The sequence below is a fragment of the Mixta mediterraneensis genome, assembly GCF_014946725.1.
In the GTDB taxonomy this organism is placed as follows: Bacteria; Pseudomonadota; Gammaproteobacteria; order Enterobacterales; family Enterobacteriaceae; genus Pantoea; species Pantoea mediterraneensis.
Genome location: NZ_JACFXY010000007.1, coordinates 168,069 through 225,739 on the forward strand (window position 1 = coordinate 168,069; position 57,671 = coordinate 225,739).

The following is a 57,671-nucleotide window of genomic DNA, read 5'->3' on the forward strand; positions in this document are numbered from 1 at the left end:
CTACCTATTTCAAATCCGGATCAACAAGGCTTCCTGCTAGCTACGGCTCAATAATTTCATCGTAACCATCACCGTCACTTTATCAGCGTTGCCCACACCAGGATGGTGCCAATTCTGCATTTCATTAAATTTATTTGAAAAAAAACGGTGGTCTAACGTATCCCGCTAATACCACTTATCGAAGAAAGCAATATGCGCTGATCCAATCACTTTATATAAATAGTCTTATTACAGAAAAAGAACAAAACTCAGACAGGAATGTATGAAGAAGTGTAAGCGTCTCATCCAGACCGTATTGACGCTCAGACAAAAGTGAGATCGACCTTCCAGGGCAGCAGATCACGGACCCGGTTCACCGGCCAGTCCTGGATATGACCGATGACGTAACGCAGCCACGCCTCCGGTTCCACGCCGTTAAGCCGGCAGGTGCCGATCAGCGAGTACAGTACCGCAGCACGTTCCCCGCCCGCGTCTGAACCCGCGAACAGCCAGTTTTTCCGCCCCAGGGCAACGCCACGCAGCGCGTTCTCTGCGATGTTATTGTCTATCTCGGCCCAGCCGTTGCTGCAGTACAGGTTCAGCGCATCCCACTGCTTCAGCAGGTACGAGAACGCCTTCGCCGTATCCGAGTGGCGCGACAGCACCTTCATCTGTGCCTGTACCCAGTCGTACAGCGACTGCATCAGCGGGACCGTCTGCTCTTTCCGGACCGCCAGCCGCTCCTCTGCCGGGCTGCCGCGTATCTCCGCCTCGATGGCATACAGTTTACCGATGCGCTTCAGCGCTTCGGTTGTGACGTCGGTCGGTGTGCGGACGTGAACGTCATGGATTTTTCGCCGGGCGTGCGCCATGCAGGCCGCTTCGGCGATACGGCCGTCTTCGTACAGTGCGTTGTAGCCGCCGTAAGCATCGGCCTGCAGGATACCGCTGTATCCGGCAAGGTGTTGCTGCGGATGTATCCCCTTACGGTCCGGCGAGTACGCGAACCACACCGCCGGGGGAAGCGGTGAGCCCGCGTTACGGTCGTCCCGCACGTAGACCCACAGCCGGGCCGTGCGGGTTTTACCGCTGCCCGGCTCCTGAACCGGCACAGGGATATCGTCGGTATGCACCTTGCCCGGAATCAGCACGTACTGGCGCAGCAGGTCATACAGCGGCTCCAGCAGTTCGCTGACCGCACCGGACCAGCGCCCCAGTGTGGCACGACTCAGCTCCACGCACTGACGCCGGTATATCTCTGACTGACGATAGTGAGGCGTGTGCTCTGCGAACTTTGCCGTGACGATGCGCGCCAGCAGCCCGGGACCCGCGTAGCTGCGCTCTATGGGTTTTGCCGGCATGGTCGCCTGAACGATGTGGTCACATCCACAGCAGGCCAGTTTTGGCCGCTGCGTTTCGATAACCTTAAAGGCGCTGCTGATGAGCTCCAGCTGCTCCGATACGTCGCAGCCCAGCGCGCTGAGCTCTCCGCCGCACGACGGGCAGGCGGTTTCTGCCGGCGACAGCGTGCGGGTTTCGCGGGGGAGTGTGGCCGGTAATGGTTTACGGGCAGAAGACTGGCGCAGCGGTTGCGGAACCACCGGGTCATGCTGCTCACCCAGCGCCTCAGCCATCTCCTCCTGCAGGGCGCCGATGCGCTCTTCAGCCTCGCGCACCTGGCGCTGCGTTTTCTCACGCAGCTTTTCGGAGCTTTTGCCGAACTGCATGCGCTGAAGCTTAGTGATCAGCGCCTTCAGCCGGTTGATTTCGCTGGCGTACGCCGCCACCCGCTGTGAGAGCAGGCGGTTATACTCCGCCATTTTGCGGATGGTGGTCTGCTGCTCCAGCAGCAGCGCCCTGAGCCGGGCGTTTTCATCGGGAAGGGATGCGTCCATAACCCCATTTTACAGCAGGTTATATCCGCAGGCCAGGCCGTTCAGTCCGCTGTGGGTGCTTCCAGTTAATGCCTTCCAGCAGCATGGAGAGCTGCGCAGGCGTCAGATGCACTTTTCCGTCACGGGTCACCGGCCAGACGAAGCGCCCCCGCTCCAGTCGTTTGGTGAACAGGCACAGGCCGTCCCGGTCGGCCCACAGCACCTTTATCATGTCGCCGCGACGACCGCGAAAGATAAACAGATGACCGCTGAACGGATCGGTGCGAAGCGTGTTCTGCACTTTCGCTGCCAGCCCGTTGAAGCTACAGCGCATATCTGTCACGCCAGCAACCAGCCAGATCCGCGAACCTGCCGGAAAGCTAATCATGACTCACCCTCCCTGAGTTCGCTGACCAGTGCGCGCAGAAGTTCAGGCGTCAGCGGGCCAGTCAGGTTGAGGCTTCCACCTGGCAACGTCAGCCTGCAGCTGATGACCGGTGGCAGGTCTGCTGATACGACGCCGTTTTGCCTGGGCGGAGGGACAACAGGCTCCATAGTAACCGGAATCAGAGTCGCTCTGTTGGCCGGATCCAGTAGCCCCTGACGATGCAGATTGCGCCAGTTGAACAGCAGATTATCGTTAATGCCATGCTCACGGGCAATTTGAGCCACACAGGCGTCCGGCTGCAGGGTCAGCTCCGCCATGCGAATTTTGAATTCCAGAGGCCAGTCCGGCCGGCGTTTTTTTACAGGAAGATTTGTCTCAAGATTGAAGGCATAGAGCTCTTCCTCCAGGCGTTCAGGCGTGTATTCTTCCGACAATGGCCAGTTAATTCCGGTTCGTCGAAAACGCGTGAACATTTTATGTATGGCAGATGAGCTAAGGTTCAGTTGTTCTGCTATTTCACGGTAAGTCAGAGCCTCATTAAAGCGCAGGCTCAGCGCTGTGAAGATCCATGGTCTTCTGGTGTAAGGCGTATTTTTGTCCACGGTAGTGTCCATGTTCGCGAAAGTGTCCATGGTAGGAAACGCGGGCAAAAATAAAAGACGGTCTGGATGAGACGCTTACTGAAGAAGTCTTGTTACGAATAAAAGCAGTGGCTGCTAGTCATTAAAAGGCGCAAGGGAACACATAAGGAAGGCGGAGGGAGGATCAAGGATGCCACTCAATCATTGATCGTTTCACACGTTTGTCGCTGGCTCTGTTGTCATTAAGCACAAATAAAAACGCCAACCCAAAGGTTGGCGTGATTAGCAGGATGAACCAATATCAGTTCATGCCGTATTTTTTCAATTTCTTACGCAGCGTACCGCGGTTAATACCCATCATCAGGGCAGCACGGGTCTGATTGCCACGGGTATATTGCATCACCATGTCCAACAGAGGCTGCTCGACTTCTGCCAAAACCAGCTCATACAGGTCACTAACGTCTTGACCGTTCAGTTGAGCAAAATAGTTCTTCAGTGCTTGTTTTACCGAATCACGTAACGGCTTTTGCGTTACCTGATCCTGTGAGTTAACGGTAGAAACAGTCAGTACGTCAGAATTTACGCGTTGTTCGAACATAGTTCTTTCAGCTCTTTATTTCGTTACGCAAGATTTTCGAAGTATGCCTCCAACGCCTCCAGCTGTTCGCTGGCATCCTCAATGGCGTTGAATGTGCGCCGAAACTGGTCATTCGGGGCATGCTCCTGGAGATACCAGGAGACGTGCTTTCGCGCTATACGGTATCCCTTGCCTGGACCGTAAAAGTCGTGCAGCTCACGTATATGCGAAACAAGCAAGCGCTTCACTTCTGCCAGAGGCAGTGGAGCAAGCAACTCCCCAGTGTCCAGATAATGCTGGATTTCCCGGAAGATCCACGGTCTTCCCTGAGCAGCACGTCCTATCATCAGAGCATCAGCTCCAGTGTAGTCGAGCACCGCTCTGGCTTTATGCGGGTCAGTTATGTCTCCGTTCGCGATAATCGGAATAGAGACACTCTGCTTAACTGTCCGAATGCTGTCGTATTCAGCTTCCCCGTTGAACAGGCAGGCACGAGTGCGGCCATGTATCGTCAGGGCCTGAATGCCACAGCGTTCAGCCAATTGGGCAATCGCGACACAGTTTTTGTTTTCAGGATCCCAGCCGGTGCGTATTTTCAGTGTAACCGGCACATTAACTGCATTCACCACCGCAGAGAGGATTGACTCCCCCACTTCGGGATATTGCAGTAAGGCCGAACCCGCCATTTTGCGGTTCACTTTCTTCGCAGGGCAGCCCATATTAATGTCAATGACCTGGGCACCAGCATCAACATTAATCCGCGCAGCCTGCGCCATCTCGCTGGGATCGCAACCGGCGATTTGCACGGCGCGAATACCTGGCTCATCACTATGCACCATGCGTAAACGAGACTTATCACTGGCCCAAACCTCGGGATTTGATGACAACATCTCAGAAACCGCCATTCCTGCGCCCATTTCATGACAGAGCATCCTGAAAGGCTTATCGGTAATACCGGCCATAGGCGCTGCAATCAATCGATTTCTCAGCTGGATGTTTCCAATACGCATGAAGTAAAGATGGCCATACTGTGTCTGCAAGGCGGCGTATATTACGCATTTTTTAAGGAAGATGAAAGGCCAAACTTTGAACAATTAGCAAGGAAAGATCAAAGAAACAGGGCGCATGAAGATGTATTTTTATATTTGCTGTTATAATTCATCAAGTTAAGTAAATTTCGCTGAAATTGTATACAAAAGTTTTTCCAATAAAGTTCACCGAATTACCAGATATTAAACGTCACCTGACGTAATTAACGATACATGCAACGGGGAAACAGCGTAGTTGTACCATTCTCTGCCAGACAGAAACGCATCCAGCAGGCGTAACCTGCTCATCTAGCCACAGTTAAACGAGCTTTGAAAAAAGGCTGCGCGCGATGGATTGCTACCCGGTGCCAGGCATCAGCGTGAGAAGGATTAATTTCTCTTTGAAATACATCGGAACGATATTTGCCTGAGTTAATGGATACACCGCTTCTGAATCGTCTGAGCGCATTAGATAAGCCCTGCTATTACTGGCCAGGGCAGAATGAAAATGCGCGCGCTGTGATCAAAGCCGTGCAATCCACGCAGAGCAGTGCGATCAAGCGCGTTTGATACCCGTAATGCGACACCACTCTTCTTTGACAGCAACCGGGTCTAAGGCGAATTGCTGTACATAAGCCTCACAGACGCTTTCAGCCTGGCTCTCCAGCACACCTGATAAGCCTAAATGGCCGCCCTGTTTTGGCAGCACGCTGATCAGCGGCGCTAATTCTCGCAGTGGGCCAGCGAGAATATTCGCGACCACTACGTCAGCCTGCAAATTTTCTGGCTGTTGGTGCGGCAGATAAAGTGACAGGCGCTCCGCAACACCGTTTCGCTCTGCATTATCACGGCTGGCCTGAATAGCTTGTGGATCAATATCAATACCAATAGCCTGAGCTGCACCCAATTTTAGCGCAGCAATGGCCAGGATTCCTGAACCGCATCCAAAGTCGATCACTGTTTTACCTGCCAGATCCAGACCATCGAGCCAGGTCAGGCAAAGTGAGGTTGTTGGATGTGTTCCGGTGCCAAATGCCAGACCAGGATCAAGCATCACGTTTACCGCATTTGGATCGGGTACATCGCGCCAGCTTGGACAAATCCACAAGCGTTCGCCAAAACGCATAGGATGAAAGTTTTCCATCCACTCGCGTTCCCAGTCCTTATCTTCGATTTGCTCAATTTTATGACGGAAACCGGTAGCCAATACAGGATGATGTGACAGCATCGCAATGACTGCCTTCATGTCGGTTTCCGCATCAAATAAACCAATCACATCGGTATCTCCCCACAGGCGTGTTTCGCCTGGCAGAGGCTCATACACGGGCGTGTCATTGGTGTCCTGAAAAGTGACTGATACTGCGCCGGTTTCCATTAACGCATCGCTCAGCGTCTCTGCATGCTCACCTGAGCTATTAATTTTGATTTGAATCCAAGGCATAACATTTCTCTTTCATTCATTGTTGTGGCGCATCAACCGACGGGACACGTCCAAACAGATTGCCGACTAAAAACGCCAGCAGACTTAAAAGCAAGGATGGCACGATAGGATGAAAATCCCCGATCTGCCAGTTAAGGCTCGCCAGAAAAGCGTAGCAGCTTCCTCCTGTCACCATGCCGCTAATTGCACCGGCAGCATTGGCTCGCTCCCAGTAAAGGCCCAGCACCAGTGGCCAGAGAAACACGGCTTCCAGGCCGCCAAAAGCCAGTAAATTTAGCCAGATGATCATATCTGGTGGGTTCCAGGCAGCAACCAGCAGCAGAATACCCAGTAACAACGTGGTGGTGCCGGATAACGCGCGTAGCCGCGACTCATTTTCCATATGCTGCGGCGCAACGCGCAAATAAAGATCCTTTACCAGCGTCGCGGACGCTTGCAGCAGCTGTGCATTGATAGTTGACATGATGGCAGCCATTGGCGCCGCCAGGAACAGTCCTGCCGCCAGCGGCGGAAGCACAGTAATCATCAGGGTCGGAATCACGCGATCAGGCACGGTGAGATCCGGTAAAATGGCCCGACCCAATGCACCAGCCAGATGCATACCTAGCATCAGGATCACCACCACGGCAGTGCCAAGAACAATGGCGCGATGCACGGCTTTACTGTCTTTATATGAGATACAGCGCACCGCGGTATGTGGCAGACCAATTACGCCAAAGCAAACCAGCACGGTAAATGAAGTAAGAAAGGTAGGGTTGATGATGTTGTCTGGTCCCTGTGGCGACAGCAGTCTGGGATCGATGGCGTGGAGCTTTTCGACTGCGGCATGCAAACCGCCAGCCTGGTGTAAAATGGCAAAGAGCAGTAAAAATGTGCCAATCAGCATCACTATGCCCTGCATTGCATCATTCAGCACGCTGGCACGAAAGCCGCCAAACGCGGTGTAAAGTGCGATAGTACCGCCGAAAATAAGCAGCCCGGTATCGTAGGGAATGCCCGCAGCCGTTTCAAGCAGGCGTGCGCCACCAATAAACTGAACCGTCATCGCACCTATAAACGCCACCAGTAAGCTCAGGCTTGCCAGCCAGATGAGTAATGGGCTGCGATAACGGGCATAAAGCATATCATTGAGCGTCACCGCGTTATAGCGGCGTGCCAAAATGGCGAACTTTTTGCCCAGTACACCCAATGACAGCCAGACCGCCGGAACCTGCACCATTGCCAGCAGAACCCAGCCTAAACCGTACTTATAAGCCGCGCCGGGACCGCCAATAAACGAGCTGGCGCTGATATAGGTGGTAGTGATGGTCATCGCCAATACAAAACCGCCCATTGAGCGATTACCCAGGAAATATTCCGTCAGGAAGTTGCCCTGGCGCTGTTTACGCGCAGCAAACACCGATAACGCGGCAACTATCACTAAATAGGCTAATAAAGGAAGGATAATTTCAGTTGCCATTTTTATCCTCCAGTGACATATCACGAAAGATCATCCGCACCATCAGCCAGCATAAAAAAATGAACAGCAGCGGCGCAAAAATGCAGGAAAATTCGAACCAGCGCGGCAAGCCGGTAATGCCGGTTTCGTTACCGCCAAGCCAGGCAGTAAGGCCCCAGACAACCAGCCAAATCAGTGTTAAATAAAGCGACCAGCGCGCTTCTTTATGCGCCTGTGAAAAACGAGCATCCATCATTTACCCCAACCCCAGCGGCAAAAGAAAAAGGCCGGATTAACCGGCCTCAATGTCACTCAACATTGCGTTTACTTCTCGTGCAAGCCGAGTTTCTTCTCCAGATAGTGGATGTTAGTGCCACCATGCTGGAAGTTTTCGTCGGACATGATATTCATCTGCAGCTCGACGTTGGTCTTGATGCCATCAATGATCAGCTCCGCCAGGGCATTTTTCATGCGCGCAATCGCCACTTCACGGGTTTCGCCGTAGGTGATCAGCTTGCCGATCATGGAATCGTAATACGGCGGCACGCTGTAACCGGCGTAAATATGCGATTCCCAGCGCACGCCAAAACCGCCCGGTGCGTGGAAGCGGGTGATTTTACCCGGACTCGGCAGGAAGGTGTTTGGGTCCTCGGCATTGATACGGCATTCCACCGCGTGACCGCGGATCTCCACGTCAGCCTGTTTGATAGACAGCGGCTGACCGGCTGCGATACGCAGCTGTTCCTTGATGAGATCCACACCGGTGATCATTTCGGTCACCGGATGCTCAACCTGAATACGGGTATTCATTTCAATAAAATAGAACTCACCGTCTTCATACAGAAACTCAAACGTACCCGCGCCGCGATAGCCGATATCAATACAGGCTTTTGCACAGCGATCGCCGATAAAGCTACGCAGTTCCGGCGTAATGCCCGGCGCTGGTGCCTCTTCGACCACTTTCTGGTGGCGGCGCTGCATGGAGCAGTCGCGCTCGCCCAGATAGATGGCGTTGCCCTGACCATCAGCCAGTACCTGAATCTCGATATGGCGCGGATTTTCCAGGTACTTCTCCATATATACCATGTCGTTGTTGAAAGCCGCTTTGGCCTCTGCCTTCGTCATGTTAATGGACTGTTCCAGATCCTTGTCGCTGCGCACTACGCGCATACCGCGACCGCCGCCACCGCCAGAGGCTTTGATGATCACCGGATAACCGATACGCTTCGCGAAGGCACGGTTCTTTTCCATGTCATCGGTCAGCGAGCCGTCGGAGCCAGGCACGGTTGGCACACCGGCTTTTTTCATCGCGGTAATCGCGGAGACTTTATCGCCCATCAGGCGGATGGTGTCAGCTTTCGGGCCAATAAAGATAAAGCCTGAACGCTCAACCTGCTCGGCGAAATCGGCGTTCTCAGAGAGAAAGCCGTAGCCGGGATGGATCGCCACCGCGCCGGTGATTTCAGCAGCAGAAATCAGCGCCGGGATGTTGAGATAGCTTTTGACCGACTGCGCCGGGCCGATGCAGACGGTTTCGTCAGCCAGCAGTACGTGCTTAAGGTCACGGTCCGCGCTGGAGTGCACCGCCACGGTCTTGATGCCCAGCTCTTTGCAGGCACGCAGAATACGCAGCGCGATCTCACCACGGTTAGCAATTACAATTTTATCCAGCATGGTTCGCCTCGTTATTCGATGACGACCAGCGGCTCGTCGAATTCAACCGGTTGACCGCTTTCCACCAGGATCGCTTTCACCACGCCAGACTTATCTGCTTCAATCTGGTTCATCATTTTCATGGCTTCGACGATGCACAGGGTATCACCGGCGTTCACTTTCTGGCCTACTTCAACGAAGGCTTTCGCGTCCGGGCTTGGGGTGCGATAGAACGTTCCCACCATTGGCGAACGAACGATGTGGCCACTGATTTCCGCAGGCGCAACTTCAGTTACGGTCGCAACCGGTGCGACAGCGGTAGCCAGGGCAGGTTGTGGCATCGGAGCAGCATAGGCCTGCTGCATCATCGGATAACCCGCATTTGCAGGTGCACGACTAATACGAACGGACTCTTCGCCCTCGGAGATTTCCAGCTCAGAGATGCCAGACTCTTCAACCAGTTCGATCAGTTTCTTTATTTTACGAATATCCATGAGTGGGGTTCCGTACTCAGTTTGATTAATTTGTTTGAGACAGGCGTTTTACTGCCGTTTGTAAAGCCCATGCGTAGCCGTCGGCGCCAAGCCCACAGATCACGCCAGCAGAGACATCAGAAAGACAGGAATGATGACGGAAGGGCTCGCGGGCATGCACATTTGAGAGATGCACTTCTATAAACGGAATATCGACCGCCAACAGAGCATCACGTAACGCTACGCTGGTGTGCGTAAACGCGGCAGGATTAATAATAATGTAATCCACATTGCCTTTGGCCTCATGAATGCGATCGATCAGCTGAAATTCAGCGTTGGATTGCAAGTGGCTCAGCGTTACATTCAGTTGACTGGCCTGCTGCGTCAGATCACTGACAATCTGGCTTAGCGTAGTATGACCGTATTTTTCAGGCTCACGCGTTCCTAGCAAATTAAGGTTAGGTCCGTTTAAGAGCAGAATGTGTAATTTATGTGCCATCTTGCTGCTATCTCCCGCAATCATTGAGGAATCGCGTAAAATACCTTGCCTCTCTTCGTTTGTCACCCATCAGGGCCAAAAAGAAGTCATGGTTTGCAATAAAGCCGGGCATTATATCCGTTTCGTAGCAATTCGCAGCAAAATACTGGTCTTATCTGCGAAGTTGATCGGAGGAGACATCTTTTATCAGAGAGTAAATGAAAAAAACAACTCAGGCGGGGTTAAAAGGGCCACCATTTGCGAAACTTTTTGTAACGCCACGCGAGCAGCAGTGCTGCGATAAAGGCATAAATCAGGGGCTGCGGCGACACAACTTTCACCGACCACAAATAGTGTATGGGGGCGAGGATAGCCACGACATAAATACAGTTATGCAAAGTTTGCCAGCGCTTGCCGAGTTTGCGTTGCATAAACCGGAAAGAGGTGACGGCTAGCGCCAAAAGTATCAGCCAGCAAATGATCCCAAGCGTCAGGTAGGGGCGGGAGACTAATTCGCTTCCCAGCAAACGCAGGTTATCCACGCCGAGCTCAAGCAGGGAATAGCTCAGCAAATGTAAGCAGGCCCAGGCGAATGTCCAGACGCCAAGCAGACGGCGCGTGCGAATGAATAGCGGCTGTTTCACGTAGCGCGCAAGCGGCGAAACCAGCAGCGTGGCCAGTAACAGCTTCAGCGCCATGCGACCGGTAAAATGCTGAATATCTTTCGCCGGATCGGCGCTTAACCCACCCTGGCTGGCCGCCAGAAACAGATAAACCAGCGGCAGTAACGCGGCCAGATGCAACACGACTTTTAGCCAGGTGATCTGCTTAATCGACAGTCGCACTTAATAATTCTCCCGCAAATCGAGACCATGATAGAGCGATGCTACCTGCTCCGCATAACCGTTAAATAACAGCGTTGGCTGACGCTCAACTTTCAGGGCGCTGCCAGGGCCAATAAAACGTTCAGTCGCTTGTGACCAGCGTGGATGATTTACATGGGGGTTCACGTTGGCATAAAACCCGTATTCATCGCTGGCAATCTGGTTCCAGGTTGTCGGTGGTTGATCGCGCGTTAAGGTAATTTTGACAATGGATTTAACGCCTTTGAATCCATATTTCCACGGTACGGTCAGGCGAATCGGTGCGCCGTTTTGTGGGGGTAAGGCTTTGCCATAGACACCGGTACTGAGAAGAGTAAGGGGATGCATCGCTTCATCTAAACGCAGACCCTCAACGTAAGGGTAGTTCAGCCCGCCACCAATAAAGCGGTCTTTTTGGCCCGGCATTTGATCGGGAGCATACAGAGTCTGAAAGGCGACGAAGCGTGCATTGCTGGTGGGTTCCGCCAGGCGGAGAAGTTTGTTTAACTCAAAGCCGACCCAGGGCACCACCATTGACCAGGCCTCGACGCAGCGCATACGATAAATACGTTGCTCCATAGCAAAACGTTTAAAAATCTCGTCCATATCCAGCGTAACTGGCTTAGCGACTTCGCCATCAATGACAAGCTTCCACGGTTCGGTTTTCAGTGTGCCCGCGTTCGCGGCAGGATCGGCTTTATCCAGACCAAATTCGTAATAATTATTGTAACCAGAAACCTTCGATTCGGGCGTTAAGGTCAGGTCCGCCTGATATTGTGCCGGCCTGGTGAAATCCAGCGGGCGGCCAGCTGGCGCAGCTGATCGATCGTTACCTTTGAACCAGCTGAGAATATCCGCGTTAGCGATGCCGGGTACGCTTATGGCGGCGGCGCTTAAACCCAACGCCTTTAACACCTGACGGCGTTGCATATTAAAGATGCTTTCGGGGGTGACGTCGGCTTCGGTCAGATTATTTGTGGGTTTCATGCTGCCTTCTCCAGACTCGATTTGCTTTTAACATGACGAATATCGCGAGCGCTGGCGAATTTTTTCGCCAAAATGCGAAATTTCCTGGCAAACGCTGCCAATGAGAATACGCCGAAAAAATCCACAATAAACACCCGCTGTCATCTGTCAGCGGTATACTGGCTTATCATGCATTGCCACGCTGTCGCCTGACGCAAATTATGCTATTTTGCTCGCGATTTCATCAGCCCGGTTCGGCGATGCCATACAGGAACGAGATCCGGTCATTACCCTCGTATTACAGGCACAGGGATGCGATTAACCACCAAACTGTCTGCGTTTATTACCTTTCTTAGAACCTATCCCAAAAGGATTTTATTCCAGACAATGATGCTGCAAGCAAAATGCAGCATCGCCTCGTAGTTTTCGACTTTCTTCTCCCATCGCGTCAGTATGCGGCGAAAGCGATTCATCCAGCTATGCGTTCTTTCCACAACCCAACGATGAGCCCTGAACTCGCTGTTTTTAATTGCCTCAGACTCCTCTTTCCCCGACTGGATATGAGGTTCATAACGACGAGCTTTCAAACAAATTTCCACCCATTCAGCCTCATAGCCTTTGTCCATACACAGATGCAGCCTGCGACCCGGCCTGCCGGTCTGTAGCGCGTCCAGCGTATCTTCAACCAGTTTTATGTCGTGGGTATTTGCCCCTGCGACAGCCAGCGAGAGCGGAAGCCCGTTCCCGTCGGTCATCAGGCTCCGCTTTACTCCCTGCTTCCCCCTGTCAGTCGGGTTGCGACCTGTTTTTTTGAGCCTGCAAGGGGCGATTTTGTCATGCAGCCATCCATCGACAACCATGACCAGTCAATGGCATCCCGCTTCTCGCAGGCAAGCAGCCCGTTTTGCCAGAAGCGTTCAAATACTCCAGCATCCCGCCATTCCTGAAAGCGGCGGTGGGCTGAGCTGGATGAGCAAATATCCGTGGCATTCAGGGCATTCCATTGGCAACCGGTTCTGAGCACAAAGAAAATGGCGTTCATTGCGGCACGATTATCAACACGTCTACGATGCGTGCCCAGCGGATGGTGGGTTTTATGTTCCGGGAGAAGTGGAGCCATTTTCTCCCAGAGTTCATCGCTGATCTGCCACTTGTTGCCCGCCATACTTCGCCCTCAAAAATTGCCATTATTTACGATCTGACAATTCCTTTTGGGATAGGTTCTTAGTGTACTGGCGATGTTACTCATGCTGGTAGGCTGTGCTTTTAGCGTTCTTTGGTTAAATAACCAGCGGGTTGAAAATCGCGTGCAGGTACTGGCCACCGAAGTCGATAAATCCTTACTCGTCCAGACGCCCGCTCAGCTTAATGACTGGTTATCCCGGCTGATGCCGGTAATGAATGCTGAACAGCTTTCATTACATAGCGGTAGCCATACGCTGCTCATGCTCTCACGTCAGGAACATCAAATGATTGAGAATGAGCCCAATCGTTTTATCCAGTTTGACGTCCCGCTAATCCATCAGTCAGGGGTAAAGCTGCGCGTTCTGTTACTCGATCCGGCAAAAACCTGGCTGCGCTCGATCACGGCGGCTTACACGCTTGGCGCGTTATTGTCAGTGGTGCTGGTGATGAGTTTGCTATTGCTGATGATGCACCGTTGGTTAACCCGACAATGGCGTGGCATGGAACAGCTTGAAGTACGCGCAGAAGCGATTATTAACGGCGATCGTCAGATAACAGATAAGAAAAAAAGTGATGAATGGCCGCCCAGGGCCAGCCGTGCACTGGATGTATTGCTGGGTGAGCTGCAAGAAGCGAGTGAACAGCGTCTGCGTATCGATACCTTAATACGTACTTTTGTCGCTCAGGATGGCCGAACCGGTCTAAATAACCGGCTGTTTTTTGATAATCAGCTGGCCACGCTGCTTGAAGATCAGGAGGCGGTGGGGACACATGGCGTAGTGATGATGGTGCGTCTGCCCGATCTGGATACGCTCAGCGGCGAACTGAATCCATCGATAGTTGAAGAATATCTGTTCGATTTGGTGAATATGCTGTCGACTTTTGTGCTGCGCTACCCTGGCACGCTATTTCCGCAGTGATTTTGCCGTATTGCTACCGCATCGAAGTTTAAAAGAAGCGAATAGCATCGCTGATAAATTAATTAATGCCGTTGATTCACTACCGCCAATGCGAATGGTGAACCGCGACGATTTAATCCACATCGGTATCAGCGCCTGGCACAGCGGTCAAACCGTGTCGCAAGTGATGGATAATGTCGAAATGGCGACCCGCCGTGCGACCTTGCTCGGCGGCAATAACTGGTTAAATGGTGAAGGCAATCCGCTGGAGGCCGGACGCGGTAGTGTGCGCTGGCGTAGCTTGCTGGAAAACACACTAAGCCGTGGCGGTCCGCGCTTGTATCAAAAACCGGCGGTAAACAAGGAAGGTAAAGTACAGCATCGTGTCATGCTGGCGCGTATCTTTGACGGTGATAAAGAGCTGCTGCCAGCGGAATATATGCCACTAGTGCAGCAGTTAGGCATGGCAGGCCATTGGGATCAGCAACTGGTAACGCGTATCGCGGCTTTATCGGAGTGGTGGCCAGAAGAGACGCTGGTCATGCCAGTAAATATTGATTCACTATTACAGCGTCCTTTTGTGCTCTGGCTGCAAAATATGCTGCTGCAATGCCCAAAAGGACAAAGAAAGCGATTTTTATTTGAACTTGCCGAGGCGGATGTATGTCAACACATCAATCGCTTAACACCGGTTTTCCGCGCATTAAACGCATTTGGTTGCCGGACTGCGGTAAGCCGGGCGGGATTAACGGTAGTCAGCAGCGCCTATGTCAGGCAATTGCCAGTGGAATTGATCAAGCTTGATCCCGGCTTAGTTCGCAATATTGAGCGTCGCACTGAAAACCAGCTGTTTGTGCAGAATTTAATAGAAGTATGTAAATCGACGCGCACCCAGGTTTTTGCCGCAGGCGTTCGAACCCGTGCTGAGTGGCAAACCCTGGTGGGATTAGGCGTGGCCGGGGGGCAGGGCGATTTCTTTGCGCCCTCTCAACCGGTAAACAGTAACGTGAAAAAGTATTCTCAACGTTATCGTATTTAGCGCGTTGCGTCGTTTTAACGCATTTATGCGCTGTTTTTAATTAATGAACGTGGCTCAGGTCCCAGAATTTTGAGCCGGAAATGTTAAATTTTATGTCGAAATACCTTTAAGGAAACAGGTTTAAAAGCGGTCAACAGGGCGTGGTTTCGCCGTTCCGCTCATGCTGATGCCTCTAACAGATCATTTAAACGCAATTTGGCGTATTTTTTCACCGAAGCAGAACGTTTTTGCGCCTTGTGGCAGCTTCGTGTGGTTGGTAAAGTAAGCGGATTTTATTTTCCGCCCCCAGCTTGCAGGATTATCCCTTAGTATGTTTAAAAAATTTCGTGGCATGTTTTCCAATGACTTGTCCATTGACCTGGGTACCGCGAATACCCTGATTTATGTAAAAGGACAAGGCATCGTGCTGAACGAGCCTTCCGTGGTTGCTATCCGCCAGGATCGAGCCGGTTCACCGAAAAGTGTTGCGGCCGTCGGTCATGACGCAAAACAGATGCTTGGCCGTACGCCGGGCAATATTGCTGCCATTCGTCCGATGAAAGATGGCGTGATCGCTGATTTTTTCGTCACCGAAAAAATGCTACAGCACTTTATTAAGCAGGTTCATAGCAACAGTTTTATGCGTCCCAGCCCGCGAGTGCTGGTCTGTGTGCCGGTGGGGGCGACGCAGGTAGAACGCCGCGCCATCCGTGAATCTGCACAAGGCGCAGGCGCACGTGAAGTGTTTCTGATCGAAGAGCCAATGGCAGCCGCTATCGGTGCGGGCCTGCCAGTTTCTGAAGCGACCGGTTCGATGGTGGTGGATATTGGTGGCGGCACCACAGAAGTTGCGGTGATCTCCCTGAATGGCGTGGTCTATTCCTCCTCGGTGCGTATCGGTGGTGACCGTTTCGATGAAGCTATTATTAATTATGTGCGTCGTAATTACGGTTCACTGATTGGTGAAGCGACCGCAGAACGTATCAAGCATGAGATTGGGTCAGCTTACCCAGGCGATGAAGTGCGTGAAATTGAAGTACGTGGCCGTAATCTGGCAGAAGGCGTACCGCGCGGCTTTACACTGAACTCCAATGAGATTCTCGAAGCGCTGCAGGAACCGCTGACCGGTATCGTTAGTGCGGTAATGGTCGCGCTGGAGCAGTGCCCGCCAGAACTGGCGTCTGACATCTCCGAACGCGGCATGGTATTAACTGGCGGCGGTGCGCTACTGCGTAATCTGGATCGCCTGTTGATGGAAGAAACCGGCATTCCGGTCGTTGTCGCAGAAGATCCATTAACATGCGTAGCGCGCGGTGGCGGTAAAGCGTTGGAAATGATCGACATGCATGGCGGCGATTTGTTCAGCGAAGAATAATCGTCTCAACCGGCTGAGACCGTTAACTATCATGCGCAGGGAGTAGCGTGTAAGCTGGCGCTACACGCGTCGGTCAGATGCGTCCAGCCCAGGGAAGTACGGTATTGACTGTGCTTCCTTATCTGTTGTCGAGGAACACGCAGATTATATGAAGCCGATTTTTAGCAGGGGGCCTTCCCTGCAGTTGCGTCTTTTTTTGGCGGTGATCGTGGCAATTGCCATTATTATTGCCGACAGCCGTGTGGGTTCATTTACCCAAATACGCAACTATCTGGATACCTCGGTCAGCCCGTTTTACTTTCTGGCCAACGGGCCGCGCCAGCTGCTTGATGGCGTATCAGAAACGCTGGCATCTCGCCAGCAGCTCGAACTGGAAAACAAAGCGTTACGTCGCGAACTCTTCCTGAAAAATAGCGACCTGCTGATGCTGGGGCAATATAAGCAGGAAAATGCGCGCTTGCGTGAACTGTTAGGTTCGCCGCTGCGTCAGGATGAGCAGAAGATGGTGACGCAGGTGATTTCTACCGGGACCGATCCTTATACCGATCAAGTGGTTATCGATAAAGGCAGCATTAACGGGGTCTATGAAGGCCAACCAGTTATCAGCGATAAAGGTGTGGTGGGTCAGGTCATCGCCGTTGGGCAAATGACCAGCCGCGTGTTGCTGATTTGCGATGCTTCGCATGCGCTGCCGATACAGGTTTTACGAAACGATATTCGTGTTATTGCAGCCGGTAATGGCTGCTCCGAAGATTTGCAGCTTGAGCATTTGCCCGGCAATACCGACATTCGCGTAGGCGATGTATTGGTTACCTCAGGGCTGGGTGGGCGTTTCCCTGAAGGGTATCCGGTTGGGGTGGTTTCTTCCGTGAAGGTTGATACGCAACGCGCCTATACCGTCATTCAGGCGCGTCCAGCCGCTGGCCTGCAGCGTCTGCGTTATCTGCTGCTGCTGTGGGGAGCCGATCGTAATGGCGATATGCCCATGGCGCCGGATGAAGTCCATCGCGTTGCTAACGAGCGGCTGTTGCAAATGATGCCGCAGGTTTTACCCCCTGCCGGTGAAATGGGTCCTCCCGCGCCTGCCGCGCAAATGGGCCCGCCTGCACCCGCACGCAGTGAAAGCAGCGCACAAGGTTCGCCAGCTCCCTCACGCGGAGGTCAGCCTTGAGTCGGTATCGCAGCCAGGGTCGTTGGGTGATCTGGCTGTCCTTTCTGGTTGCCTTTGTCCTGCAAATCATGCCCTGGCCGGAACAAATCTATATGTTCCGGCCTTCATGGCTTTTGTTGATTCTTATTTACTGGGTGCTGGCGCTACCGCACCGGGTTAACGTTGGTAGCGGCTTTTTATTGGGTGCGATTATGGATTTGATCGCCGGTTCCACGCTCGGCGTGCGCGCCTTAGCGCTGAGCATCATCGCCTACCTGGTTGCCTTTAAATTCCAACTTTTCCGCAACTTAGCGTTGTGGCAGCAAGCGTTAATGGTTATGGTGCTGTCGCTGGCGGTGGATGTGATTGTATTCTGGGCGGAATTTTTAGTGATCAACGTCTCATTTCGACCCGAAATTTTCTGGAGCAGCGTCGTCGACGGTATTCTCTGGCCCTGGCTATTCTTATTAATGAGAAAGATTCGTCGTCAGTTTGCTGTTCAATAAGGAAATTTATGGTAACCCTTTATCTGGCTTCCGGTTCACCGCGTCGGCGTGAACTGTTGACTCAGCTTGGCCTCACGTTTGAACGACTCGTCACCGACGTTGAAGAGCAGCGTCAGCCGAATGAAGCGGCTGAGGCGTATGTTCGTCGCCTGGCAAACGAAAAAGCGTACGCTGGCGTTGCAGCCGCAGAGCATGATTTACCGGTGCTAGGCGCCGATACCATCGTAGTGTTAAATGGCGAAGTGCTGGAAAAACCACGCGATACTGAACACGCTGCTGAAATGCTCCGCAAGCTCTCAGGACAAACACATCAGGTGATGACCGCTGTGGCGCTGGCCGATCGCCAGCAGGCATTAGATTGTCTGGTCACGACCGATGTCACATTTCGCAGCCTAACCGCGGCGGATATTAGTGAATACATTGCGACCGGCGAGCCGATGGATAAAGCCGGGGCATGCGGCATTCAGGGCAGGGGTGGAAACTTTGTCCGAAAAATTAATGGAAGCTACCACGCGGTTGTCGGATTACCTTTGGTTGAAACAGGAGAGTTATTCAACCATTTTCAGTCACTGCGAGCCTTAAGAGGTCAACCATGACGGCCGAATTGTTGGTCAACGTCACGCCATCGGAAACGCGCGTGGCTTACATTGACGGCGGTATCCTGCAGGAAATCCATATCGAACGCGAGGCGCGCCGCGGTATTGTCGGTAACATTTATAAAGGCCGAGTGAGTCGCGTATTGCCCGGCATGCAGGCTGCCTTTGTTGATATTGGGCTGGAGAAAGCGGCTTTTTTGCATGCCTCTGACATCATGCCCCATACCGAATGTGTGGCGGGGGACGAGAAGAAAAATTTCATTGTGCGCGATATTGCTGAGTTGGTGCGCCAAGGCCAGGATTTAATGGTGCAGGTGGTAAAGGATCCCCTCGGCACCAAAGGCGCGCGCCTGACGACTGACATTACTTTGCCATCACGTTACCTGGTGTTTATGCCAGGCGCGTCGCATGTGGGCGTATCACAACGTATCGAAAGTGAAAGCGAGCGTGAACGCCTGAAGGCTGTCGTCGCGGATTATTGTGACGACCTCGGCGGCTTTATTATTCGTACCGCCGCAGAAGGCATCGGCAACGAAGAGCTCGCGCAAGACGCCGCTTTTCTGAAACGCCTGTGGACCAAAGTCAGCGAGCGTAAAAAACGTAACCAAACCCGCTGCCTGCTTTACGGCGAGCTGGCGCTGGCGCAACGCATTCTGCGTGACTTTGCTGGCGCTGCGCTGGATCGCATTCGTGTCGATTCCCGTCTGACCTGCGATTTGCTGGTGGAATTTACCAGCGAGTATATTCCGGAAATGGCCAGCAAGCTGGAGCTCTACAATGGCAAGCAGCCGATTTTTGATCTGTTCGACGTGGAAAACGAAATCCAACGCTCACTGGATCGTAAGGTTGAGCTAAAATCTGGCGGTTATCTGATCATCGATCAAACCGAAGCGATGACCACCATTGATATTAATACCGGCGCGTTTGTCGGCCATCGCAATCTTGATGAAACCATCTTTAATACTAACGTCGAAGCAACGCAGGCGATTGCGCGTCAGCTGCGGTTGCGTAATCTTGGCGGCATTATCATCATCGACTTCATCGATATGAGCAATGAAGAGCATCGCCGCCGCGTGCTGCACTCCTTGGAAAGTGCGCTGAATAAAGATCGCGTGAAAACAGGCATTAACGGTTTTTCTGCGCTCGGATTGGTGGAGATGACACGCAAGCGCACACGCGAAAGTATTGAGCATGTGCTGTGTGAAGATTGCCCGGTGTGCAAAGGCCGCGGCACGTTGAAAACGGTCGAAACCGTCTGCTATGAAATCATGCGTGAAATTGTACGCGTCCATCATGCTTATGATTCGGATCGCTTTCTGGTTTATGTCTCGCCAGCCGTTGGCGAAGCGTTAAAAACCGATGAATCACATGCGCTGGCTGAAGTGGAAATCTTTGTCGGCAAGCAGGTCAAAGTGCATGTCGAAGCGCTTTATACCCAGGAACAGTTCGACGTTGTGATGATGTAGCGTCTTGTTAATGCTGGCCCTGGGCACAACATCAGGCTAAAAAGGTATCCCGGTTTAGGTTAGAATGCAAATTCATACCGCTTATTTTTGTCTGTAGACGGTCGGGTATGAGAATCATTCTCCGTCGTTCGCGGAAGGCAAGGAGAGGTGTGAGTGAGGCAGTTGCCGAGGATATTATTACTGCTGGTTGCGACAATCATCGTGATTATCGCGTTGCTGGTCAGTGGGCTGCGTCTGGTGATGCCGCATCTCGACAGCTACCGCAGCAATATTATGCTGTTCGTCTCCAGGACCAGCGGTCTGCCGTTTAGCGCGGGGAAGCTGCATGGCAAGTGGGAAAACTTTGGCCCCAGCCTGCAAATCCATGATCTCAATGTTGAGATGAAGGATGGCGGAAAACTCACTATTGCTCGCGTCAATCTTGCGCTGGATGTCTGGCAATCTTTGCTGCACTGGCGCTGGCAGTTTCGCAATCTCACCTTCTGGCAATTGCATTTCGACAGTAATCATCCGCTGCTGACAAGCGATGAACAAAAAAATAGCTTCAGGCCAAGCCAGATCAACCAACTCTTTTTACGCCAGTTTGACCATTTTGATCTGCGTGACAGCACCATTCGTTTTCTTACGCCTTCTGGTCAACATGCCGAACTGGCGATTCCAAAGCTCACCTGGGTCAACGAGAAAACGCGTCACCGCGCTGAAGGAGAAGTCAGTCTTTCCAGCTTTACCGGCCAGCACGGCGTGGTGCAGGTGCGGCTCGACCTCAACGACAGTAATGGCTTACTCAACGACGGGCGCATCTGGATGCAGGCGGACGATGTTGACGTTCGTCCATGGCTGGGACGCTGGATGCGCGACAATACCCGTCTCGTCAGCGCCCGTTTTAGCCTTGCTGCGTGGGTCAGTCTGCGTGGCGGTGACATCTACGCAGGCGATCTCCTGCTGCGCAAAGGGGGTGCCAACTGGCGAGGCGAAAGCGGTCCACATCAGTTACAGGTTAATGGCCTGACCGCGCATCTTTCGCGCTTTCAAAACGGCTGGGTGGTAAATGTGCCGCAAACGCGTTTGAGTACTGACGGCGAGCCGTGGCCTGCCGGACATTTTTCACTGCTATGGCAACCTCAGGATCCGCAGTTGCTGGGCGCGGATCGGCAGGCGGAAGTGCGTGTTCGTGCTACCCAGCTGGATTTACAGCATATTGCGCCGCTGGTGCCGTTGTTCGCGCCATTATCGCCCGCGCTGTTTGATAACTGGCGCGCCCTACAACCGCAAGGCATCATCGAAGGGCTGGCACTGGATATTCCCTTACAGCAGCCGGACCAGACGCGTATGCTGGTGAAAGGGCGTGACTTTAGCTGGCAGCCCTGGAAGCTGCTGCCGGGCATCAGCCATTTGAGTGGTGAAGCGCGTGGTAGCCTGGCGAATGGTCAGGTGAAAATCGATATGGGCCGCGCTGATGTGCCGTATGGCAACATGTTCCAGGCGCCTCTGGAAATCCATCAAATTCAGGGATCAATGCGCTGGTTACGTGATCGACATGGCTTAACGCTGGATGGCAAGGATCTCGATGTACAGGCGCGATCACTGTGGGCGCACGGCGGCTTCCGTTATCAACAAAACAACGGGCGCGAGCCGCGGCTGGATATTCTGGCTGGCATTCGTGTTACCGATGCCGGTGATGCCTGGCGCTATTTCCCGGTTCCTTTAATGGGACACGGTTTAACCCATTATCTCAGCAACGCAATCAAAGGCGGCAAGGTCGATAACGCGACGCTGCTGTTTGCCGGTAATCCCAAACTGTTCCCCTTCAGGCACAACGACGGCATGTTCCAGGTGTGGGTGCCGCTGCGCCAGGCCACCTACGCTTTCCAGCCTGACTGGCCGGAAATCAGCGATTTTGCTATCGATCTTAACTTTATTAATGACGGCTTGTGGATGAACGCGCCTGCTGCAAAACTGGGCAAAGTTGATGCACGCGCGATTAGCGCCATCATCCCAGATTACCTCAAAGAAAAGCTGATTATCGATGGCGACATCAGTGGTGAAGGCAACCAGATTGCCGACTACTTTCAGCAAACGCCGTTGCAAAACTCGCTGGGCGCGGCATTGCAGCAATTACAAATTAAGGGCAACACGCGCGGACATCTCAATCTGGATATTCCATTAGATGGCAAGCTGGTGCATGCCAGCGGCAATGTGGTGATGAACAATAATTCATTGCACATTAAACCACTCAACACCACGCTGACGAACCTGAGCGGCCGATTCCGTTACAACAACGGTAATCTGGAAAGTGACGAAATGCAGGCGAGCTGGTTTGGTCAGCCGCTCAGTGTCACGTTCAGTACTACGGAAAACCCGGATGATTTTGGTGTTAACGTCAAACTGCTGGGTGACTGGCAGCCGGGTAAAATGACACAAATTCCCCAGCAGTTCCGCAGTCAGCTTGGCGGTCATGTGCCGTGGCAGGGTAATGTCGATATTACCTTACCGCACAAAGGTGGCGCCCGTTACAACGTTGCATTAAAGGGTGAAGCAAAAGAAGTAAGCAGTCGCTTACCTGCACCATTAGATAAGCAGGCCGGTGAGACGATGCCGGTGGCTATTAATGTCAGCGGCGATTTACACAGTTTCGTCCTGGGCGGTAGCGTTGATCAGCGTCATCGCTTCAATAGCCGTTGGCTGCTGGAGCCGCAGCTGCGTATCGATCGCGGTATCTGGTTAAACGATGCGAAACGCCTGCCAGCCTTGCCTGATAAATCTGGCATGGTGCTGAACTTACCGGCGATGGATGGCGAAGCCTGGGCAGCATTAATGGCTACGGGCAGTGCCGGGACACCCGGCACACGTCAGATCGGCGGCGCAACTATTCCAGGCAACATCCTTCTGCGCAGCCCGGCGGTCACGCTGGCAGGGCAACAATGGCATGATATTGATGCTACGCTGACGGAAGGGATAAGCGGCAGCACTCAGGTTTCAGTAAAGGGCAAAGAAATTCAGGGACGATTGACTACCTCCTCTTTCGCGCCCTGGCAAATTGCCCTGGATTACCTTTATTACAATCCGCAATGGGGAAACAGTCCGGCGCAAAGCAAACCCCCGCTGTCGCAATCCAGCGCGATCAATTTTAGTAACTGGCCGACGTTACAAATACGCTGCGCTGAGTGTTGGATCCGGGGACAGAAATATGGACGCATGCAGGCAATGCTGCAACCCAAAGGCGATACGTTAGCACTAACTAACGGTTCAGTGGATACCGGTAATACGCAACTGAAAGTACAGGGCGAATGGGTTAACCGACCGAATGATCAACGCACCTCGCTGAAAGGCACGTTAAAAGGCCAGAACATTAATAACGCGACCAACTGGTTTGGTGTGAATACACCGCTGCGCGACGCGCCATTCAACATTGAGTACGATCTGCACTGGCGTGCAGCGCCGTGGCAACCTTCAGAAGAAACGCTGAGCGGTACATTGAAAACACATTTTGGCAAAGGCCAAATCGCGGATGTAAATACCGGTGCTGCAGGGCAAATATTACGTCTGATGAGCTTCGATGCGCTGCTGCGCAAGTTACGCTTTGATTTCCGCGACACCTTTAATGAAGGTTTCTATTTCGATTCGATCAACGGCACGGCATGGATTGAAAATGGCGTAATGCGCACCGATAACCTGCTGGTGGATGGGCTGGAAGCCGACATCGCTATGCAGGGTAAAATGGATTTAGTACAGCGCCGGATTGATATGGAAGCGGTAGTGGCACCGGAAATATCCGCTTCGGTGGGGGTCGCTGCCGCCTTTGTGGTTAACCCGGTAGTGGGCGCGGCGGTTTTTGCCGCCAGTAAGGTGTTAGGCCCGCTGTGGAATAAAATATCGCTGCTGCGTTACCACATCAGCGGCCCGCTGGATAAACCGGAAATCAATGAAGTGCTACGCAAACCGCGTGAAAACGCTATCAAGTGAATTTGACGCCGTACTGGAATTACCGCAGGCTATGATTATCCGAGCACATAATGAGTGAGAAACGATGACTCTGAACCTGGTAAGTGAGCAATTGCTAACTGCTAACAGCATTAATCAGCAGGACCTTTTTTCCCTGTTAGGGCAGCTTTCAGAACGTCGTCTGGATTATGCCGATCTCTATTTTCAGTCCAGCTTTCACGAATCCTGGGTGCTGGAAGACAAAATCATCAAAGATGGCTCGTATCATATCGATCAGGGTGTAGGTGTGCGTGCGGTTAGCGGTGAGAAAACCGGTTTCGCCTATGCTGACCAAATTACGCTGAATGCGCTGCGTTTGTCATCAGAAGCGGCGCGCAGCATCGTGCGTGAGCAAGGTAATGGCAAAGCACATACCTTGTCGGCGGTGGTTAATCGCTCGCTGTATGCACCTGTTGATCCGCTGAACAGCCTGACGCGTGAAGATAAAATTGCGTTGCTTCATCGGGTGGACCAGGTTGCGCGTGCTACCGATCCGCGGGTGCAGGAAGTGAATGCCAGCCTGAGCGGCGTATATGAGCAAGTGTTAGTTGCCGCAACCGATGGCACGCTGGCGGCGGATGTTCGCCCGCTGGTACGCCTTTCCATTAGCGTTCAGGTGGAAGATAACGGCAAGCGCGAACGCGGCTCAAGTGGCGGAGGTGCGCGTAAAGGCTATGAATTTTTCCTTGCCGACGAAAGCGGCGATGTGCGTGCTGATGTCTGGGCGCGTGAAGCGGTGCGCATGGCACTGGTAAACCTGTCTGCCGTGGCGGCACCTGCCGGAACCTTACCGGTGGTGTTAGGCGCAGGTTGGCCGGGCGTATTGCTGCACGAAGCGGTTGGACATGGCCTGGAAGGCGACTTCAACCGCCGTGGCACCTCTGTATTCAGTGGCAAAATGGGTCAGCTGGTCGCTTCCGATCTGTGTACGGTGGTTGACAATGGCACCATTGATGGCCTGCGCGGGTCGCTGTCGGTAGACGATGAAGGCGTACCAGGGCAGTACAACGTGCTGATCGAAAAGGGTGTGTTGAAAGGTTATATGCAGGACAAGCTCAACGCTCGCCTGATGGGCATGAATCCAACGGGTAATGGTCGTCGCGAATCTTACGCGCATCTGCCTATGCCACGTATGACTAACACCTATATGTTGGCGGGACAATCTACGCCACAGGAAATCATCGAAAGCGTTGAATACGGTTTGTATGCGCCGAACTTCGGCGGCGGTCAGGTTGATATTACGTCTGGAAAGTTCGTGTTCTCTACCTCCGAAGCCTACCTTATTGAGAAGGGCAAAGTGACCAGGCCGGTGAAAGGTGCGACGCTGATCGGTTCAGGCATTGAAGCTATGCAACAGATTTCAATGGTGGGTAACGATCTGGCGCTGGATAAAGGCGTCGGCGTATGCGGTAAAGAAGGACAAAGTGTACCGGTTGGTGTAGGCCAGCCAACGTTGAAACTAGATAAACTTACCATCGGCGGTACCGCCTGATAAACATCTGACAGCCCGCCAACTGGCGGGTTGTTAGCTTTTACGGTGCTGCTGATATTGCTCGGCGACCTGCTCAAAATATTCTGTCAGATAATCGATGCAGACCTGCACTTTAAGCGGCAACTTATCCTTCTCGGTATACAGCGCATAAACCGGGCGCGGATCGGATTGGTATTGCGAGAATAGAATATCGATTTCGCCTGCATTTATCTCTTCAGCCACCCACATCATGGGGACATAGGCGATGCCATTCCCTGCTTTTAGCCAGCGAATCAACGTCAGGGAATCATTGGTAACGAAGCGGCCCTGCGGCGATAAACGCGTCACCAGTCCTTCGGGGGCGATGAGTTCAAAATTATTGTCGGGGCGCACGCTGTATTCCAGCCAGGCAAAATTGTCGATATCGCTGGGTTTCTCTGGCGTGCCGTATTGCGCCAGATAACTTTTCGCCGCGCACACTACCATCGGCATAGCACCAAGGCGACGGGAAAACAGGCTGGAGTCTTTTAACGTGCCGACGCGAATCACTAAATCTAACCCGTCAGCGATCAAATCAGGCGCAGGAATACCGGTAACAAGGTTCACGCTCAGGCCGGGGTATTCACGCAGCATATCGCTGGTCATGCCTGCAAGTACGTTTTGCGCCATAGTCGAAGAGCTGCCAATGCACAGCACGCCAATCGGCGTGTTATTAAAAGCATAAAGCTGTTCGTGGACCTGCATCGCTTCTGCCAGCATGCGGCGACAGCCCTGATAATAAATTTTGCCCGCTTCAGTAAGCCCAATGCTGCGTGTGCTGCGGTTAAGCAATTTCACCTGAAGCTCATCTTCCAGTTTTGCAACGATTTGGCTGATAGATGACACGCTAAGATGGAGTTGGCGCGCGGCGGCGGTAAACGAACCCAATTCAACCACTTTGGCGAAGATGGACATGCCTTTTAGTCGTTCCATTGTTTACTCTGGCTAAAAAGTGATTTAGTTCACATTCTGTAGAAAACGTATAGTTAAGCACGTTACTATAAGCGCGCCGGGGTATTTCCCGGTGGTTCTTCATTGTCTGATGTCATCCGATGATACGCTATTATTAAGCCATCTGTGGTTCGGATGTGGTGACCCACTGTTGTGTCATGCCACTATTATGATGCGATCAGTCAGGCAACGGATTATCCCGGCAAGGTCGAACTAAGGATTTCTAATGAGTGTGCTTCCGGTATTTGTCGTGTTTGGGCTCTCTTTCCCGCCCGTATTCATTGAATTGATCATTTCACTCATGCTTTTTTGGTTAGTGAAACGCGTGCTGACGCCCAGCGGTATTTATGATCTTGTCTGGCATCCGGCACTTTTTAACACAGCGCTTTACTGCTGTGTGTTTTATGTTGTATCCCGTCTATTTGTCTGAGGTTTAAGTGAAAGCGCTCATAAGAAAAATCGCGCGATACGCGATTACCATCCTGCTGGTCATCATCGCCATCGTCATTATTTTCCGCGCCTGGGTGTTCTATACCGAATCGCCCTGGACACGTGATGCTAAATTTGCTGCTGATATTGTGGCGATATCGCCTGATGTCACCGGTTTAATCACGGATGTACCGATCCACGACAACCAGTTATTGAAAAAGGGCGACACGCTGTTTGTCGTTGATCGCCCACGCTACCAAAAAGCCTTAGATGAAGCCCAGGCTGACGTTGAGTATTATCAGGCATTGGTCAGTGAGAAACGTCGTGAAGCAGGGCGTCGCAATAAGTTGGGCACGACAGCAATGTCGCGTGAAGCTATTGATCAAGCAAACAATGATTTGCAAACCAGTGAGCACCAGCTGGCGAAAGCTGTCGCCACGCGTGACCTGGCGAAAATCGACCTTGACCGCACTACGATCAAAGCACCGTCCGACGGTTGGGTAACGAATCTCAATGTGTTCGAAGGGGAATACATTACACGCGGTTCGGTGGCGGTTGCGCTGGTACAGCAGCGTTCATTCTATGTACTGGCCTATCTGGAAGAAACCAAATTACGGGGTGTACGGCCAGGCTTTCGCGCTGAAATTACGCCACTGGGCAGCAATATGGTACTGCACGGCACGGTTGACAGCATAGCGGCGGGTGTGACTAACAGCAGCAGCTCAGTGGACACCAAAGGCATGGCAACCATAGATTCGAATCTGGAATGGGTACGTCTGGCGCAGCGTGTGCCGGTGCGTATTCGTCTTGATCAGCAACCGGGTAACCGCTTCCCGGCAGGCACCACCGCCACGGTGGTGATTACAGGTAAAAACGATCGGCAGCACACTAACGTCTCGCCGATGACCCGGCTGTTTAATCGCCTGCGTGAGTTTGGCTAAGCGTTATGATCGAATTTTTGCGTTTCCCGATAAAGCTATGCTTCGCGCTGGTAGCAGCGCTGATGATTGGCTTTCATCTGAATCTTGAAACGCCGCGTTGGGCAGTCATGACCGCCGGGATCGTGGCGGGTGGTACCGCTTTTGCGGCGGGTGGCGATCCTTATTCAGGCGCGCTGCGCTATCGTGGTATTTTGCGCATTATCGGTACTTTTATTGGCTGTATTGCGGCGCTTACTATCATGATTGCCACAGTACGCGCACCGGTTGTTATGTTGCTGTTGTGCTGCATATGGGCCGGATTGTGCGTCTGGCTTTCTTCACTGATTAAAGTTGAAAATTCCTACGCGCTCGGTTTAGCCGGTTACACCGCGTTGATTATTGTGGTGACCGCAGATGCCAGCGGCGGCCTGATGCTGGCACCGCAATATGCGGTTGAGCGTTGTAGCGAAATCGTTTTAGGAATTTTATGCGCGATCCTTGCTGATATGATCTTCTCGCCGCGATCGATTAAGAAAGTGATCGATCAGGAAATGGATTCGCTGCTGGTGGCGCATTACAAATTGCTGCAACTGTGCGTCGCGCATAGTAATAAAGAAGAAGTGGATAAGGCATGGGCAGAGCTGGTTCGTCGCACGACTGCCCTCAACAACATGCGCAGCCAGCTCATGATGGAATCCTCGCGTTGGCAGAACGCTAATCGCCGTCTGCAAATGCTCAACACCTTATCGCTGACGCTGATAACCCAGGCGGCAGAAACCTTTCTTATCCAGAATACACGCCCTGATTACATTGCCGCACAGTATCGTTTGCTGATTGAAAAAGATGTTGAAAATGTTGATGACGTACATAAGCGCATGAAGATTATGCGCCGGGTGCTCGGCATCAGTAGCAAAACCTCACCGCTAACGTTGGCAAGTTGGGTCGGCGCAGCAACGGAATATTTACTGCTGATCAATGGTATCCGAAGTAATAGCCGGATTACGACGATCGAAGAGGAAATTTTACAGCGTGAAGTGGTGATTCAGGCGCGTTCGGCTGAAACTCATCACGCTGCGATCAATGGTATTCGTACCTTTGTGGCTACCGCGCTGGGCTCGCTGTTTTGGCTATATACCGGCTGGACGTCTGGCAGTGGTTGCATGGTCATGCTGGCAGTAATTACTGCGCTGGCGATGCGTATGCCGAACCCGCTGATGATGGCGAAAGATTTTCTGTATGGCATGACGGTGGCCGTGCCGCTTGGCGCGCTTTACTTTATGTATGTGTTGCCCGCCACGCAGCAGAGCGCCCTGTTATTGTGTATCGCCATCGGTTTGCTGGGCTTTATCGGCGGCATCTTCGTTCAGCGCCGCCAGCTCGGAACGCTGGGTGCATTGATCGGCAGCATCAACGTATTGGTGCTGGATAATCCGATGCAGTTCCAGTTCAATGTTTTCCTCGACAATGTGTTAGGGCAGGTTATCGGTTGCTTCGTGGCAATGACCGTGATCCTGCTGATTCGTGATAAATCGAAAGCGCGCACTGGCCGTAAGTTACTGAACCGCTTTATGTATGCGGCAGTGTCGGCAATGACCACCAATCAGGCGCGTCGTCGTGAAAATCATCTGCCTGCACTCTATCAGCAGCTATTTCTGCTGTTGAATTTGTTTCCTGGCGATATAGATAAATACCGTATCGCGCTGACGCTGATTATCGGTCACCAACGTTTACGCAACGCGGAAGTACCGATTAATGCCGATTTGTCGGCTTTCCATCGTCAGCTTCGTTACACCGCAGATCGGGTCATTTCCGCCGGAAGCGATGACAAACGTCGTCACTATTTCGAACGCTTGCTGAAAGAACTGGACGTTTATCAGGAAAAGCTGATGCATTACGAGGCGCCTGTCAGCGTCACAGAGCCGGTTAAACGTCTGGCAGACATGTTGAGTAAATACCAAAATACCCTACTTCAAATCTAAATCTGGCCGCTGTGTTCAGCAGCGGCCTGTGCAATGCCTTCCCGTCACAAAACCTGTCGCTTTTGCCAACTATACTTTCCTGACGAAAAGTAAATCTGACAGGAGCAAATGAATGCGTATTTCACTACAAGACAGCGAATTTTTTCAAACTGGCTACTTAGCCGACGGCAAATGGCACACCGCCGCTTCGACCTTTGACGTAACCAATCCAGCCACTGGCGAAGTTATCGCGCAGGTAGCGAAAGCCGGTAAAAGCGAAACCGAACAGGCAATTGCGGCTGCGCAACGGGCCTTTCCTGCCTGGCGGGCGAAAACGGCCAAAGCTCGCGCCGAAATCCTGAATCGCTGGTATCAGCTGATGATTGAAAATAAACACTGGCTCGGCCAGTTGATGACCACCGAACAGGGCAAACCGGTAAAAGAAGCGGAAGGTGAAGTAGAGTATGCCGCCAGTTTTATCCAGTGGTTTGCCGAGCAGGCCAAGCGCGTTAATGGCGAAATCATCCCACCGGCTAAAGCGGGATCACGCATTCTTGCTACGCGTGAACCGATTGGCGTGGTTGCGGCTATCACACCGTGGAATTTCCCGATGGCTATGCTGACGCGCAAACTAGGCCCGGCACTGGCTGCGGGCTGTACGGGGATTATCAAACCCGCCAACAACACACCTCTGAGTGCGTTTGCGCTGCTGGCGCTGGCGAAAAAAGCCGGCGTGCCGGACGGCGTATTAAATGCCGTTGCAGGCGACACGCATGCCATCAGCGACGCGATCATGGCCAGCAAAGCTGTACGCAAAATTTCCTTCACCGGTTCTACTGAAGTCGGCAAATTGCTGATGCGTAATGCCGCCGAGACAATGAAGAAAGTGTCGATGGAGCTGGGCGGTAATGCACCTTATATCGTCTTCGACGATGCGGACATTGACGCAGCCGTTAAAGGTGCGATTGCCAACAAATTCCGTAATGCCGGGCAGGTTTGCGTTAGCGTTAACCGTTTCTATATTCACAACGCCATCTATGACCGTTTCGTGAATCAACTTGCCGATGAAGTGAAAAAACTCAAAGTCGGTAATGGTATGGAAGAGGGGGTAATTGTTGGGCCGCTGATCGAAAAATCCGCCGTGGAAAAGGTGGAACAGCATATTAAAGACGCAGTAGCCAAAGGCGGCAAACTGCTGGCAGGCGGCGACCGCCATGCGTTGGGCGGCAATTTCTGGCAACCCACGGTGATTGCTGACGCGCATGAGGACATGCAGCTGGCGCAGGAGGAAACTTTTGGTCCGGTGGCTGCTTGTTTCCGTTTCGATGATGAAGAAGAGGTCATCCGTCGCGCTAATGAAACCGATTACGGCCTGGCAGCCTACTTCTATACGCAGAATTTGCAGCGCGTATTCCGCGTTTCAGCGGCGCTGGAAAGCGGCATGATCGGCATTAACGAATGTGCGGTATCGACCGAGTTGGCACCGTTTGGCGGTGTAAAAGAGTCAGGGCTGGGACGCGAAGGGTCAGTACTCGGTATAGAAGAGTATCTGGAAATTAAAGCATTACATTTGGGCGGCTTAAACTAGTTTCACATCAACGGGCGGCGAAGAATGTCGCCCAAAGCAGGAAGATGGGAGCTGTTCACATGAAAATCGAGCGTTTTGACTTCAATGAAATCGTTGATCAGGCCCATTTTTTTCGCCAGTTCAGCGAACGCTTTGCCATAGACGATCGGCGTATCTGCGATCTGGATGGGCTGTGGAGTATCGTCACGAGTGAAACATTGCCAATGCCACTGGAAATTGAGTTCGTGAACCTTGGAAAGGGGCAGAAGAGGCGCTACGGTGCGCTGATTTTGTTGTTTGATGAAGCGGAAGAGGAGCTGGAGGGTCAGCTCCATTTCAATATCAAATAACACGAAAAAGGGCTCCGGCGAGCGGAGCCAAAGGGTTCGTCTATCAGTTGACGAGGAATTACTTATAAAGCTCAGCGGTGATGTGATAATTATCACCGGTACGTGCTTCGATCACTTTGTAAGCACTGGCGCCTTGCTCATCGGCTTTCTGAGAAAGCTCCGCACGATAATCCATCGGCGCGCCAGCAGTACCACTAATCGTTACTGTACCCGCAGGCTGCATGTTTTTTGCTTGCTGCCCAGTGACCAATTGCGCGGCAGAAGCGCCAAATGCGATAACTGAAAGCAGGCTCATTGTAGCGAGGGTTGTTTTGATTTTCATAATTCGTCTCCTTATTACAATCAACAACCTTCGGATTTCGAAGGTAAAGCGGGTCGTCGATGTTTACCAGGCGCCATGCGCCGGATCGGTTAATTATTTATACAGCTCAGCGGTTACGTGGTAAGTGTCGTCCTGATTATTCTCGATGACGCGGTAGTGGCTGGCCCCTTGCGCATCGGCTTTCTGAGAAAGCACTTCACGAATATTTGTCTGATCGCCTTCGCGACCACTGACGCTGATAGTCTGATTCATGGGTTGCAGATTCATTTTCTGCGCCTGTGTATTGGTAACCAGGCTGGCGGCGCTGGCACCAAATGAAACAACGGAAGCCAGGCTCAGTACGGCAAAAATCAATTTAGTTTTCATGGGCATTCTCCTGAAATTTGGTATCGGCAACCCGAAGTGCATGCGTGCGCTTCAAAAAGGCCGCCAGTTACCAGTTATCGGGTTCATTTAAACTTAGTTATACAGTTTGGCAGTCGCGTGATAGTTACCGTTGTTATAAGCCTCAATGACGCGATAGGCTTTTGCGCCTTGCTGATCGGCTTTATCACTCAACTTCTGATTAATATCCATTGGTGAGCCAGCTATACCGCTAACACTCACGGTGCCTACAGGTTGCATATTTTGCGCCTGGGCAGCATTGATAGAATCTGCTGCAACAGCACCGAATGACAATGCAGACAGAATGCTCAGGGTGGCGATAGTCGTTTTAACGTTCATTTATATATCCTCGTCGTCTGTTTTTATCTTTTAGTTGGTGTGATTTGCATCACGAAAATAAGTATATAAATAATAACGTCAGAAATTAATACTCTGCTAATAATGTTTTTTTGTGATTCTTTAACCTTATAGCTGGTTTTAATAACCGGACGTTATAAAAACCGGTGATAAAGTGACCATTAGTAGTTATTTTGATGTTAAAACAGTGACATACGTCACTTTATCTTTTTGTGCGAAAAATCCAGGTGGATATAGCTGGTAATTGTTTTTTGCCTGACAGAAGAAGCTAATTCTAGCATTTATACCAGTGCAATATATCGATGATGGTAGAGTTTACCAAAAGGTATGACCAATATTTTACTTTTCAACACGAATGAGGGATGTGAAGTAAACCGTTGAATTTAAGCGGAAAAAGGCTGCTTTTTTCTGACGGATGCGAAGAGGGATAAAGCGTAACCGGCAGGTTAACTGCCGGTAGCCAAAGCGGGATTTATAGCTCTTGTTCGAATAAAACCAGAATAGCGTCGTACAGCTGCTTAACCGCAAAGGTCCGTGCGGGCGTAATGAAAATGGTGTCATCACCCGCAATGGTGCCAAGGATGCCTTCTGATTTTCCCAGCGAATCCAGCAGGCGCGCAATTAATTGCGCCGCGCCGGGACTGGTATGAATCACTATCAATGCATCGTTGTAATCAATGTCCAGCACCAAATTTTTCAGCGGGCTGGTCGTGGTTGGCACACCTAATTCAGCGGGTAAACAGTAAACCATCTCCATTTTGGCGTTACGGGTTCGCACTGCGCCAAATTTGGTCAGCATACGAGAAACCTTGGACTGGTTGATATTCTCGAAGCCTTCATCCTGCAATGCCTGAACAATTTCACCTTGGGAACTGAATTTTTCTTCTTTTAATAAAGCTTTGAACGCTTTGATCAGATCGTCTTGTTTTGATGGGTTTCGCATAGGCATCCAATAAAAAAGGGGAATAACCGGGATTCGGCCCACGGCATAACGATTATTATGCATAATAATGAATGGTTATGCAATTGATTGAAAATCGAGCAGGAGAAGCCGGTTAGCGGGCGGGAATAATAGCAAAGAATAATGAGCAGACCAAAAAGTCTGCCTGGGTACGCATCGGGGCAAAGGTTGTAAAATTGTTATACTATAGGAGATGCAACAACAGATAACGAATATAGCTGTTCTCTGTCTGCAGACGGCAAAAAAATTGCCGGTCATTCAGGAATAAGATGATAAGTAAGGATAGAATCCAGCGCTTAAGCGCGTCATTACGTAAAATAAGCGCGGATAATTGTCATCGCCTGAGCAGTTGATTAAGGTCTGACACAGATGGAATTTCGGCTCTTCTCTGCCCACCTTAATAAGGAGTTAAGAATGAAAGTTGCCGTTCTCGGTGCTGCTGGCGGTATTGGCCAGGCGCTTGCACTTTTACTCAAAACGCAGCTTCCTGCAGGTTCAGAACTTTCTCTCTATGATATTGCCCCGGTAACGCCGGGCGTCGCGGTCGATCTCAGTCATATCCCTACCGCTGTGAAAATTCAGGGATTTAGCGGCGAAGATGCCACGCCTGCGCTACAGGGCGCCGATGTGGTATTGATGTCGGCTGGCGTAGCGCGTAAACCCGGCATGGACCGCGCCGACCTGTTTAATGTGAATGCCGGCATTGTGCGTAATCTGATTGACCAGGTTGCCCGCACGGCACCAAAAGCGCTGATCGGTGTGATCACTAACCCGGTTAATACCACCGTGGCGATTGCTGCGGAAGTTCTGAAAAAACATGGCGTCTACGATAAAAATCGTCTGTTTGGCGTTACCACACTGGATATTATTCGCGCTAATACTTTTGTGGCTGAACTGAAAGGCAAGTCGCCGGATGAGATTGAAGTACCGGTGATTGGCGGCCATTCAGGTGTGACCATCCTGCCGCTGCTTTCTCAGGTTAAAGGCATCAGCTTTAGCGATCAGGAAGTCGCGGATTTAACCAAACGTATTCAGAACGCCGGGACTGAAGTGGTGGAAGCCAAAGCAGGTGGCGGTTCAGCGACATTATCGATGGGGCAGGCTGCGGCACGTTTTGGTTTATCGCTGGTGCGGGCGTTACAGGGTGATGCCAACGTGGTGGAATGTGCTTATGTGGAAGGAGAGGGCGAATATGCACGCTTCTTCTCGCAACCGTTGTTGCTGGGCAAAAATGGCGTTGTAGAACGCAATTCGCCTGGTACATTAAGCACTTTTGAGCAGCAGGCTCTGCATAACATGCTTGAGACGCTGAAGAAAGATATTGTGCAGGGCGAAGAGTTTGTGAAGCAGTAAGCGAAAGGTAAACGGTAAAGCGCCCGGCATGTCCGGGCGCTGTCGTTTTGTTTACAGGCCGCCCGATTTAAAGGTGCGCGTAGCGGGCGTGCCGTTAGTTGCAGGCGCTTTCTTACCCAGCGTTTCCATACGCATCTGGAACGGGGGGAAGGGCATTTCAATGCCGTGTTGGTCAAAGCCTTGCAGAATCAGCTGATGCAGTTCATGACGTAGCGGCATACGGTGTCCCATTTCCGCCGCGTGAATACGCAGCTCAAATAGCTGTATCCCTTGTTGTAAATCAACCAGAAATGCTTCCGGCGGCGGGGTATCTAACACATAGCTGCAACGCTCAGCGGCCTGCTTCAGAATATTCGTCACTTCTTCACTATTCACTTTAGCGGGTGCCGGAATAGTCAGTACCACGCGCGTGACCGAATCTGACAATGACCAGTTAACAAACTGCTCGGTGATAAACGCCTTGTTCGGCACGATAATCTCTTTGCGGTCCCAGTCCGTAATGGTAGTGGCACGAGTATTGATTTTGGTAATGCTGCCCGTGAGATCCCGGATAGTAACGGTATCGCCGATACGAATCGGTTTCTCAAACAGAATAATCAGGCCAGAGATAAAATTGGCAAAGATCTCTTGCAAACCAAAGCCTAAACCTACACCCAACGCAGCTACCAGCCATTGCAGTTTCGCCCATTCAATGCCAATCAGCGAGAAACCGAGCAGTCCACCGATCAGCAGCAACAAATATTTCGTCAGCGTGGTAATGGCATAACCGGTGCCGGGCGTTAAATCGAGGTGCTGGAGCAGCGCCAGTTCCAGCAGCGCGGGCATATTGCGTACCAGCTGAGTGGTAATGATAAACACCAGAATCGCAATCAACACCGAGCCAAGCGTAATCGGTTGTATGCTGTCTACGCCCTGTACCGACGAGTTGACGTCCCACAAGTGAATATTTTCAAGGAAGCCGAAGGCGGAGTGAATCTCCGACCACAACACAATCACTGACACTAGCGCAACCAGCGTAAGTAGCGAACGCACCAGCCGCAGTGATTGCGCGCTAATTGCATCGAGATCGATCACCGGCTCTTCTATCTCGATCGCATCCACATTCTGCGGGGCTTGTTCTTTCTCTTCTTCACTACGCGCACGGTTTGCCAGCATATCGGCACGGCGTTGCCGCGCACGATCAAAGCCAAGACGCCGACGCTGAATTAACATCCAGCGACGAATAATATGGTAGATAATCAGCAGTAAGAACCAGATTGCCACCGACGTTTCCAGACGTGCCAGCAGCGCCTGCGCGGTTGCCAGATAACCAATCGCCGAGGCGAAGGCAGCAAGCAGCGGAATCGCAATCATCACATTCCACAACATACGGTTAATGATGTTTTCGCCGTTGCCTTCTTTATCCAGATAAAGCGGAATACCGGCACGCTTCAGGCTAACCGTAACCAGGCTGAGCGCGCCGCAAATCAGGATAAAGCACAGACGACCTAATGATGAGGAAAACTGGCGATCTTCCAGATTACCAAAAGCGATCAGCAGCATAATCAATGGGACAATCAGGCCAATACTCAGCGTGTAATAACGCATCGCACGTGCAACGCGGCTTTGCGGCCAGCGGAAGTGCACGATAAATAAACCGTTTGGACGGGCAAACGCGGCGCTGATCATAAACGCCCACAGCAAGGGCAGCGTGGCGGTGATGCCATCGCCAATCGCCACTGCAATAGGATAAGGCCAGGCATTTTGTAAACCGTACCCCAGCGCGCCCCACAACACGGGCAATGGCAGTGATACCAGAATCGACCAAAACACGGTGCGAATCGTCAGGCGGAAGCGATCCTGAGTCACTTTACCCACCTTACCCGCCGATCGTTCAAGAAACGCATGGTAATGGCGACGTGAGCTGATACTGAACCCCACCAGTAAAACAGCGCCGATGATAGGCAGCACCGTGGTTCGGCTGGTAAACATCATTGCCAGCGCTTTGCCAAGCTGACCCAGGGTGTCGAGTGACAGCAGGCGCGACAGATCTTTCGCCAGATCCAGCGGGTAGCTCAGGCTGACAGGGCTGACATCGGCGGTCCAGAACAGGTAGCGATGCGTTGCGTCTTTAACTTCCGTCAGTGCGTCTTGCAACTGCGTGTTCGCCACTTTTAATTTGGTAATCTCAAGGATCAACGTATCACAGCCCGAAATCAGCGAATTAAGCAGCTCGCCCTGCGTTTTCAGCTGGGCGTCAAGTATCCGTTTCTGTTCACTGGTAAATGGCTGACCATTAGCCTGATGCTTTGTGCGCAATGCGTCCTGACGTCCCAGCAGATCTTCGTAATACAGACGCTGTACGCGTAGCTGCGCCATTTCATTATCGATCTGCTGGGATTTAGGCATATCCGGCAACCGCGCCACCTGAGCACGTAACGCTTCCCCCAACAGGCTTGAGGCACCCAGCCATTGTGACTGTTCACGCAGCGTGGTAAGCGCCTGACGTACCTGAATGATTTGATTGGTGGCGAGACGTTGCTGGGAAGCCACTAAATCCATACGCTGCGCCTGCTGGTTTAGCGCGCCGGAAAGTTCACGGTTAACGCGGAATTGATCGCTGATTGCCGGAGGCAGATCACCGCTGTTTTCCGCCAGTTGCTCAGTTCGCGCTAACGCCAGTTCAGCTTCACGCTGACGTTGATCGTTAAGATGATTGCGCAGCGCCTGTAGATAGTTATCCAGCTGGGCTGCTTTGCGTTGATGAACTTCAGCGCGCATACGCGCCAGTTCCTGACGATTATTGGCTGACAGTTGCGCCAGCTCCAGCTCATCGACGCGTGCTTTATTAGCGGCATTTTCTGCCTGATGTGCCGCTAATTGCGTTTGAGATTGTGGGGCGGCACCACCGGTATCCGCGCTTTGTAAGCGACGCTCACTTTCCGTCATTGCACGGCGTGCTTCGGTTTGCTGTTGTGGCAGCTGAGACAGCGAATCGCTGATCTCGCGGGCGCGATCCTGTTCTTGCTGCGCCTGTCGTCCTTCTTCCAGCAGTTGGCTGCTGACCTGCAGGATCTCCTGATCCAGTTCGGTGCTGCTCATATTACTGCGGACCGGTTTAGGACTATCGTTTAGCGAGGCGATTTGCTGGCGCAGTTCACGCCCGAGCCGCGGGAAATCATCAATGACCTGTTGATACTGCTTTGCCCGCTCCTGAGAATTATCGCGCTCAGAAAGGAAATTAAGTGCGGCTTCGAGCGACTGGATCTGTTCCGCCTGCACTGGCGAGCTTTTAGCGGCTTTCACCTCTTCCAGCTGCTGTTTTAACTGGCTGGCTTCCGGCACACTGGCCGCCAACGCTGACGTGCTAAGCCATAAGCTCAGCAGCAAGAAGAGAATCGAACGCACGGGGAATACTCAATTTAATTGACGGTTACGTCAGGAATATCAGTTGCCAGCGGTAGCACCATTGCCAGCGGTTGGCCCAGACGCGTTTTGCTTTCGGCCTCCAGGCTTTCTGCCAGTTTCAGGCGACCCGGCGCAAACAGATTAATGACGGTAGAACCCAACTTAAAACGGCCCATTTCCTGGCCCTTTAGTAACACGACGGCACCTTCGTCATCAGCAGCCGGATAATGCCAGCGCTTAATCACCCCTTCACGCGGTGGCGTAATCGTGCCCGCCCAGACAGTTTCGATGCTGCCGACAATGGTGGCACCTACCAGGATCTGTACCATGGGGCCAATATCGGTATCGAAATAGCAAATAACACGCTCGTTACGGGCAAAAAGGTTGGGAATATTGCGCGCCGTCAGAGGATTTACGGAATAGAGATCGCCCGGCACGTAAATCATTTCGCGCAGAATACCGTTACATGGCATGTGTACGCGATGGTAATCACGCGGTGCCAGATACGTCGTAACAAACTCGCCATCGCGAAACTGCGCTGCCATCTGCTCATTACCGGCCAGCAGTGCATCAATGGTGTAGTGATGCCCTTTAGCCTGGAAAATCTGATCCCCTTCGATGCGGCCCAGTTGACTGATTGCGCCATCGGCAGGCAGGACGAGCAGGTTGGCGTCGGGCTCAACCGGACGCGCGTCATCTTTTAGTGGGCGCACGAAGAAATCATTAAAGGTGCGATAGCTGGCGGTATCAGGCTTACGCGCTTCCGTCATGTCGACTTTGTAAAACCAGACGAAGATGTCGATGACCAGTTTGGTCAACCAACCACCGCGGCGACTGGCACCCCAACCGGCAAGTTCAGTCAGCCATTTTTTCGGGAGAATATGATTCAAGCCGAGTTTTAAACGATCAAACACCTTAGCCTCCTGGCTATTTATCGCGACATTTAGAAAAGGGGGCGGATTGTAACAGCGCCCCGGCCAGATGGCGAATACCAGCCGTTAATCCTCGCTGGCGAAGTTTTTACGTGTTTTCACCTGCGCCATGCTTTCCAGAATGCGATGATAGTTATCGAAACGGGAAATATCGATTTTACCTTCTTCTACCGCTTCGCGGATAGCGCAGCCAGGGTCGTTGCCATGCTTACAGTCACGGAACTTGCAATCGCCCAGAAACTCACGGAATTCGACAAATCCGCGGGTAATTTGTTCCGGTTCAAGGTGCCATAGACCAAACTCACGCACGCCCGGTGAATCAATCACATCGCCACCGTTGGGGAAGTGATACATACGCGCCGCAGTGGTGGTGTGCTGGCCGAGGCCGGAGACATCAGAGACGTCGTTAGTGAGGATCGCCGTTTCTTCCTCGCGATCAAGGCCAAGCAGGGCATTCAGCAGGCTGGATTTCCCTACACCGGACTGACCGGCAAAAATACTAATACGATCGTTAAGCGCTGCCTGTAATTCATCAAGGCCATTTTTCGCCCGGCTGGACACCATCAATACGCGATAGCCAATATTGCGATAAATATCCATCTGCTCATCAACAAAGGCTCGCGCTTCTTCATCCAGCAGGTCGGTTTTATTCAGCACTAACAGCGGTTCGATATTCAGCGTTTCGCTGGCGACTAAATAACGATCAATAATATTGAGCGACAGTTCCGGCAGAATTGCCGAAACAATAATGATTTGATCGATATTAGCGGCGATAGGCTTAATGCCATCGTAAAAGTCCGGGCGGGTTAACACGCTGCTGCGTTCGTGCACCGCTTCGACGATCCCTTTTCCGCCACTGTGGGCAGGGCGCCAGACTACGCGATCGCCAGTGACCAACGAACGGATGGTACGACGGATATTGCAACGATGGGCAATGCCAGCACTGTCTTCGACATCGGCATGCATGCCAAAGCGGCTGACCACCACGCCATCCGCAGCTTCACCAAACAGGTTATCGTCAGCTTCCGGCAGATCTTTCCGCTGATTGAGACGACGCTGGTGGTTGGCGCTGACACGACGTTGTTGACCTTTTGACAGTTTATTTTTACTCACTCATCCTCACACGCTTTCTTGTCCGGTTTCGTACCAGGCTTCGCCCCACGGGGCAAAACGTCTATGATACACCCTAATTACAATGAATGACGACTACAGCAACGGCAGGAAACAGCATGGCGACGGGAAATGAAAATAATCTGATTTGGATTGATCTTGAGATGACGGGCCTCGATCCGGAACGCGATCGCATTATTGAAATCGCAACTATTGTGACCGATGCCGATTTAAACGTTCTGGCAGAAGGGCCAGTGATGGCGGTGCATCAGTCAGACGCACAGCTGGCATTAATGGATGACTGGAATGTGCGCACCCATACTAACAGCGGCTTAGTGGAACGCGTCAAAGCCAGCCAGTTTGACGATCGTGCGGCAGAGCGGGCCACGATTGAATTTCTGAAACAGTGGGTTCCGGCCAATACGTCGCCGATTTGTGGCAACAGCATTGGTCAGGATCGCCGCTTTTTATTTAAATATATGCCGGAACTGGAAGCGTACTTCCATTACCGTTATCTGGATGTCAGCACGCTAAAAGAGTTGGCGCGTCGCTGGAAGCCGGGCATTCTGCCGGGTTTCAAAAAAACCGGGACGCATCAGGCGCTGGATGACATTCGTGAGTCGATCGCCGAGCTGGTTTATTACCGCGAACATTTTTTACAGCTTTAGTGGCAGGCGGTGCGCATGAAATCGCCAGGTTGCTGATTTAATCGGCAAACGCATCGAAAGCGTAAAATTTTGCTTTCAGGCTCTTGCAGCAGCAACGTTTTCTCGTATAATGCGCACCCCGTACCGGTGAAGATTTTATTAACGGTACAAGGCGCGGGAATAGCTCAGTTGGTAGAGCACGACCTTGCCAAGGTCGGGGTCGCGAGTTCGAGTCTCGTTTCCCGCTCCAGATTTGTTTTAGCAGTATCCTCTTTGCGGGAATAGCTCAGTTGGTAGAGCACGACCTTGCCAAGGTCGGGGTCGCGAGTTCGAGTCTCGTTTCCCGCTCCAGATTTGTTTTAGCAGTATCCTTCTTTGCGGGAATAGCTCAGTTGGTAGAGCACGACCTTGCCAAGGTCGGGGTCGCGAGTTCGAGTCTCGTTTCCCGCTCCAGATTTTTTGATTTTGTTAAATCAGCGCTTTATTCAGGCGTTAACGGTTGTTGCCGTTAAAATTTCCCTGAAGGTTATCCACAACGCCGCACACCGTCATTTATGCCCTTCCGGCAGATCTACAAAATTGTTTTAAACAGAGTTATCCACAGTTTTCAACATTAAGCAAAGCGATAGCCCAGTTCTTAAAAAAACACAATTACATCTTAACTTATTGAATATTAAGATAATGAGAATATTTCAATTTGTTAATTAACCCGCTTGCTAATGTTATGTCAGTTGAATGACAACGGCTTTTTATTTTTATACACAAGGTGTGGAAAAGCTTTCAACACCATTATTGTTCAATCATGCATCACGCGGTAACCCTTTCTCAACTGCACGTACTAACCGTTTTTGCTGAGCGGGCTGTACTTCGATGACAAGCTGTTCACGCTTCTTCTGCTGCTGTAATACCGCCCATTCAATATGCTCATCCAGTAAATTATGTTCTCCCAGACGTTGCTGCAAGGCTGGGACGATGCGTGCTGACCAGGGCGCGTTACCTAACGCCACAGCAATATTACGCAGCCAACGTAAATGTCCGATTCGACGAATAGCCGAGCCTTCGGTAATACGCAGGAATTTCGCTTCGTCCCAGCCAAAAAGTTCCATTAGCTCGGGCGCATGTAGCGCAGCGCGTGGCGAAAAATCAGCTTCGTCAGTGAGTTGTCCGTAGCGGTTCCATGGGCAGATCAACTGACAATCATCGCAGCCGTAAATCCGGTTACCCATTAAAGGACGGAGCGCTTCCGGTATCGCACCTTCCAGTTCAATGGTGAGGTAGGAGATGCAGCGGCGCGCATCAACCACATACGGTTCGACAATGGCGTTAGTCGGACAGATCGTCAGGCACGCAACACAACGTCCACAATTTTCTTCCTGTGGCGCATCTATCGGCAATGGCAGATCAATCAGTAGCTCACCAAGGAAAAACCAGGAACCGGCTTCGCGGTTGAGGATCAGTGAATGTTTGCCGGTCCAGCCCAGTCCAGCCTTGGCGGCCAGTGGACGTTCAAGCAGGGGCGCAGAGTCAACAAACGGGCGAAAATTAAGCTCGCCGCAATGGGTCTGGATCATTTCTCCGAGCTTTTTCAGTCGATTGCGCAATACTTTGTGGTAATCACGTCCTAAAGCATAACGGCTAACGTAACCCAGCTGGGGATTTTTCAGCGTGCTGGCAAAGGCAGCTTTTGCCGGAAGGTAATTCATGCGGACGCTGATGACGCGCAGCGTACCGGGCAACAGCTCGTGCGGCCTGGCTCGTATCATGCCGTGGCGCGCCATCCAGTCCATCTCGCCGTGATACTGCTTTTCCAGCCAGGCTTGCAGGCGCGGCTCTTCAATGCTGAGATCGGTATCGGTAATGCCGACCTGCTGAAAGCCGAGTTCCAGGCCCCACTGTTTAATCTGCTGAGCGAATTGATGAAGATCGAGAGGGTATGACATGAGCAACCAGGATTCGAAGAAAAACAGCCGCAGTATACCATATTCTGTCTGGCCTGCGCAGGCGCTGGCACAGCTTGAACGTAAAGGGGCCGATACGCTCGGCATTACCTTATATGAACTGATGTTGCGTGCCGGTCAGGCTGCTTATGAACATATCAAAATGTACTGGCCTGAAGCTCAGCGCTGGTTGATTCTTTGTGGTCATGGGAACAACGGTGGCGATGGTTATGTGGTCGCGCGTCTGGCACAGGCGGCAGGTAAGCAGGTCACATTGCTGGCTTGCGAAGGCAACAAAGCGCTTCCCGAAGAGGCACAGACAGCGCGTGATGCCTGGCTTGAGGCGGGTGGTGAAATCCATGCCGCCGATGCAGCGTGGCCGGAAGAGGTGGATGTGATTGTCGATGCACTGCTGGGCACCGGCATTAATCGTGCGCCAGCGGAACCCTACGCAGCGCTTATCCGGCTGGCAAATGCGCATGCCGCGCCGGTTCTGGCTGTTGATATGCCGTCTGGATTGTTGGCCGCCAACGGCAGAGCGCCCGGCGAAGTCATTGATGCAACCCACACCTTAAGCGTGATTGCGCTGAAACCAGGCCAAATTACGGGCCAGGCCCGCGACTATACTGGCGAACTGCATTACACCGATTTAGGGCTCAGCACCTTTCTGTCGGGCGAATTGGCGCCCATGGCGCGTTATGACGTCAGCTTCCTGTCACACTGGTTGAAACCCCGTAAACCTACCTCACATAAAGGCAGCCAGGGACGTTTGTTGGTTGTCGGTGGCGATGCGGGAACTGCGGGCGCAATTCGCATGACGTCAGAAGCAGCGCTGCGCACCGGCAGCGGTTTAGTGCGAGTACTTACTCACAAAGATAATATAACCCCCATTCTGACCGCCCGCCCGGAAATCATGGTGGATGAATTGACGGATGAACGGTTGAAGGAGGCCCTGGAATGGGCTGATGTGATTGCGATTGGCCCAGGATTAGGGCAGCGTGAATGGGGTAAGAAGGCGCTGAAAAGTGTTGCTGCGAGTGAAAAGCCCATGCTTTGGGACGCTGATGCACTTAACCTGCTGGCAATCAGTGCAGAGAAACGTCAGAATCGCATTATTACGCCACACCCTGGCGAAGCAGCGCGCCTGCTGGGAATTAAGACCAGTGAAATTGAGAGTGACCGCTTACATGCCGCACAGGAACTCGTGAATCGTTACGGCGGGGTGGCCGTGTTGAAAGGCGCAGGAACGATAATCGCCAGCGAAGCGGGTGAGATAGCTTTTGCTGATGTAGGGAATGCCGGGATGGCAACAGGCGGGATGGGTGATGTTCTCAGCGGCATTATCGCCTCGCTAATGGGACAAAAACTGGCGTTGTTTGATGCGGCTTGTGCAGGTTGTGTCGCGCACGGCGCAGCAGCCGATGCCGTGGCGGCACAACGAGGGACACGCGGCATGTTGGCAACAGACTTATTCGATTTGCTGTGGCAATTTGTTAATCCTAAGATGAATTAAGAAGCATGAAAACCTGTGTTATTTCTCTGCCCGACGAGGTAGCGACGCTCATTCTGGGCGCACAACTGGCGCGCGCCTGTCACAGCGCGGCGGTAATCTATCTGTATGGCGATCTCGGCGCGGGTAAAACGACCTTTAGCCGCGGTTTTTTGCAGGCGTTAGGCCATCAGGGCAATGTCAAAAGCCCTACTTACACGCTGGTTGAGCCTTATACCGTGGGCGATCGATCGCTTTACCACTTTGACCTTTATCGCCTCGCCGACCCCGAAGAGCTTGAATTTATGGGCATTCGTGATTATTTCACCCAGGACGCAATTTGCCTGGTGGAATGGCCGCAACAGGGCGCTGGCTTTCTACCGTCACCGGATCTGGCGCTAACGTTACGTTATGTGGATACCGCACGAGAAGCTGAGCTGATCGCGCAATCACCGCTGGGCCAGACATGGATTGAACAGATTGAGCAAGGCAGGAACCCGGCATGATGTCACGGATGAAAATTGCGCTGATAACGCTCTTAATGCTGATCGCCACACCCCTGTTTGCCGCCAGTCTTTCCGATATTAAAGTCGCGAACGGCGATAGCCAGGCAATGATTACGCTGAGCTTTGCCGGTCAGCCAGTTTATGGTTTTTTCCCGCTGCATAACCCCGAGCGCGTCGTACTGGATATTCGCCAAAGCGGCGTGATTCAGGGATTGCCGCTTAATTTCAGCGGTGAAAACATTGTTAAACGCATTCGCACCAGCACACCAAAAGATAAGCAGAGCGTGCGTCTGGTATTTGAGCTAACTCAGTCAGGGAAAACGCGCGCAGTGACCCAGCGCAGCGGCAATAGTTATAAGGTGGTATTTACCATTCGGGGTACGCGCCCGGCTGCACGCAGCGCGCCTTCCCGCGTTCCGACACAAAGCGCCGCGGCCAGCAATCCTTTTAATGCGAATCCGGTCACCGCAGTGACCAGCACAACAAACACTGTGCGACCTGGCACCCCGTTAAATCGCAACGATACGGTGATTGTGGCGATTGATGCCGGACACGGTGGTCAGGATCCTGGCGCGATAGGCCAAAACGGTTTGAAAGAGAAAAACGTCACTATTGCGATTGCCCGCAAGCTGAAAGTTTTGCTGAACAACGATCCAATGTTCAAAGGGGTGCTCACGCGTGACGGTGACTATTTTATTTCGGTGATGGGTCGTTCTGACGTGGCGCGTAAGGCCAATGCCAACGTGCTGGTTTCGGTTCACGCCGATGCTGCCCCCAGCCATGCCGCGACGGGGGCCTCGGTGTGGGTATTATCGAATCGTCGCGCCAACAGCGAAATGGCCAACTGGCTGGAACAGAAAGAGAAACAGTCTGAGTTACTGGGCGGGGCCGGTGATTTGCTGGCGAACAGCCAGGCCGATCCCTATCTCAGTCAGGCGGTACTTGATCTGCAATTCGGTCATTCACAGCGTGTCGGCTATGACATTGCGCTGAAAGTTTTGCAGCAGCTGCGTGGCGTCGCATCGCTGCATAAACGTCTTCCTGAGCATGCCAGCCTTGGCGTGCTTCGTTCACCGGATATTCCTTCGCTATTAGTGGAAACCGGATTTATCAGTAACACCTCGGAGGAGCGACTGCTTGGCAGTAGCGCACACCAGGAAAAAATTGCACAGTCGATCTATAAAGGTCTGCGCACTTATTTTCTGGCGCACCCGCTACAATCGGTCCCAAAGGAGGAAAACCGGCCAGCCGGTTCGCAGCCAGCGATTAGCGTCACCAGTCATCCGGCAACGGGCGTGACACAATATACAGGCGCCACCCAACGACATACGGTGACTCGCGGTGAAACGCTTTCCGGAATCGCCGCTAAATATGGCGTCAGCATGGCAACATTACGTGAAATGAATCGCCTGAAACGTGATGTGGTCTGGGTGGGACAACGCCTGAAAGTGCCGGCCAGTGCCGCTGCCAGTCGCGTGACGGCATCGCGAAGTCCGGTGCGCCATAAAGTGGTACGGGGAGATTCGCTCACCGGCATTGCGGCGCATTACGGCGTCAGTGCAAAAGCGATTATGCAGGCGAATAACCTGAAATCAACCAACGCGATGTTAGGCCAAAATCTGAAGATTCCAGCGTCCTGACTGTTTACCCGGCCAGTACGCCGGGCCGCCAGCTAGAAGGATAACCACTATGTCGATTCAAATTTTACCCCCGCAACTGGCCAATCAGATTGCAGCGGGCGAAGTGGTTGAACGTCCTGCATCGGTTGTAAAAGAGCTGGTGGAAAACAGCCTCGATGCCGGAGCGACCCGCATTGATGTAGAGATTGAGAAGGGCGGTGCCAGGCTAATCCGTATTCGTGACAACGGCTGTGGCATCCACAAGGCAGAACTGGCGATGGCACTGGCGCGTCATGCCACCAGTAAAATCGCTTCACTGGATGATCTCGAAGCCATTATGAGCCTCGGTTTCCGCGGAGAAGCGTTGGCCAGTATCAGCTCGGTGTCGCGTTTGACGTTGACGTCGCGTACCGCCGGGCAAAACGAAGCCTGGCAAGCGTATGCAGAAGGGCGTGATATGGATGTGACGGTGAAACCGGCGGCGCATCCTTGTGGTACTACGCTAGAAGTGCTCGATCTGTTTTATAACACGCCGGCACGTCGCAAATTCATGCGCACTGAAAAAACGGAATTTACTCATATTGATGAAGTTATTCGTCGCATTGCGCTGGCGCGTTTTGACGTGGCTATTTCGCTCAGCCACAACGGTAAATTAATGCGCCAGTATCGTGCAGTGAGTGACGAAAAACAGCGCGAGCGTCGCTTAGGCGCCATTTGCGGCACTGCATTTATGCAGCATGCCTTGCGTATTGACTGGCAACATGACGGTCTCGGTTTACGTGGTTGGGTAGTCGATCCCAGCGGTTCACGTCAGGTCAGCGACTTACAATATTGCTACGTTAATGGCCGCATGATGCGCGACAAATTGATTAATCATGCTATTCGTCAGGCTTTTCAGACCCAGTTGCAGGACGATCAGCAACCAGCCTATGTACTTTATCTGGAGATCGATCCGCATCAGGTGGATGTGAATGTGCATCCGGCCAAACATGAAGTTCGCTTTCATCAGTCGCGGCTGGTACATGACTTTATCTATCAAGGTGTGATGAGCGTATTGCAGGCAAGCGCGACGGCTTTGTCAACTACGCTGCATGCCGAAGAACTTGCGCCACGCTGGCAGCCGGAAAACCGCCAGGCGGCGGGCGGCAATCACTTTGCTCAACCGGCAGCGCGTCGCAGTGACGGCGCGTCCGCGCTACCGGCCTGGCAGGCAAAGGAAAACACTTACAGCAAGCGGGAAGGCGCCGTTTATCAACATCTGTTGAAAACACCGCAGGCCAGCGCAGCTGAGCCCGCTCCACGCCCTGCGGCAAAAGAGCCGCCGTTAGCCGCACATGCTCAAAGCTTTGGTCGCCTGTTAACCGTATTGCAGAACCAGTACGCGCTGCTGGAGCAGGGTGAAAACCTATTGTTAATGGCCTTGCCGATCGCATCACGCTGGCTGAAGCAGGCGCAATTGCAGCCCGGCGAAACCGGATTAAAACCACAGCCGCTATTGATCCCTGTTCGGCTAAAAATTGCCGGGCCTGAGCGCGTAACCGCGCAGGAAAATACCAGCCTGCTCAGTCAGATGGGCATCGATTTACAGGCAGAGGGAGACCACCTGATCCTGCGCGCGGTGCCTTTACCATTACGAACACAAAATTTACAAATCTTGATTCCTGAACTGTTAGGCTATTTAGCTCGACAGCAAACGCCCTCCGCGACGCAGCTGGCCCAATGGCTGGCTCGACGTGAAGACCGAGAGGCGCAAAACTGGAATCACTCGCAGGCGATTACTTTGGTGGCTGAGCTGGAACGGCTTTGTCCGCAGCTATTGAAATCGCCGCCTTCAGGCTTGTTGCAGGCCCTAGAGATTGAGAGCGCGATTAACGCGTTGAAGCATGAGTGAACTAAACCAGGCTGGCCGGCCCAAGGCTATTTTTTTGATGGGACCCACCGCTTCAGGCAAGACTGCTTTAGCGATTGCACTGCGAAAGCAGCTGCCAGTGGAACTTATCAGCGTAGATTCTGCCTTAATCTATCGTCAGATGGATATTGGCACGGCGAAACCGTCGGCTGAAGAGTTAGCGCTGGCTCCCCATCGTTTGTTGGACATCCGCGATCCCGCAGAAGTTTATTCGGCTGCGGAGTTTCGTCGCGATGCGTTAGCAGAAATGGCGGATATCGTTCAAAGTGGACGTATTCCGTTGCTTGTTGGTGGAACTATGCTCTACTTCAAGGCGTTACTTGAAGGATTGTCGCCGTTGCCCTCGGCCGATCCTGACGTTCGTCAGCGGATAGAGAAAATGGCGCGCGATAAAGGGTGGGAAGCCTTACACCGCCAACTGTATGAAATCGATCCCGTTGCCGGCAGTCGTATTCATCCGAATGATCCGCAGAGACTTTCGCGAGCACTGGAAGTTTTTTTTATTTCGGGTAAAACTTTAACGGAACTGACAAAAACGTCCGGCGAAGCGTTACCCTACGACGTGTATCAGTTTGCCATCGCCCCCGCGAGCCGCGAACTGTTACACCAGCACATCGCGTTGCGTTTTGAGCAGATGTTAGCGTCAGGATTTGAAGCGGAGTCTCGGGCCCTGTTTGCACGAGGTGATTTGCATACGGATATGCCTTCCATTCGTTGTGTGGGCTATCGTCAGATGTGGTCTTATTTGGCTGGCGAAATCGATTACAACGAGATGGTTTATCGGGGAATTTGCGCAACCCGGCAACTCGCTAAGCGCCAAATGACGTGGTTACGCGGTTGGGAAAACGTTCACTGGTTAGACAGTGACAAGCCCCAGTTAGCGCGTGATGCGGTGTTACAGGTTCTTAGTGCGAAGCATGGGTGATTGTGTACAATTGATGGGGTATCGTGCGCAAATTTTTACGCAGTTTTTTCAGAACTATAGGTTCTACAAGCAACAAACAACAAGCATATAAGGAAAAGATAGAATGGCTAAGGGGCAATCATTACAAGACCCGTTTTTGAACGCATTGCGTCGTGAACGTGTTCCGGTTTCGATTTATTTGGTTAACGGTATTAAGCTGCAAGGTCAAATCGAATCATTTGATCAGTTTGTCATTTTATTGAAGAACACGGTAAGCCAGATGGTATATAAACATGCCATTTCTACTGTTGTTCCATCGCGCCCGGTTTCTCACCATAGCAACAATACCGCCGGCGGTGGCAGCAATAATTACCATCATAGCGGCAGCACGCCATCTGCGCAGCCGCAGCCACAACAAGACGGTGATAACGCAGAATAAGGCGTCGCCGTGCAGCCAGGACCGGGAAGCGTTAACTGTTTTCCGTCCTGGTCTTTTATTTTTAGCGAGGTTATAGCTTGTTTGACCGTTATGATGCCGGTGAGCAGGCCGTACTGGTACACATCTGGTTCTCCCAAGACAAAGAGATAGAAGATCTACAGGAGTTCGAAACCCTGGTTTCTTCTGCTGGCGTGGAAGCACTGCAAGTCGTCACCGGCAGTCGTAAAGCGCCACATCCAAAATATTTTGTCGGTGAAGGAAAGGCCGTTGAAATTGCCGATGCGGTGAAATCAAGTGGAGCATCGGTTGTATTATTCGATCATGCCTTAACACCCGCTCAGGAAAGAAACCTGGAGCGTCTCTGTGAATGCCGTGTGATTGATCGCACTGGCTTAATCCTTGACATTTTTGCCCAGCGAGCCCGCACTCACGAAGGTAAATTACAGGTCGAGTTGGCTCAGTTGCGCCACCTTTCTACGCGCCTGGTACGAGGCTGGACACACCTTGAACGCCAGAAAGGCGGTATTGGCCTGCGTGGCCCAGGTGAAACACAGCTAGAAACGGACCGTCGTTTATTACGTGGCCGCATTAGCCAAATTCTTTCCCGACTTGAGCGTGTTGAAAAACAGCGCGAACAGGGACGACAGGCGCGTGCCAAAGCCGACGTGCCGACTGTTTCGCTGGTGGGTTACACCAACGCCGGAAAGTCCACGCTGTTTAACGCTATAACGTCTGCCAATGTTTATGCGGCGAATCAACTGTTTGCGACTCTCGATCCCACCTTACGTCGTCTTAACGTGGCCGATGTGGGGGAAGTGGTGCTGGCTGATACCGTTGGATTTATTCGCCATCTACCGCATGATTTAGTTGCTGCGTTTAAAGCCACACTGCAGGAAACGCGTCAGGCGACACTGCTGCTCCACGTGATTGATGGCGCAGACGTGCGGCTGAATGAAAATATCGAAGCAGTGGATACGGTATTAGAAGAGATCGAAGCGGACGAAATCCCCAAGCTTTTGATCATGAATAAGATCGATATGCTCGACAATTTTGAGCCGCGTATCGATCGCAATGAGGAAAACGTGCCCATTCGTGTTTGGCTTTCAGCCCAAACTGGTGAGGGGATTTCCTTATTGTGGCAAGCGCTGTCGGAGCGCCTGTCGGGTGAAATTGCCCAATACGATTTACGTCTGCCACCGGAAGCGGGGCGCTTGCGCAGCCGTTTCTATCAGTTGCAGGCGATTGAGAAAGAGTGGAACGAAGAAGACGGCAGTGTGGGTTTGCACGTTCGGATGCCAGTCGTTGACTGGCGCCGTTTATGTAAACAGGAACCGTCGCTGACCAGTTACATTGTTTGATATTGCCCAATCGAACTTACCAGCTTTCAGATTGTAGCCAGGCGGTAATTGAGCGCACCCCCGGAACCTTACGTTGGTAAGCGACCGGATAAAAGCCGCCAACGCCACTACAGCCTGAAAGATGACAGGTAAGCCGCAAATACAATAAATGGAGTAGAAACATGGCGTGGAATCAGCCCGGAAATAACGGACAGGACCGCGACCCGTGGGGAAGCAGCAATAATCAAGGCGGCAACTCTGGGGGAAATAAAGGAGGTCAAGACAAAGGACCACCTGATCTGGATGATATCTTCCGTAAGCTGAGCAAGAAGCTCGGTGGACTGGGCGGTGGCAAACAGAATGACAACGGGCAGCGCGGCTCTGGCAATGGTGGCAAAATTGTTGGCATTGTCGTTGTTGCGGCTGTGGTTATCTGGGCCGCCAGCGGATTCTACACCATCAAAGAAGCGGAACGCGGCGTCGTTACCCGTTTCGGCAAATTTAGCCATTTGGTTGAGCCAGGTCTGAACTGGAAACCGACGTTTATCGATCAGGTGCGTGCGGTAAACGTAGAAGCGGTACGTGAACTGGCTGCGTCAGGCGTGATGCTAACCTCTGATGAAAACGTCGTGCGCGTTGAAATGAACGTGCAGTATCGCGTAACCGATCCAGAACGTTATCTGTATGCGGTAACCAGCGCGGATGACAGTCTGCGTCAGGCGACAGATAGCGCCCTGCGCGGCGTAATCGGCCGCTCAACGATGGACCGCATTCTGACCGAAGGGCGTACCGTAGTGCGTAGCGACACTCAACGCGAAATCGACGAAACTATCCGGCCATACGATATGGGCATCGCGGTGCTGGATGTCAACTTCCAGGCTGCGCGTCCGCCGGAAGAAGTAAAGTCTGCGTTTGATGATGCCATTGCGGCGCGTGAAAACCGCGAACAGTACGTTCGCGAAGCGGAAGCTTACGCCAATGAAGTTCAGCCACGTGCTAACGGTCAGGCGCAGCGTATTCTGGAAGAAGCGCGCGCGTATAAAGAGCGCACCGTGCTGGAAGCGCAGGGTGAAGTCGCGCGTTTTGCCAAAATTCTGCCGGAATATAAAGCGGCACCCCAGATCACTAAAGAGCGTCTGTACATCGAAACCATGGAACGCGTGCTGAGTCATACGCGTAAAGTACTGGTTAACGATCGTGGTAACAATCTGATGGTGTTGCCGCTGGATCAGCTGATGCGTGGCATGGATTCTGCCGGACAGAGCGGTAAGAAGGGTAGCAGTACCACCACTACCACGTTGCCACCGCTTTCTGACCGCAGCGCCAGTAGCAATAACAGTTCGTCATACAATCCAGACAGCATCATGGATCAGCGCCGGGCAAACGCTCTGCGCAACGATACCCAGCGCGAAGGGAGAGAGTAATCGATGCGTAAGCCCATAGTATTTTTAGTTATTGTCGTGCTGGTGATACTGTACGCGTCACTTTTTGTGGTGCAGGAAGGCCAGCGCGGCATCGTGCTGCGCTTTGGTAAAGTATTGCGTGATGATGAAAATAAGCCGCAGGTTTACGCGCCGGGCCTGCATTTCAAAGTACCGTTTATCGAAACGGTTAAATCTTTGGATGCCCGTATTCAGACCATGGATAACCAGGCCGATCGCTTTGTAACCAAAGAGAAAAAAGACCTGATCGTTGATTCTTATATCAAATGGCGCATCAGTGATTTCAGCCGTTATTACCTGGCGACAGGCGGCGGCGACGTTTCTCAAGCCGAAGTGCTGCTAAAACGTAAGTTCAGTGACCGTTTGCGTTCTGAAATGGGCCGTCTGGATGTAAAAGACATCGTTACCGATTCCCGTGGCCGATTAACGACCGACGTGCGTGATGCGTTGAATACCGGTAGCGCAGGCAATGACGATGAAATCGCTACGCCAGCGGCTGATGACGCCATTGCCAGTGCAGCAGCCCGGGTTGAACGTGAAACCAATAGCAGCGAACCTGCGCCAAACCCGAACAGTATGGCGGCGTTAGGTATTCAGGTTGTCGATGTGCGTATCAAGCAGATCAACTTACCGACCGAAGTTTCTGACGCAATCTTCAATCGTATGCGTGCTGAACGTGAGGCGGTGGCACGTAGCCAGCGTTCACAAGGTCAGGAAGAGGCAGAAAAGCTGCGCGCTCAGGCCGATTATCAGGTAACGCGTACCCTCGCGGAAGCACAGCGTGAAGCATTGATTACCCGTGGTGATGGTGATGCTGAAGCGGCGAAACTCTTTGCAAATGCATTTAGTCAGGACCCGGACTTCTACGCATTTATCCGTAGTCTGCGAGCCTATGAAAACAGCTTCAGTGAAAATCAGGATGTCATGGTTTTAAGTCCAGACAGTGACTTCTTCCGATATATGAAAGCGCCCTCTAACGCAACGCGATAAGAACTGATATAACCTACGGGCCGACAATTTTGTCGGCCTTTTTTTGGATTATCAGAATGAATACAAGTGTCTGGATGGCGTTAGCTCTGGTCTTAGTGCTGGAAGGACTGGGACCGATGTTTATGCCCCGCGTCTGGCGACGTATAATTCAGTCGATGGCGCAACTGCCCGATCGCCTGCTGCATCGCTTTGGTGGAGGTTTAGTGGTCGCCGGAGTTGTGATTTATTGTATGCTGCGGATGCGCGGCAACGTTTAACACCGGGCATCCTGTCGCCTAAATAGTGGTTTTAAGGCGCGCTCCCCCCAACATGTTGTAGTGATCAAAACGCAGGCAAAAAAGCGCGCAATCGTATGCTAAAAGAGCTGAAAGCGGTTGGATCAGATGGTAGAATCCATTTTTAAGCAATCGGTGATTTTGAGAAATGGGTAAGAACGTCGTCGTACTGGGCACCCAATGGGGTGACGAAGGTAAAGGTAAGATTGTAGACCTTCTGACTGAACGCGCGAATTTCGTTGTGCGTTATCAAGGCGGCCACAATGCGGGCCACACACTTGTCATCAACGGTGAAAAAACCGTCCTCCATTTGATTCCTTCTGGCATCCTGCGCGAAAACGTTACCAGCATCATTGGTAATGGCGTGGTTCTCTCTCCTGAAGCGTTAATGAAAGAGATGAAAGGTCTGGAAGAGCGTGGCATTCCGGTACGCGAACGTCTGCTTATTTCTGAAGCTTGTCCGCTGATTCTGCAATATCACGTAGCGATGGATTTGGCGCGCGAAAAAGCGCGTGGCGCGAAAGCAATCGGCACGACCGGGCGCGGTATCGGTCCAGCTTACGAAGATAAAGTTGCCCGTCGTGGTCTGCGCGTTGGCGACCTGTTCAATAAAGACACTTTCGCTGCCAAGCTCAAAGAAGTGGTGGATTACTACAACTTCCAGCTGGTGCATTACTACAAAGAAGACGCGGTCGATTTTGATAAAGTGCTGAACGATGTGATGGCGGTAGCCGACATTCTGACCAGCATGGTCGTTGACGTGTCTGAACTGCTGGACAATGCGCGTAAGCGTGGCGATTTGATTATGTTTGAAGGCGCACAGGGTACGCTGCTGGACATCGATCACGGAACTTACCCCTACGTAACGTCATCGAATACCACGGCTGGTGGCGTTGCGACCGGTTCAGGTATTGGTCCACGTTACGTCGACTACGTGCTGGGCATTGTGAAAGCTTATTCCACACGCGTTGGTGCTGGCCCGTTCCCGACAGAGCTGTTTGACGAAACGGGTGAGTTTCTGTGCAAACAAGGCAACGAATTCGGTGCAACCACAGGGCGCCGCCGTCGTACTGGCTGGCTGGACGCAGTGGCTGTACGCCGTGCCGTTCAGATCAATTCGCTGTCAGGTTTCTGTATGACCAAACTGGATGTGCTGGATGGTCTGAAAGAAGTGAAGATCTGTGTTGCCTACCGCATGCCGGATGGTAGCGAAGTCACTACTACGCCGCTGGCGGCCGAAAACTGGGAAGGCATTGAGCCAGTCTATGAAACGATGCCTGGCTGGAGCGAAACCACGTTTGGCGTAAAAACGCTGGAAGGCTTGCCACAGGCCGCTCGCGATTACATCAAACGTATTGAAGATGTAACCGGCGTTCCGATTGATATTATTTCAACCGGCCCTGATCGCAGTGAGACGATGATTTTGCGCGATCCGTTTGACGCTTAATCACGCAAAGGCCGGCCAATGTCCGGCCTTTTTGCTAACCCGCTCTTTGACCATTCATCTACCTTTCGCTTACCAAATCGCCTTCTGGTTTAAAAAAACACACAGCCGTTCGGACTCTGGTTTATCATCTTACGTAATTATGTAGTGAACCGGTTTCACAGCGAAATCCTTCGCGAGGCGAGCGAATCTATGTCACTTATGATGCTTCACCGAGGTAAACGTGCAGCTGACAAGTTTTACTGATTATGGTCTGCGCGCCTTGATCTACATGGCGACCTTGCCTGAAGGCAAACTGACAAGTATTACCGAGGTAAGCGATATTTACGGCGTGTCGCGCAACCATATGGTCAAAATAATCAACCAGTTAAGCCGTGCGGGTTTTGTGGCGACAACACGCGGGAAAAATGGCGGTATTCGTCTTGGCATGCATGCCCGGCAAATCATTCTGGGTGAAGTCGTCCGCAAAATGGAGCCGCTACAATTAGTAGATTGTGGCGCATGTTCTATTACGCCAGCTTGCCGTTTAAAGAAAGTACTTAACGATGCGGTGCAGTTGTTTTTACGGGAACTGGATGGCTACACACTGGCGGATCTTGTCGAAGGTAATACCCCTTTATATGAAATCATATTGTCCGAACCGCCGGTGGCAATAAATATTAAATGACATCGGAGGAACCGCTATGTCAAAAGATCCTTATCAGGATAGAGAAGCTGAAAAATACGAAAATCCTATTCCAAGTCGGGAATTTATTCTGGCGCTGCTAGAAAAACGTGAAAAACCAGCCAGCCGCGATGAGCTGGCACAAGAAATGAATTTGCAGGAAGAAGAACATTTAGAAGCACTGCGTCGCCGACTACGCGCTATGGAACGTGATGGGCAGTTAGTGTTTACTCGCCGTCAGTGTTATGCGCTGCCTGAACGCCTTGATTTGCTGCGTGGCAAAGTAATCGGCCACCGTGACGGATATAGTTTTCTGCGCGCAGAAGGCCAAAAAGATGATTTGTACCTTTCCGCTGAACAGATGAAGTTCTGCATGCATGGCGATGTCATTCTTGCTCAGCCTTTAGGTGCCGATCGCAAGGGGCGTCGCGAAGCGCGTGTGGTTCGCGTACAGGAACCGCGTAATAATCAAATTGTCGGTCGCTACTTCACCGATGCAGGGGCCGGTTTTGTTGTGCCAGACGATAGTCGCCTGAGTTTCGATATTCTTATCCCGCCAGAAGAAACCATGAATGCCCGTATGGGCTCGGTGGTCGTGGTTGAGCTGATGCAGCGCCCGACGCGTCGTACCAAAGCCATTGGTAAAATAGCCGAAATCCTTGGCGATGATATGGGAACCAGCCTTGCCGTCGATATGGCACTGCGCACCCATGAAATCCCTCACAGCTGGCCGCCAGAAGTTGAGCAGCAGGTCAGCAGGCTCAGCGAAGTCGTGCCAGAAGAAGCGAAAGCAGGCCGCGTTGATTTGCGTCAGCTGCCTTTAGTCACCATTGATGGCGAAGATGCGCGTGATTTTGATGATGCTGTTTACTGTGAGAAAAAGCGCGGCGGCGGCTGGCGTTTATGGGTGGCGATCGCCGATGTGAGCTATTACGTGCGTCCAGGCACCCCGCTGGATAATGAGGCGCACCAGCGTGGAACCTCGGTTTACTTCCCTTCGCAAGTTGTGCCGATGCTGCCAGAAGTGCTCTCCAACGGGCTATGTTCGCTAAATCCACAGGTTGATCGACTCTGTATGGTGTGTGAAATGACGGTCTCGGCGAAAGGCAAACTGACCGGCTTTAAGCATTACGAAGCGGTAATGAATTCCCATGCGCGTCTGACTTACACCAAAGTGTGGAATATTCTTCAGGGCAACCCGGAACTGCGTGAGCAATACGCGCCGCGGGTAAAAGAACTGGAAGAGCTACACAACATGTATAAGGCGCTGGAAGCGGCACGTGAAGAGCGCGGCGGCATCTCGTTCGAAACGGAAGAAGCCCGGTTTATCTTTAATGCCGAGCGCCGTATCGAACGTGTAGAGCGTACTTCACGCAACGATGCGCACAAGCTGATCGAAGAATGTATGATTTTGGCGAATATCGCCTCCGCGCGTTTCGTTGAGAAAAATGAAGAACCTGCGCTATTCCGCGATCACGATCGCCCCAGCGACGACAGCATTAAAGGTTTCCGCACCGTATTAAACGAGCTGGGACTGAGCCTGTCGGGTGGAAATAAACCGCAACCCATTGATTACGCTGACTTGTTAACCGAGGTGGCCGATCGCCCGGATGCGGAAATGCTGCAAACCATGCTGCTGCGTTCAATGAAACAGGCGGTTTAC

At 52.2% G+C, this 57,671-nt stretch carries 51 protein-coding genes, 3 tRNA genes and 2 pseudogenes (1 of these 56 only partly in view); 33 read left to right on the forward strand and 23 right to left on the reverse strand.

Translation table 11 applies throughout. From position 1 onward, the window contains the following. Positions 1-302 precede the first annotated feature (302 nt). The 5 genes from tnpC to dusB all read right to left on the reverse strand — a co-directional run bounded on the left by tnpC (position 303) and on the right by dusB (position 4,409). Positions 303-1,874 (reverse strand): IS66 family transposase, encoded by a 1,572-nt coding sequence (tnpC, locus tag H2P46_RS14375; RefSeq protein WP_193404199.1) that lies wholly within the window; start codon positions 1,872-1,874, stop codon positions 303-305. Positions 1,875-1,893: 19 nt separating this feature from the next. Beyond that, positions 1,894-2,241, reverse strand: coding sequence for an IS66 family insertion sequence element accessory protein TnpB (tnpB, locus tag H2P46_RS14380; protein ID WP_193403484.1), 348 nt, complete (start codon positions 2,239-2,241; stop codon positions 1,894-1,896). Next, positions 2,238-2,873, reverse strand: a complete 636-nt coding sequence (gene tnpA / locus H2P46_RS14385; RefSeq protein ID WP_193403483.1) for an IS66-like element accessory protein TnpA — start codon at positions 2,871-2,873, stop codon at positions 2,238-2,240. The genes tnpB and tnpA overlap by 4 nt, the downstream gene beginning before the upstream one ends. Before the next feature lie 250 nt (positions 2,874-3,123). Then, a complete protein-coding gene (gene fis, locus H2P46_RS14390) occupies positions 3,124-3,420 on the reverse strand; it encodes a DNA-binding transcriptional regulator Fis (RefSeq protein WP_003855228.1) in 297 nt (98 codons plus the stop codon). A gap of 23 nt (positions 3,421-3,443) precedes the next feature. Next, positions 3,444-4,409 carry a tRNA dihydrouridine synthase DusB gene (dusB, locus tag H2P46_RS14395; RefSeq protein ID WP_193405667.1) on the reverse strand — a complete coding sequence of 322 codons (966 nt, stop codon included), beginning with the start codon at positions 4,407-4,409 and terminating at the stop codon, positions 3,444-3,446. Between dusB and H2P46_RS23015 the strand changes: the two genes are divergently transcribed. Next, positions 4,320-4,556, forward strand: coding sequence for a hypothetical protein (locus tag H2P46_RS23015; protein ID WP_238939010.1), 237 nt, complete (start codon positions 4,320-4,322; stop codon positions 4,554-4,556). The genes dusB and H2P46_RS23015 overlap by 90 nt on opposite strands. Positions 4,557-4,862: 306 nt before the next feature. Continuing rightward, positions 4,863-4,997, forward strand: a complete 135-nt coding sequence (locus tag H2P46_RS23265) for a hypothetical protein (protein WP_275092430.1) — start codon at positions 4,863-4,865, stop codon at positions 4,995-4,997. Here H2P46_RS23265 and prmA read toward each other — a convergent pair. The 9 genes and pseudogenes from prmA to H2P46_RS14440 all read right to left on the reverse strand — a co-directional run bounded on the left by prmA (position 4,984) and on the right by H2P46_RS14440 (position 12,904). After that, on the reverse strand, positions 4,984-5,868 hold the full coding sequence (gene prmA, locus H2P46_RS14400) for a 50S ribosomal protein L11 methyltransferase (protein ID WP_193405668.1): 885 nt from the start codon (positions 5,866-5,868) through the stop codon (positions 4,984-4,986). The two genes, H2P46_RS23265 and prmA, sit on opposite strands and share 14 nt — an antisense overlap. Before the next feature lie 16 nt (positions 5,869-5,884). Continuing rightward, positions 5,885-7,327 (reverse strand): sodium/pantothenate symporter, encoded by a 1,443-nt coding sequence (panF, locus tag H2P46_RS14405; RefSeq protein WP_193405669.1) that lies wholly within the window; start codon positions 7,325-7,327, stop codon positions 5,885-5,887. Next, positions 7,317-7,559 (reverse strand): YhdT family protein, encoded by a 243-nt coding sequence (locus H2P46_RS14410; protein ID WP_193405723.1) that lies wholly within the window; start codon positions 7,557-7,559, stop codon positions 7,317-7,319. Before H2P46_RS14410 ends, panF begins: the two co-directional genes overlap by 11 nt. Positions 7,560-7,630: 71 nt before the next feature. Continuing rightward, positions 7,631-8,980: an acetyl-CoA carboxylase biotin carboxylase subunit gene (gene accC, locus H2P46_RS14415; protein WP_193405670.1), complete on the reverse strand. Its 1,350-nt coding sequence runs from the start codon at positions 8,978-8,980 to the stop codon at positions 7,631-7,633. Positions 8,981-8,991: 11 nt separating this feature from the next. Next, on the reverse strand, positions 8,992-9,453 hold the full coding sequence (gene accB / locus H2P46_RS14420) for an acetyl-CoA carboxylase biotin carboxyl carrier protein (protein WP_193405671.1): 462 nt from the start codon (positions 9,451-9,453) through the stop codon (positions 8,992-8,994). Between the two features lie 25 nt (positions 9,454-9,478). After that, entirely contained in the window at positions 9,479-9,931 is a 453-nt protein-coding gene (gene aroQ, locus H2P46_RS14425) for a type II 3-dehydroquinate dehydratase (protein WP_193405724.1), read from the reverse strand. 221 nt (positions 9,932-10,152) lie between these two features. Then, positions 10,153-10,755: a protein-methionine-sulfoxide reductase heme-binding subunit MsrQ gene (msrQ, locus tag H2P46_RS14430; RefSeq protein WP_193405672.1), complete on the reverse strand. Its 603-nt coding sequence runs from the start codon at positions 10,753-10,755 to the stop codon at positions 10,153-10,155. Continuing rightward, the gene (gene msrP / locus H2P46_RS14435; RefSeq protein WP_193405673.1) at positions 10,756-11,760 is read right to left on the reverse strand and encodes a protein-methionine-sulfoxide reductase catalytic subunit MsrP; all 1,005 of its coding nucleotides are present in this window, start codon (positions 11,758-11,760) and stop codon (positions 10,756-10,758) included. Between the two features lie 338 nt (positions 11,761-12,098). Further along, positions 12,099-12,904, reverse strand: a pseudogene (locus H2P46_RS14440) (IS5 family transposase). 73 nt (positions 12,905-12,977) lie between these two features. Here H2P46_RS14440 and csrD point away from each other — a divergent pair. The 8 genes and pseudogenes from csrD (at position 12,978) to tldD (ending at position 25,407) form a co-directional block, all read left to right on the forward strand. Next, positions 12,978-14,862: pseudogene (gene csrD / locus H2P46_RS14445) on the forward strand (RNase E specificity factor CsrD). 310 nt (positions 14,863-15,172) lie between these two features. Next, a complete protein-coding gene (mreB, locus tag H2P46_RS14450; protein ID WP_003855260.1) occupies positions 15,173-16,216 on the forward strand; it encodes a rod shape-determining protein MreB in 1,044 nt (347 codons plus the stop codon). 148 nt (positions 16,217-16,364) lie between these two features. Beyond that, on the forward strand, positions 16,365-17,387 hold the full coding sequence (mreC, locus tag H2P46_RS14455; protein ID WP_193405674.1) for a rod shape-determining protein MreC: 1,023 nt from the start codon (positions 16,365-16,367) through the stop codon (positions 17,385-17,387). Continuing rightward, positions 17,384-17,872 carry a rod shape-determining protein MreD gene (gene mreD / locus H2P46_RS14460; protein WP_193405675.1) on the forward strand — a complete coding sequence of 163 codons (489 nt, stop codon included), beginning with the start codon at positions 17,384-17,386 and terminating at the stop codon, positions 17,870-17,872. The genes mreC and mreD overlap by 4 nt, the downstream gene beginning before the upstream one ends. Positions 17,873-17,880: 8 nt before the next feature. Further along, on the forward strand, positions 17,881-18,468 hold the full coding sequence (locus H2P46_RS14465) for a Maf family protein (RefSeq protein ID WP_193405676.1): 588 nt from the start codon (positions 17,881-17,883) through the stop codon (positions 18,466-18,468). Next, positions 18,465-19,934 (forward strand): ribonuclease G, encoded by a 1,470-nt coding sequence (gene rng, locus H2P46_RS14470; protein ID WP_193405677.1) that lies wholly within the window; start codon positions 18,465-18,467, stop codon positions 19,932-19,934. Before H2P46_RS14465 ends, rng begins: the two co-directional genes overlap by 4 nt. Before the next feature lie 153 nt (positions 19,935-20,087). Further along, a complete protein-coding gene (yhdP, locus tag H2P46_RS14475) occupies positions 20,088-23,897 on the forward strand; it encodes an AsmA2 domain-containing protein YhdP (RefSeq protein WP_193405678.1) in 3,810 nt (1,269 codons plus the stop codon). Between the two features lie 64 nt (positions 23,898-23,961). After that, positions 23,962-25,407 (forward strand): metalloprotease TldD, encoded by a 1,446-nt coding sequence (gene tldD, locus H2P46_RS14480; protein ID WP_193405679.1) that lies wholly within the window; start codon positions 23,962-23,964, stop codon positions 25,405-25,407. A gap of 33 nt (positions 25,408-25,440) precedes the next feature. On the opposite strand, the gene aaeR is transcribed toward tldD, so the two are convergent. Beyond that, positions 25,441-26,358 (reverse strand): HTH-type transcriptional activator AaeR, encoded by a 918-nt coding sequence (gene aaeR / locus H2P46_RS14485; protein WP_193405680.1) that lies wholly within the window; start codon positions 26,356-26,358, stop codon positions 25,441-25,443. 244 nt (positions 26,359-26,602) lie between these two features. Here aaeR and aaeX point away from each other — a divergent pair, with 244 nt between their 5' ends. From aaeX to H2P46_RS23020, 5 genes are all read left to right on the forward strand, one after another. Continuing rightward, positions 26,603-26,806, forward strand: coding sequence for a p-hydroxybenzoic acid efflux pump operon protein AaeX (gene aaeX, locus H2P46_RS14490; protein ID WP_193405681.1), 204 nt, complete (start codon positions 26,603-26,605; stop codon positions 26,804-26,806). 7 nt (positions 26,807-26,813) lie between these two features. Then, positions 26,814-27,746: a p-hydroxybenzoic acid efflux pump subunit AaeA gene (aaeA, locus tag H2P46_RS14495; RefSeq protein ID WP_193405682.1), complete on the forward strand. Its 933-nt coding sequence runs from the start codon at positions 26,814-26,816 to the stop codon at positions 27,744-27,746. A 5-nt stretch (positions 27,747-27,751) separates the two neighbouring features. Continuing rightward, positions 27,752-29,704, forward strand: coding sequence for a p-hydroxybenzoic acid efflux pump subunit AaeB (gene aaeB, locus H2P46_RS14500; protein WP_193405683.1), 1,953 nt, complete (start codon positions 27,752-27,754; stop codon positions 29,702-29,704). A gap of 112 nt (positions 29,705-29,816) precedes the next feature. After that, positions 29,817-31,271, forward strand: coding sequence for an NAD-dependent succinate-semialdehyde dehydrogenase (locus tag H2P46_RS14505; protein ID WP_193405684.1), 1,455 nt, complete (start codon positions 29,817-29,819; stop codon positions 31,269-31,271). A 59-nt stretch (positions 31,272-31,330) separates the two neighbouring features. Continuing rightward, a complete protein-coding gene (locus H2P46_RS23020) occupies positions 31,331-31,600 on the forward strand; it encodes a barstar family protein (RefSeq protein WP_238939007.1) in 270 nt (89 codons plus the stop codon). Between the two features lie 58 nt (positions 31,601-31,658). Here the strand turns inward: H2P46_RS23020 and yhcN (H2P46_RS14515) are convergent, their stop codons facing one another. The 4 genes from yhcN (H2P46_RS14515) to argR all read right to left on the reverse strand — a co-directional run bounded on the left by yhcN (H2P46_RS14515) (position 31,659) and on the right by argR (position 33,606). After that, positions 31,659-31,922, reverse strand: coding sequence for a peroxide/acid stress response protein YhcN (yhcN, locus tag H2P46_RS14515; RefSeq protein ID WP_193405686.1), 264 nt, complete (start codon positions 31,920-31,922; stop codon positions 31,659-31,661). Between the two features lie 93 nt (positions 31,923-32,015). After that, positions 32,016-32,288 (reverse strand): YdgH/BhsA/McbA-like domain containing protein, encoded by a 273-nt coding sequence (locus H2P46_RS14520; protein WP_193405687.1) that lies wholly within the window; start codon positions 32,286-32,288, stop codon positions 32,016-32,018. 93 nt (positions 32,289-32,381) lie between these two features. Beyond that, positions 32,382-32,645: a peroxide/acid stress response protein YhcN gene (gene yhcN / locus H2P46_RS14525; protein ID WP_193405688.1), complete on the reverse strand. Its 264-nt coding sequence runs from the start codon at positions 32,643-32,645 to the stop codon at positions 32,382-32,384. A gap of 490 nt (positions 32,646-33,135) precedes the next feature. Next, entirely contained in the window at positions 33,136-33,606 is a 471-nt protein-coding gene (argR, locus tag H2P46_RS14530; RefSeq protein WP_193405725.1) for a transcriptional regulator ArgR, read from the reverse strand. Between the two features lie 432 nt (positions 33,607-34,038). Between argR and mdh the strand changes: the two genes are divergently transcribed. Continuing rightward, positions 34,039-34,977, forward strand: coding sequence for a malate dehydrogenase (gene mdh, locus H2P46_RS14535; protein ID WP_193405689.1), 939 nt, complete (start codon positions 34,039-34,041; stop codon positions 34,975-34,977). 51 nt (positions 34,978-35,028) lie between these two features. Here mdh and mscM read toward each other — a convergent pair whose 3' ends face one another. From mscM to rsgA, 3 genes are all read right to left on the reverse strand, one after another. Next, a complete protein-coding gene (gene mscM, locus H2P46_RS14540; RefSeq protein ID WP_193405690.1) occupies positions 35,029-38,364 on the reverse strand; it encodes a miniconductance mechanosensitive channel MscM in 3,336 nt (1,111 codons plus the stop codon). A 14-nt stretch (positions 38,365-38,378) separates the two neighbouring features. Next, positions 38,379-39,278, reverse strand: coding sequence for an archaetidylserine decarboxylase (gene asd / locus H2P46_RS14545; RefSeq protein ID WP_193405691.1), 900 nt, complete (start codon positions 39,276-39,278; stop codon positions 38,379-38,381). Between the two features lie 84 nt (positions 39,279-39,362). Beyond that, entirely contained in the window at positions 39,363-40,409 is a 1,047-nt protein-coding gene (gene rsgA / locus H2P46_RS14550) for a small ribosomal subunit biogenesis GTPase RsgA (protein WP_193405692.1), read from the reverse strand. Positions 40,410-40,525: 116 nt separating this feature from the next. Between rsgA and orn the strand changes: the two genes are divergently transcribed. The 4 genes from orn to H2P46_RS14570 all read left to right on the forward strand — a co-directional run bounded on the left by orn (position 40,526) and on the right by H2P46_RS14570 (position 41,506). Further along, the gene (gene orn, locus H2P46_RS14555) at positions 40,526-41,074 is read left to right on the forward strand and encodes an oligoribonuclease (RefSeq protein WP_193405693.1); all 549 of its coding nucleotides are present in this window, start codon (positions 40,526-40,528) and stop codon (positions 41,072-41,074) included. Between the two features lie 153 nt (positions 41,075-41,227). Continuing rightward, positions 41,228-41,303 (forward strand) — tRNA-Gly (locus tag H2P46_RS14560). A 25-nt stretch (positions 41,304-41,328) separates the two neighbouring features. Next, positions 41,329-41,404: transfer RNA gene (locus H2P46_RS14565), tRNA-Gly, on the forward strand. A 26-nt stretch (positions 41,405-41,430) separates the two neighbouring features. Beyond that, positions 41,431-41,506, forward strand: a tRNA-Gly gene (locus H2P46_RS14570). Between the two features lie 347 nt (positions 41,507-41,853). On the opposite strand, the gene queG is transcribed toward H2P46_RS14570, so the two are convergent. Further along, positions 41,854-42,993, reverse strand: a complete 1,140-nt coding sequence (queG, locus tag H2P46_RS14575) for a tRNA epoxyqueuosine(34) reductase QueG (RefSeq protein ID WP_193405694.1) — start codon at positions 42,991-42,993, stop codon at positions 41,854-41,856. On the opposite strand from queG, the gene nnr reads away from it, so the two are divergent. From nnr to rnr, 13 genes are all read left to right on the forward strand, one after another. Next, positions 42,992-44,503, forward strand: a complete 1,512-nt coding sequence (gene nnr / locus H2P46_RS14580; protein WP_193405695.1) for a bifunctional ADP-dependent NAD(P)H-hydrate dehydratase/NAD(P)H-hydrate epimerase — start codon at positions 42,992-42,994, stop codon at positions 44,501-44,503. The genes queG and nnr overlap by 2 nt on opposite strands. A gap of 5 nt (positions 44,504-44,508) precedes the next feature. After that, positions 44,509-44,985 carry a tRNA (adenosine(37)-N6)-threonylcarbamoyltransferase complex ATPase subunit type 1 TsaE gene (gene tsaE, locus H2P46_RS14585; RefSeq protein WP_193405696.1) on the forward strand — a complete coding sequence of 159 codons (477 nt, stop codon included), beginning with the start codon at positions 44,509-44,511 and terminating at the stop codon, positions 44,983-44,985. Continuing rightward, entirely contained in the window at positions 44,982-46,625 is a 1,644-nt protein-coding gene (gene amiB, locus H2P46_RS14590) for an N-acetylmuramoyl-L-alanine amidase AmiB (RefSeq protein WP_193405697.1), read from the forward strand. The genes tsaE and amiB overlap by 4 nt, the downstream gene beginning before the upstream one ends. Positions 46,626-46,674: 49 nt before the next feature. Continuing rightward, positions 46,675-48,495, forward strand: a complete 1,821-nt coding sequence (gene mutL / locus H2P46_RS14595) for a DNA mismatch repair endonuclease MutL (RefSeq protein WP_193405698.1) — start codon at positions 46,675-46,677, stop codon at positions 48,493-48,495. After that, entirely contained in the window at positions 48,488-49,438 is a 951-nt protein-coding gene (miaA, locus tag H2P46_RS14600) for a tRNA (adenosine(37)-N6)-dimethylallyltransferase MiaA (protein ID WP_193405699.1), read from the forward strand. Before mutL ends, miaA begins: the two co-directional genes overlap by 8 nt. A gap of 103 nt (positions 49,439-49,541) precedes the next feature. Beyond that, positions 49,542-49,856 (forward strand): RNA chaperone Hfq, encoded by a 315-nt coding sequence (gene hfq / locus H2P46_RS14605; protein ID WP_193405700.1) that lies wholly within the window; start codon positions 49,542-49,544, stop codon positions 49,854-49,856. Between the two features lie 77 nt (positions 49,857-49,933). Beyond that, positions 49,934-51,214, forward strand: coding sequence for a ribosome rescue GTPase HflX (gene hflX, locus H2P46_RS14610; protein WP_193405701.1), 1,281 nt, complete (start codon positions 49,934-49,936; stop codon positions 51,212-51,214). A 161-nt stretch (positions 51,215-51,375) separates the two neighbouring features. Then, positions 51,376-52,617, forward strand: coding sequence for an FtsH protease activity modulator HflK (gene hflK, locus H2P46_RS14615; RefSeq protein ID WP_193405702.1), 1,242 nt, complete (start codon positions 51,376-51,378; stop codon positions 52,615-52,617). A gap of 3 nt (positions 52,618-52,620) precedes the next feature. Further along, positions 52,621-53,625, forward strand: coding sequence for a protease modulator HflC (gene hflC, locus H2P46_RS14620; protein ID WP_193405703.1), 1,005 nt, complete (start codon positions 52,621-52,623; stop codon positions 53,623-53,625). A 56-nt stretch (positions 53,626-53,681) separates the two neighbouring features. Continuing rightward, positions 53,682-53,882, forward strand: coding sequence for a DUF2065 domain-containing protein (locus H2P46_RS14625; protein WP_193405704.1), 201 nt, complete (start codon positions 53,682-53,684; stop codon positions 53,880-53,882). A 166-nt stretch (positions 53,883-54,048) separates the two neighbouring features. Next, complete coding sequence (locus H2P46_RS14630) at positions 54,049-55,347, forward strand: adenylosuccinate synthase (RefSeq protein ID WP_193405705.1); 1,299 nt, start codon at positions 54,049-54,051, stop codon at positions 55,345-55,347. A 220-nt stretch (positions 55,348-55,567) separates the two neighbouring features. Beyond that, positions 55,568-56,011: a nitric oxide-sensing transcriptional repressor NsrR gene (gene nsrR, locus H2P46_RS14635; RefSeq protein WP_193405706.1), complete on the forward strand. Its 444-nt coding sequence runs from the start codon at positions 55,568-55,570 to the stop codon at positions 56,009-56,011. 16 nt (positions 56,012-56,027) lie between these two features. Next, positions 56,028-57,671: the 5' portion of a ribonuclease R gene (gene rnr / locus H2P46_RS14640; protein WP_193405707.1), read on the forward strand. It continues 792 nt past the right edge of the window; the window shows 1,644 of its 2,436 coding nt (coding positions 1-1,644); it begins with the start codon at positions 56,028-56,030; its stop codon lies off the right edge, out of view.

Coding starts and splice junctions, on each gene's coding strand:
- tnpC (WP_193404199.1), bottom strand. CDS start 1,874: ATGGACGCATCCCTTCCCGATGAAAACGCCCGGCTCAGGGCGCTGCTG.
- tnpB (WP_193403484.1), bottom strand. CDS start 2,241: ATGATTAGCTTTCCGGCAGGTTCGCGGATCTGGCTGGTTGCTGGCGTG.
- tnpA (WP_193403483.1), bottom strand. CDS start 2,873: ATGGACACTTTCGCGAACATGGACACTACCGTGGACAAAAATACGCCT.
- fis (WP_003855228.1), bottom strand. CDS start 3,420: ATGTTCGAACAACGCGTAAATTCTGACGTACTGACTGTTTCTACCGTT.
- H2P46_RS23015 (WP_238939010.1), top strand. CDS start 4,320: ATGACAGAGCATCCTGAAAGGCTTATCGGTAATACCGGCCATAGGCGC.
- dusB (WP_193405667.1), bottom strand. CDS start 4,409: ATGCGTATTGGAAACATCCAGCTGAGAAATCGATTGATTGCAGCGCCT.
- H2P46_RS23265 (WP_275092430.1), top strand. CDS start 4,863: ATGGATACACCGCTTCTGAATCGTCTGAGCGCATTAGATAAGCCCTGC.
- prmA (WP_193405668.1), bottom strand. CDS start 5,868: ATGCCTTGGATTCAAATCAAAATTAATAGCTCAGGTGAGCATGCAGAG.
- panF (WP_193405669.1), bottom strand. CDS start 7,327: ATGGCAACTGAAATTATCCTTCCTTTATTAGCCTATTTAGTGATAGTT.
- H2P46_RS14410 (WP_193405723.1), bottom strand. CDS start 7,559: ATGGATGCTCGTTTTTCACAGGCGCATAAAGAAGCGCGCTGGTCGCTT.
- accC (WP_193405670.1), bottom strand. CDS start 8,980: ATGCTGGATAAAATTGTAATTGCTAACCGTGGTGAGATCGCGCTGCGT.
- accB (WP_193405671.1), bottom strand. CDS start 9,453: ATGGATATTCGTAAAATAAAGAAACTGATCGAACTGGTTGAAGAGTCT.
- aroQ (WP_193405724.1), bottom strand. CDS start 9,931: ATGGCACATAAATTACACATTCTGCTCTTAAACGGACCTAACCTTAAT.
- msrP (WP_193405673.1), bottom strand. CDS start 11,760: ATGAAACCCACAAATAATCTGACCGAAGCCGACGTCACCCCCGAAAGC.
- mreB (WP_003855260.1), top strand. CDS start 15,173: ATGTTTAAAAAATTTCGTGGCATGTTTTCCAATGACTTGTCCATTGAC.
- mreC (WP_193405674.1), top strand. CDS start 16,365: ATGAAGCCGATTTTTAGCAGGGGGCCTTCCCTGCAGTTGCGTCTTTTT.
- H2P46_RS14465 (WP_193405676.1), top strand. CDS start 17,881: ATGGTAACCCTTTATCTGGCTTCCGGTTCACCGCGTCGGCGTGAACTG.
- rng (WP_193405677.1), top strand. CDS start 18,465: ATGACGGCCGAATTGTTGGTCAACGTCACGCCATCGGAAACGCGCGTG.
- tldD (WP_193405679.1), top strand. CDS start 23,962: ATGACTCTGAACCTGGTAAGTGAGCAATTGCTAACTGCTAACAGCATT.
- aaeR (WP_193405680.1), bottom strand. CDS start 26,358: ATGGAACGACTAAAAGGCATGTCCATCTTCGCCAAAGTGGTTGAATTG.
- aaeX (WP_193405681.1), top strand. CDS start 26,603: ATGAGTGTGCTTCCGGTATTTGTCGTGTTTGGGCTCTCTTTCCCGCCC.
- aaeB (WP_193405683.1), top strand. CDS start 27,752: ATGATCGAATTTTTGCGTTTCCCGATAAAGCTATGCTTCGCGCTGGTA.
- H2P46_RS14505 (WP_193405684.1), top strand. CDS start 29,817: ATGCGTATTTCACTACAAGACAGCGAATTTTTTCAAACTGGCTACTTA.
- H2P46_RS23020 (WP_238939007.1), top strand. CDS start 31,331: ATGAAAATCGAGCGTTTTGACTTCAATGAAATCGTTGATCAGGCCCAT.
- yhcN (WP_193405686.1), bottom strand. CDS start 31,922: ATGAAAATCAAAACAACCCTCGCTACAATGAGCCTGCTTTCAGTTATC.
- H2P46_RS14520 (WP_193405687.1), bottom strand. CDS start 32,288: ATGAAAACTAAATTGATTTTTGCCGTACTGAGCCTGGCTTCCGTTGTT.
- yhcN (WP_193405688.1), bottom strand. CDS start 32,645: ATGAACGTTAAAACGACTATCGCCACCCTGAGCATTCTGTCTGCATTG.
- argR (WP_193405725.1), bottom strand. CDS start 33,606: ATGCGAAACCCATCAAAACAAGACGATCTGATCAAAGCGTTCAAAGCT.
- mdh (WP_193405689.1), top strand. CDS start 34,039: ATGAAAGTTGCCGTTCTCGGTGCTGCTGGCGGTATTGGCCAGGCGCTT.
- orn (WP_193405693.1), top strand. CDS start 40,526: ATGGCGACGGGAAATGAAAATAATCTGATTTGGATTGATCTTGAGATG.
- nnr (WP_193405695.1), top strand. CDS start 42,992: ATGAGCAACCAGGATTCGAAGAAAAACAGCCGCAGTATACCATATTCT.
- queG (WP_193405694.1), bottom strand. CDS start 42,993: ATGTCATACCCTCTCGATCTTCATCAATTCGCTCAGCAGATTAAACAG.
- tsaE (WP_193405696.1), top strand. CDS start 44,509: ATGAAAACCTGTGTTATTTCTCTGCCCGACGAGGTAGCGACGCTCATT.
- amiB (WP_193405697.1), top strand. CDS start 44,982: ATGATGTCACGGATGAAAATTGCGCTGATAACGCTCTTAATGCTGATC.
- mutL (WP_193405698.1), top strand. CDS start 46,675: ATGTCGATTCAAATTTTACCCCCGCAACTGGCCAATCAGATTGCAGCG.
- miaA (WP_193405699.1), top strand. CDS start 48,488: ATGAGTGAACTAAACCAGGCTGGCCGGCCCAAGGCTATTTTTTTGATG.
- hfq (WP_193405700.1), top strand. CDS start 49,542: ATGGCTAAGGGGCAATCATTACAAGACCCGTTTTTGAACGCATTGCGT.
- hflK (WP_193405702.1), top strand. CDS start 51,376: ATGGCGTGGAATCAGCCCGGAAATAACGGACAGGACCGCGACCCGTGG.
- hflC (WP_193405703.1), top strand. CDS start 52,621: ATGCGTAAGCCCATAGTATTTTTAGTTATTGTCGTGCTGGTGATACTG.
- H2P46_RS14625 (WP_193405704.1), top strand. CDS start 53,682: ATGAATACAAGTGTCTGGATGGCGTTAGCTCTGGTCTTAGTGCTGGAA.
- H2P46_RS14630 (WP_193405705.1), top strand. CDS start 54,049: ATGGGTAAGAACGTCGTCGTACTGGGCACCCAATGGGGTGACGAAGGT.